The sequence below is a fragment of the Neptunomonas concharum genome (assembly GCF_008630635.1).
Taxonomy (GTDB): domain Bacteria; phylum Pseudomonadota; class Gammaproteobacteria; order Pseudomonadales; family Balneatricaceae; genus Neptunomonas; species Neptunomonas concharum.
Genome location: NZ_CP043869.1, coordinates 1,902,146 through 1,959,816, shown reverse-complemented (window position 1 = coordinate 1,959,816; position 57,671 = coordinate 1,902,146). Strand labels below are relative to the sequence as shown.

General features: G+C 45.6%; 48 protein-coding genes and 1 riboswitch (2 of these 49 running past the window's edge). Of the genes, 31 read left to right on the top strand and 17 right to left on the bottom strand.

Going from position 1 to position 57,671, the window contains the following annotated elements; translation table 11 throughout:
- From F0U83_RS09115 to F0U83_RS09105, 3 genes are all read left to right on the top strand, one after another.
- Window positions 1-237, top strand: the 3' end of a protein-coding gene (locus tag F0U83_RS09115; RefSeq protein WP_138988242.1) for an efflux RND transporter periplasmic adaptor subunit. 789 nt of this gene lie to the left of the window's left edge; the window shows 237 of its 1,026 coding nt (coding positions 790-1,026); its start codon lies beyond the left edge, outside the window; the stop codon is at window positions 235-237.
- 4 nt (window positions 238-241) lie between these two features.
- Complete coding sequence (locus F0U83_RS09110) at window positions 242-3,406, top strand: efflux RND transporter permease subunit (protein ID WP_138988241.1); 3,165 nt, start codon at window positions 242-244, stop codon at window positions 3,404-3,406.
- A 95-nt stretch (window positions 3,407-3,501) separates the two neighbouring features.
- Window positions 3,502-4,701 carry a M48 family metallopeptidase gene (locus tag F0U83_RS09105; RefSeq protein ID WP_170221870.1) on the top strand — a complete coding sequence of 400 codons (1,200 nt, stop codon included), beginning with the start codon at window positions 3,502-3,504 and terminating at the stop codon, window positions 4,699-4,701.
- A gap of 56 nt (window positions 4,702-4,757) precedes the next feature.
- On the opposite strand, the gene leuA is transcribed toward F0U83_RS09105, so the two are convergent.
- Window positions 4,758-6,419, bottom strand: coding sequence for a 2-isopropylmalate synthase (leuA, locus tag F0U83_RS09100; RefSeq protein ID WP_138988239.1), 1,662 nt, complete (start codon window positions 6,417-6,419; stop codon window positions 4,758-4,760).
- A 354-nt stretch (window positions 6,420-6,773) separates the two neighbouring features.
- Between leuA and F0U83_RS09095 the strand changes: the two genes are divergently transcribed.
- Window positions 6,774-7,265 (top strand): Lrp/AsnC family transcriptional regulator, encoded by a 492-nt coding sequence (locus F0U83_RS09095; protein WP_138988238.1) that lies wholly within the window; start codon window positions 6,774-6,776, stop codon window positions 7,263-7,265.
- A 6-nt stretch (window positions 7,266-7,271) separates the two neighbouring features.
- On the opposite strand, the gene F0U83_RS09090 is transcribed toward F0U83_RS09095, so the two are convergent.
- The 3 genes from F0U83_RS09090 to F0U83_RS09080 form a co-directional block, all read right to left on the bottom strand.
- The gene (locus F0U83_RS09090) at window positions 7,272-8,135 is read right to left on the bottom strand and encodes a tetratricopeptide repeat protein (protein ID WP_138988237.1); all 864 of its coding nucleotides are present in this window, start codon (window positions 8,133-8,135) and stop codon (window positions 7,272-7,274) included.
- Window positions 8,136-8,222: 87 nt separating this feature from the next.
- Window positions 8,223-8,750, bottom strand: coding sequence for a disulfide bond formation protein B (locus F0U83_RS09085; RefSeq protein ID WP_138988236.1), 528 nt, complete (start codon window positions 8,748-8,750; stop codon window positions 8,223-8,225).
- A gap of 107 nt (window positions 8,751-8,857) precedes the next feature.
- Window positions 8,858-9,925: a 3-deoxy-7-phosphoheptulonate synthase gene (locus F0U83_RS09080; RefSeq protein WP_138988235.1), complete on the bottom strand. Its 1,068-nt coding sequence runs from the start codon at window positions 9,923-9,925 to the stop codon at window positions 8,858-8,860.
- A gap of 264 nt (window positions 9,926-10,189) precedes the next feature.
- Between F0U83_RS09080 and dsbD the strand changes: the two genes are divergently transcribed.
- Window positions 10,190-12,067 carry a protein-disulfide reductase DsbD gene (dsbD, locus tag F0U83_RS09075; protein ID WP_246077823.1) on the top strand — a complete coding sequence of 626 codons (1,878 nt, stop codon included), beginning with the start codon at window positions 10,190-10,192 and terminating at the stop codon, window positions 12,065-12,067.
- A gap of 40 nt (window positions 12,068-12,107) precedes the next feature.
- Entirely contained in the window at window positions 12,108-12,434 is a 327-nt protein-coding gene (locus F0U83_RS09070; protein ID WP_138988234.1) for a hypothetical protein, read from the top strand.
- Between the two features lie 64 nt (window positions 12,435-12,498).
- On the opposite strand, the gene F0U83_RS09065 is transcribed toward F0U83_RS09070, so the two are convergent.
- The 5 genes from F0U83_RS09065 to F0U83_RS09045 form a co-directional block, all read right to left on the bottom strand.
- Window positions 12,499-14,595, bottom strand: a complete 2,097-nt coding sequence (locus tag F0U83_RS09065) for a TonB-dependent receptor (protein WP_138988233.1) — start codon at window positions 14,593-14,595, stop codon at window positions 12,499-12,501.
- A 53-nt stretch (window positions 14,596-14,648) separates the two neighbouring features.
- Window positions 14,649-14,765, bottom strand: a riboswitch (TPP riboswitch).
- A 114-nt stretch (window positions 14,766-14,879) separates the two neighbouring features.
- Complete coding sequence (locus F0U83_RS09060) at window positions 14,880-15,905, bottom strand: M48 family metallopeptidase (protein ID WP_138988232.1); 1,026 nt, start codon at window positions 15,903-15,905, stop codon at window positions 14,880-14,882.
- Window positions 15,902-17,071: a YjgN family protein gene (locus F0U83_RS09055; RefSeq protein ID WP_138988231.1), complete on the bottom strand. Its 1,170-nt coding sequence runs from the start codon at window positions 17,069-17,071 to the stop codon at window positions 15,902-15,904. The genes F0U83_RS09060 and F0U83_RS09055 overlap by 4 nt, the downstream gene beginning before the upstream one ends.
- 195 nt (window positions 17,072-17,266) lie before the next feature.
- Window positions 17,267-17,923, bottom strand: coding sequence for a CoA transferase subunit B (locus F0U83_RS09050; RefSeq protein WP_138988230.1), 657 nt, complete (start codon window positions 17,921-17,923; stop codon window positions 17,267-17,269).
- 16 nt (window positions 17,924-17,939) lie between these two features.
- Window positions 17,940-18,641, bottom strand: coding sequence for a CoA transferase subunit A (locus tag F0U83_RS09045; protein ID WP_138988229.1), 702 nt, complete (start codon window positions 18,639-18,641; stop codon window positions 17,940-17,942).
- Between the two features lie 145 nt (window positions 18,642-18,786).
- On the opposite strand from F0U83_RS09045, the gene F0U83_RS09040 reads away from it, so the two are divergent.
- Window positions 18,787-19,671 (top strand): LysR family transcriptional regulator, encoded by an 885-nt coding sequence (locus F0U83_RS09040; RefSeq protein WP_338036373.1) that lies wholly within the window; start codon window positions 18,787-18,789, stop codon window positions 19,669-19,671.
- Here F0U83_RS09040 and F0U83_RS09035 read toward each other — a convergent pair.
- A complete protein-coding gene (locus tag F0U83_RS09035; RefSeq protein WP_138988228.1) occupies window positions 19,668-20,153 on the bottom strand; it encodes a CreA family protein in 486 nt (161 codons plus the stop codon). The genes F0U83_RS09040 and F0U83_RS09035 overlap by 4 nt on opposite strands.
- Before the next feature lie 94 nt (window positions 20,154-20,247).
- On the opposite strand from F0U83_RS09035, the gene F0U83_RS09030 reads away from it, so the two are divergent.
- From F0U83_RS09030 to F0U83_RS09020, 3 genes are all read left to right on the top strand, one after another.
- Window positions 20,248-20,808, top strand: a complete 561-nt coding sequence (locus F0U83_RS09030; RefSeq protein ID WP_138988227.1) for an LOG family protein — start codon at window positions 20,248-20,250, stop codon at window positions 20,806-20,808.
- 3 nt (window positions 20,809-20,811) lie between these two features.
- The gene (locus F0U83_RS09025) at window positions 20,812-21,744 is read left to right on the top strand and encodes an AEC family transporter (protein WP_211343690.1); all 933 of its coding nucleotides are present in this window, start codon (window positions 20,812-20,814) and stop codon (window positions 21,742-21,744) included.
- Between the two features lie 74 nt (window positions 21,745-21,818).
- Window positions 21,819-23,756: a methyl-accepting chemotaxis protein gene (locus tag F0U83_RS09020; RefSeq protein ID WP_138988226.1), complete on the top strand. Its 1,938-nt coding sequence runs from the start codon at window positions 21,819-21,821 to the stop codon at window positions 23,754-23,756.
- Window positions 23,757-23,823: 67 nt separating this feature from the next.
- On the opposite strand, the gene F0U83_RS09015 is transcribed toward F0U83_RS09020, so the two are convergent.
- A complete protein-coding gene (locus F0U83_RS09015) occupies window positions 23,824-27,321 on the bottom strand; it encodes an indolepyruvate ferredoxin oxidoreductase family protein (RefSeq protein WP_138988225.1) in 3,498 nt (1,165 codons plus the stop codon).
- Between the two features lie 181 nt (window positions 27,322-27,502).
- On the opposite strand from F0U83_RS09015, the gene F0U83_RS09010 reads away from it, so the two are divergent.
- Window positions 27,503-28,525 carry an AraC family transcriptional regulator gene (locus F0U83_RS09010; RefSeq protein WP_170221868.1) on the top strand — a complete coding sequence of 341 codons (1,023 nt, stop codon included), beginning with the start codon at window positions 27,503-27,505 and terminating at the stop codon, window positions 28,523-28,525.
- 72 nt (window positions 28,526-28,597) lie between these two features.
- On the opposite strand, the gene F0U83_RS09005 is transcribed toward F0U83_RS09010, so the two are convergent.
- Window positions 28,598-30,103, bottom strand: coding sequence for an alanine/glycine:cation symporter family protein (locus tag F0U83_RS09005; protein WP_138988223.1), 1,506 nt, complete (start codon window positions 30,101-30,103; stop codon window positions 28,598-28,600).
- Window positions 30,104-30,304: 201 nt separating this feature from the next.
- On the opposite strand from F0U83_RS09005, the gene F0U83_RS09000 reads away from it, so the two are divergent.
- The 3 genes from F0U83_RS09000 (at window position 30,305) to F0U83_RS08990 (ending at window position 33,215) form a co-directional block, all read left to right on the top strand.
- On the top strand, window positions 30,305-30,766 hold the full coding sequence (locus F0U83_RS09000; RefSeq protein WP_138988222.1) for an isochorismatase family protein: 462 nt from the start codon (window positions 30,305-30,307) through the stop codon (window positions 30,764-30,766).
- A gap of 34 nt (window positions 30,767-30,800) precedes the next feature.
- Window positions 30,801-31,876, top strand: a protein-coding gene (locus tag F0U83_RS08995) for an IS3 family transposase (RefSeq protein ID WP_138989101.1) whose coding sequence is annotated in 2 segments (ribosomal slippage) — window positions 30,801-31,050 and window positions 31,050-31,876 — 1,077 coding nt in all. Because the reading frame shifts where the segments join, the coding sequence is not laid out codon by codon here.
- 289 nt (window positions 31,877-32,165) lie between these two features.
- Entirely contained in the window at window positions 32,166-33,215 is a 1,050-nt protein-coding gene (locus F0U83_RS08990; protein ID WP_138987455.1) for an NAD(P)H-dependent flavin oxidoreductase, read from the top strand.
- 17 nt (window positions 33,216-33,232) lie between these two features.
- On the opposite strand, the gene F0U83_RS08985 is transcribed toward F0U83_RS08990, so the two are convergent.
- Window positions 33,233-35,746 carry a sensor domain-containing protein gene (locus F0U83_RS08985; protein WP_138987454.1) on the bottom strand — a complete coding sequence of 838 codons (2,514 nt, stop codon included), beginning with the start codon at window positions 35,744-35,746 and terminating at the stop codon, window positions 33,233-33,235.
- Window positions 35,747-35,943: 197 nt separating this feature from the next.
- On the opposite strand from F0U83_RS08985, the gene F0U83_RS08980 reads away from it, so the two are divergent.
- Genes F0U83_RS08980 through F0U83_RS08970 form a run of 3 tightly spaced genes read left to right on the top strand, consistent with a single transcriptional unit; the run spans window position 35,944 to window position 38,519 of the window.
- Entirely contained in the window at window positions 35,944-36,426 is a 483-nt protein-coding gene (locus F0U83_RS08980) for an FKBP-type peptidyl-prolyl cis-trans isomerase (protein ID WP_138987453.1), read from the top strand.
- Between the two features lie 5 nt (window positions 36,427-36,431).
- Entirely contained in the window at window positions 36,432-37,340 is a 909-nt protein-coding gene (locus F0U83_RS08975; RefSeq protein WP_138987452.1) for an alpha/beta fold hydrolase, read from the top strand.
- Between the two features lie 12 nt (window positions 37,341-37,352).
- The gene (locus tag F0U83_RS08970; protein ID WP_138987451.1) at window positions 37,353-38,519 is read left to right on the top strand and encodes an AAA family ATPase; all 1,167 of its coding nucleotides are present in this window, start codon (window positions 37,353-37,355) and stop codon (window positions 38,517-38,519) included.
- Window positions 38,520-38,529: 10 nt separating this feature from the next.
- Here the strand turns inward: F0U83_RS08970 and F0U83_RS08965 are convergent, their stop codons facing one another.
- Window positions 38,530-39,432 carry an AraC family transcriptional regulator gene (locus F0U83_RS08965; protein ID WP_138987450.1) on the bottom strand — a complete coding sequence of 301 codons (903 nt, stop codon included), beginning with the start codon at window positions 39,430-39,432 and terminating at the stop codon, window positions 38,530-38,532.
- Window positions 39,433-39,621: 189 nt separating this feature from the next.
- On the opposite strand from F0U83_RS08965, the gene F0U83_RS08960 reads away from it, so the two are divergent.
- The 6 genes from F0U83_RS08960 (at window position 39,622) to F0U83_RS08935 (ending at window position 47,207) form a co-directional block, all read left to right on the top strand.
- On the top strand, window positions 39,622-41,115 hold the full coding sequence (locus F0U83_RS08960; protein ID WP_138987449.1) for a CoA-acylating methylmalonate-semialdehyde dehydrogenase: 1,494 nt from the start codon (window positions 39,622-39,624) through the stop codon (window positions 41,113-41,115).
- A 128-nt stretch (window positions 41,116-41,243) separates the two neighbouring features.
- Window positions 41,244-42,401, top strand: coding sequence for an acyl-CoA dehydrogenase family protein (locus tag F0U83_RS08955; protein ID WP_138987448.1), 1,158 nt, complete (start codon window positions 41,244-41,246; stop codon window positions 42,399-42,401).
- 16 nt (window positions 42,402-42,417) lie between these two features.
- Window positions 42,418-43,194 (top strand): enoyl-CoA hydratase, encoded by a 777-nt coding sequence (locus tag F0U83_RS08950; protein WP_138987447.1) that lies wholly within the window; start codon window positions 42,418-42,420, stop codon window positions 43,192-43,194.
- Window positions 43,195-43,210: 16 nt separating this feature from the next.
- A complete protein-coding gene (locus tag F0U83_RS08945; protein ID WP_138987446.1) occupies window positions 43,211-44,311 on the top strand; it encodes an enoyl-CoA hydratase/isomerase family protein in 1,101 nt (366 codons plus the stop codon).
- Between the two features lie 29 nt (window positions 44,312-44,340).
- Window positions 44,341-45,231, top strand: coding sequence for a 3-hydroxyisobutyrate dehydrogenase (gene mmsB, locus F0U83_RS08940; RefSeq protein WP_138987445.1), 891 nt, complete (start codon window positions 44,341-44,343; stop codon window positions 45,229-45,231).
- A gap of 86 nt (window positions 45,232-45,317) precedes the next feature.
- On the top strand, window positions 45,318-47,207 hold the full coding sequence (locus F0U83_RS08935) for an AMP-binding protein (protein WP_138987444.1): 1,890 nt from the start codon (window positions 45,318-45,320) through the stop codon (window positions 47,205-47,207).
- A 93-nt stretch (window positions 47,208-47,300) separates the two neighbouring features.
- Here the strand turns inward: F0U83_RS08935 and F0U83_RS08930 are convergent, their stop codons facing one another.
- On the bottom strand, window positions 47,301-47,876 hold the full coding sequence (locus F0U83_RS08930) for a PhnA domain-containing protein (protein WP_138987443.1): 576 nt from the start codon (window positions 47,874-47,876) through the stop codon (window positions 47,301-47,303).
- A 145-nt stretch (window positions 47,877-48,021) separates the two neighbouring features.
- Here F0U83_RS08930 and F0U83_RS08925 point away from each other — a divergent pair, with 145 nt between their 5' ends.
- From F0U83_RS08925 to F0U83_RS08910, 4 genes are all read left to right on the top strand, one after another.
- Window positions 48,022-49,827 carry a sensor domain-containing diguanylate cyclase gene (locus F0U83_RS08925; RefSeq protein ID WP_138987442.1) on the top strand — a complete coding sequence of 602 codons (1,806 nt, stop codon included), beginning with the start codon at window positions 48,022-48,024 and terminating at the stop codon, window positions 49,825-49,827.
- Window positions 49,824-50,219 (top strand): MmcQ/YjbR family DNA-binding protein, encoded by a 396-nt coding sequence (locus F0U83_RS08920; RefSeq protein ID WP_138987441.1) that lies wholly within the window; start codon window positions 49,824-49,826, stop codon window positions 50,217-50,219. Before F0U83_RS08925 ends, F0U83_RS08920 begins: the two co-directional genes overlap by 4 nt.
- A gap of 108 nt (window positions 50,220-50,327) precedes the next feature.
- Window positions 50,328-50,864 (top strand): DUF4124 domain-containing protein, encoded by a 537-nt coding sequence (locus F0U83_RS08915; RefSeq protein ID WP_170221794.1) that lies wholly within the window; start codon window positions 50,328-50,330, stop codon window positions 50,862-50,864.
- A gap of 120 nt (window positions 50,865-50,984) precedes the next feature.
- Window positions 50,985-51,170, top strand: coding sequence for a hypothetical protein (locus tag F0U83_RS08910; protein ID WP_420813326.1), 186 nt, complete (start codon window positions 50,985-50,987; stop codon window positions 51,168-51,170).
- 52 nt (window positions 51,171-51,222) lie between these two features.
- Here the strand turns inward: F0U83_RS08910 and F0U83_RS08905 are convergent, their stop codons facing one another.
- Window positions 51,223-51,765, bottom strand: a complete 543-nt coding sequence (locus F0U83_RS08905; RefSeq protein WP_138987439.1) for an adenine nucleotide alpha hydrolase family protein — start codon at window positions 51,763-51,765, stop codon at window positions 51,223-51,225.
- Between the two features lie 189 nt (window positions 51,766-51,954).
- Between F0U83_RS08905 and F0U83_RS08900 the strand changes: the two genes are divergently transcribed.
- From F0U83_RS08900 to F0U83_RS08890, 3 genes are all read left to right on the top strand, one after another.
- Window positions 51,955-54,831, top strand: coding sequence for a cache domain-containing protein (locus F0U83_RS08900; protein ID WP_138987438.1), 2,877 nt, complete (start codon window positions 51,955-51,957; stop codon window positions 54,829-54,831).
- Entirely contained in the window at window positions 54,818-55,531 is a 714-nt protein-coding gene (locus tag F0U83_RS08895) for a response regulator transcription factor (RefSeq protein ID WP_138987437.1), read from the top strand. The genes F0U83_RS08900 and F0U83_RS08895 overlap by 14 nt, the downstream gene beginning before the upstream one ends.
- Window positions 55,532-55,603: 72 nt before the next feature.
- On the top strand, window positions 55,604-56,443 hold the full coding sequence (locus F0U83_RS08890; RefSeq protein ID WP_138987436.1) for a CvfB family protein: 840 nt from the start codon (window positions 55,604-55,606) through the stop codon (window positions 56,441-56,443).
- A gap of 3 nt (window positions 56,444-56,446) precedes the next feature.
- Here the strand turns inward: F0U83_RS08890 and F0U83_RS08885 are convergent, their stop codons facing one another.
- Complete coding sequence (locus tag F0U83_RS08885; protein WP_138987435.1) at window positions 56,447-57,388, bottom strand: LysR family transcriptional regulator; 942 nt, start codon at window positions 57,386-57,388, stop codon at window positions 56,447-56,449.
- A gap of 93 nt (window positions 57,389-57,481) precedes the next feature.
- On the opposite strand from F0U83_RS08885, the gene ydiJ reads away from it, so the two are divergent.
- A protein-coding gene (gene ydiJ, locus F0U83_RS08880) for a D-2-hydroxyglutarate dehydrogenase YdiJ (protein WP_138987434.1) crosses the window boundary here: on the top strand, window positions 57,482-57,671 show its 5' end (the start). 2,870 nt of this gene lie beyond the right edge of the window; 190 of the gene's 3,060 nt are visible here — the first part of the coding sequence; its start codon is at window positions 57,482-57,484; its stop codon lies beyond the right edge, outside the window.

Genomic DNA, 57,671 nt, shown 5'->3' with positions numbered 1-57,671 from the left:
ACAGGAGAAAAAGAGCGCTTGCTGATTCCAGCTGAAGCAGTGGTTCACCGTTCGGAGGTTGCAGCAGTTTATATTTTAAACGATGCTCAGCCGCAACTGCGTCAGGTGCGCTTAGGTAAACTCTTAGGGGATAGAGTTGAAGTCTTAGCGGGACTATCTGCAGGCGAGAAAGTAGCCTACGATCCTATCGCTGCTGGTATTCATCTGGCCAATCCGCGAATTCCGGCAGGAGAGTAATATCATGTCAGCGCTCGGCTTTTCTGGCAGAATCGCCAACTACTTCATGCGTTCCCAGCTTACGCCCTTGCTTGCCATTGTGGGGTTGTTGTTGGGTTTATTTGCTGCACTAATCACACCTCGTGAAGAGGAACCTCAAATCAATGTCACTATGGCAAATGTTATGGTGCCCTTCGCAGGAGCATCCGCCAAGGATGTCGAAATGCTGGTATCCACCCCTCTGGAGCAGCTCTTAGGAGAGATAAAAGATGTAGAGCATATCTATTCTGTCTCATCTCCTGGTCAGGCTATTTTGACGATTCAATTTAAAGTGGGTGTGGAACGCACGGAGGCACTGGTGCGTTTATACAATGCGATCTATTCCAATATGGATTGGAGGCCCGCAAACTTAGGTATAGGCCCTGTACTTGTTAAGCCTAAGGGAATTGATGATGTTCCGATTGTCGCGCTAACCTTGCATAGCAAAACACCAACGGTGGGAGCGTATGAACTACGACAAATATCCCATGCGCTGGAAACCGAACTGAAGCGTGTACCCGGCACGCGAGATATTGAGACAATAGGTGGGCCGGAACAAGTCGTTCGGATTTTGCTAGACCCGCAGAAGATGGCGGCAAGAAATCTCTCTGTTTTTGAGCTGCAGCAAGCATTAATGCTGAGTAATATCGCCACACAAGCAGGCGCTGTTGTGGCAGATAATCATTACACCCCTGTGACGGCAGGTGCTTACCTTTCTACGCAAGATGAGATAGCAGAGCTTGTGGTCGGTATGGCAGGTGGGCGTCCTATCTACCTTGAAGATGTCGCTGATATAACGGCGGCATCGGCTGAGAATAAAAACTATGTCTGGCATACCCAAGCTAGTGAGACTGATCGTCGTCCGGCAGTAACTTTATCGATTAGTAAAAAGCCGGGGGAAAACGCTGTCGATATTGCTGATCAGGTCTTATCACGTGTGACTCAGTTAAAAGGACATTTCATTCCGGATGATGTCGAAGTCACCGTGACGCGCAACTACGGTGAGACGGCTAACGACAAGGCGAATAAGCTAATTCAGAAACTTATTTTCGCTACGATCTCTGTGATCGCTTTAGTGCTCTTCACGCTTGGTCGTAAAGAAGCGTTCGTGGTTGGTTCCGCTGTTGTGTTGACCTTGATGGTGACACTGTTCGCATCGTGGGCATGGGGCTTTACGTTGAACCGCGTTTCGCTGTTTGCCTTGATCTTTTCCATCGGTATTTTGGTGGATGATGCCATTGTTGTGGTGGAGAACATTCATCGACATATGGCGTTAGGGAAAAAGAACTTACTAGAAGCGATACCGGTTGCCGTTGATGAGGTGGGTGGACCTACGATATTAGCAACCTTAACCGTTATTGCTGCGTTGTTACCCATGGCTTTTGTATCCGGTTTGATGGGGCCCTATATGAGCCCGATCCCTATCAATGCATCAATGGGTATGATGTTATCACTGATTATCGCTTTTACCTTTACACCATGGCTATCCGCGAAACTGTTTAAAAGTGATGGGTCTCATCATACATCTGAAAGCGAAACGCCTATTGAAACAAAAAGTCATCAATTTTTTAGACGTTTGATGACCCCTTTTCTGGGTGCACAAAAGCGACTAAGTCGTTACTTACTTGGCTTTTCTCTGATTGGGCTGATTGCTGGAGCCATTGGCTTGGCCGTTGTTCAGTTGGTTGTATTGAAGATGCTACCTTTTGATAACAAGAGTGAGTTTCAAGTGATGGTCGATATGCCAGAAGGGACACCGGTAGAAGAAACTAACCGCGTCTTGACGGATTTGGCGGATTACTTGTTAACGGTGCAGGAGGTTAGAAACATTCAGGCCTATGCTGGTACGGCAGCGCCCATCGGTTTCAATGGATTAGTGAGGCAATATTATCTTCGCCAGCAACCTCATCAGGGGGAGTTGCAGGTTAATTTGGCTAGCAAAGCTGATCGAGAGCGCTCTAGCCACGAGATTGCCCTAGCGGTGCGTCCAGCGCTAGTTGAAATAGCTAAACAGCACGTCGCATCAGTCAAGGTGGTTGAGGTTCCTCCTGGCCCACCGGTGATGGCACCGTTAGTGGCAGAAGTATACGGGCCTGATTATCAGGGACAAATCGAAACGGCGCATCGGATTTCGCAGTTGTTTACTGAAACCGAAGGTCTATCTGATATTGATACCAGTATCGAAGCGCCCAGTGAGCGTATCGTGGTCCATGTAGATCGCAGCCGAGCCGCTATGCTGGGTGTAAGCCAATCAGATGTAACTCAGTCAATCGCGATGGCCTTGGCAGGTGTAGATGTGACCTTTCTACATACAGGTCATGCAAAATATCCTATTCCGGTTCGTCTTGAGCTACCGGTTGCTGCGAAAGGGGATCTTAATAGCTTATTGGATATGAAACTGCGTAGCCGCTCGGGGGCGCTAGTGCCCGTATCGGAAGTGGTGAATGTTGTAGAACAACCGTGGGAAACGAGTATTTATCATAAAGACTTATTACCGGTGGTTTATGTCACAGGAGATATGGCGGGTGGACTCGATAGCCCACTTTATGGAATGTTCTCTATGGTAGGAGAGCTAGATAACCTCACGCAGACGTTTATCAGTCAGCCTGAAAACACCTTCGACTACTCACTTAAGTGGGACGGTGAATGGCAGATTACCTATGAAACTTTCAGGGATATGGGAGCTGCCTACTCTGTTGGTCTGATTCTCATTTATCTATTAGTGGTTGGGCAGTTCGGTTCGTATCGTGTTCCTTTGGTGATTATGGCGCCTATTCCATTAACAATGATTGGCATCATGCCAGGGCACGCTCTGTTAGGTGCACAATTTACCGCGACCTCGATGATAGGCATGATTGCACTGGCGGGAATTATTGTTCGCAACTCTATTTTGTTGGTGGACTTTATTAACCATCAGTTAGCAACCGGTATGGTGTTAGAAGAGGCGGTTATTAGTGCTGCCAGTGTTCGAGCCAAACCTATTATACTGACCGCGCTGGCAGCGATGATGGGCGCTTTCTTTATACTAGATGATCCTATCTTTAATGGATTGGCGGTGAGTTTGATTTTTGGATTGTTGGTTTCAACTATGTTAACGCTAGTGGTTATTCCGCTACTGTATTACAGTTTGTTGCGTCGAAAAACGGTCTAATCTATCAGACTAGGTTCATCTCTACTTCTTTAGTATTGGGGTAAATGTGCGGTAAGCTTATCGCACTTACTCTCAATAAGAAGAAAGAAATTGATATGAACGCAGAGCAGATACGATCACAACATGACCTTGCACTAGCCGAACAGCTGATGCAGACCCCAGAAGTTATAAGCCTGAATCAAAAGCTAGCGCAGATGGAAGCGCAGGGCGTGCAGGGAGTGCGTCGCCGTTTGTTATCTACCTCAGTTCGACTCAGCCCAGCTATGGCCCCAGGTTTAACGCGTATAGCGCAAGATTGTATTGCAAAGCTTGGTGTTGATTTACCGGTAGAACTTTACGCCTACTCTAGCCCTCACTTTAATGCTGCGTGTGTGAAACCTGAGGAGGGGCGGTTGTTTATCATGTTCTCCTCAAGTTTATTAGATAGCTTCGATGAAGAGGAGCTACGTTTTGTGATGGGGCATGAACTCGGCCACTTTATTTATCAGCATCATGATATTCCAGTAGGGTACCTCTTAAAGGGCGAGTCACCGGTATCACCTGATCTTGCGTTAAAACTCACCAGTTGGTCGCGCTTTGCAGAGATTTCGGCGGATCGAGCTGGGGCGTTCTGCACACAAAATTTACATGCGGTTGCAAGAGCTTTATTTAAATTATCCTCGGGTGTTACCAGCTCGGTTGTTCGCTTTAATCTTCAGGATTTCTTAAAACAAGTGGATGATATGCAGCTGGTGGACGGTGCTCCAGGCGCAGGTGCGCCTATGGAAGATTGGTTTATGACGCATCCATTTAGTCCTTTGCGGGTTAAAGCGCTACAGTTATTCCATCATTCACAGCACATGCTCCCTGCTGGTGTCGATGTGGCAACTCTAGAGTTGGGTGTCGAGGGTATTATGGCGCTGATGGAGCCCAGCTATCTCGATGCGAAAACGGATGCAGCTTTATCCATGAGACACCTCCTGTTTGCAGGCGCGCTGCTGGTTGCGAATGCCAATGGAGAGATCTCCGAGCACGAGATAAATGTGTTTGAGCGCTTCTTCGGCCGTTATGAATATAAGGACAATTTTAATTTAGAGAAGCTCAAAGAAGAATTGCCTAAACGTGCGGAATTGGTGAAAAAGCATAACACGCTGCCAAAACGTATGCAGGTGGTGCGTGACCTATGTACTATGGCAAAAGCAGAGGGTAAGGCTAGCCATGCTGAGATAGTCGTGTTAAAAGAGATTGCTCATCGTCTCGAAATACCTGCTTTTTTCGTGGATCAGTTACTCAACGAGAACCCTGAACTAGATTAAACCTACAATTAAAAAGCCCCTCATAATAAGGGGCTTTTTTGATAAAGATGACTGTTTCAAGCCGCTTGCTGCTTGTCTGCTGCAGGTGAGCGGCTAAATGCAGAGAGCAGGGCTTGTAACGATGCCGCTGTTGTATCGGTAGCTTCAGCGACACCATATACGTCAATACCGTCTACATTCAGGGCAACGCAGGCGCGCGCCGTTGCATCACTCCCAGAGCCTAGGGCGTTTTCATCAAAGTGAGTCACCTTCATTGAGCAACTTGCAGATTCTGACAGTGCTTGAGTTAAAGCCTCGATGGCGCCATTTCCTTGTCCTTTTAAATGGAGAGTACCGATCTCTGCGTTCAGCATAACCCCTCCGTGCTCGGTATGAAGTTCATAACCCTGGAGTTTTTGCGCATGAGGTGTTGCCACAAAATATTGATCAAACAACTCGCGAATACGCTGTGAACTTATCTCTTGTCCTGTTGACTCGGTTGCTTTTTGAACCACCTGACTGATAGGGGCGTGAAGCCACTTAGGTAGGGTTATACCGAAGTCCCGTTCTAAGACCAAAGCAACGCCCCCCTTACCGCTTTGGCTATTAATACGCACAACGGCTTCATATTCACGGCCAATATCTAAAGGATCAATTGGTAAATAAGCCACTTCCCAGTGAGGTAGGTTGTGATCTTTATGGTAGGCAATGGACTTACGAATAGCGTCCTGATGGCTGCCCGAAAATGCAGTGTAAACCAGCTCGCCTGCCCAAGGGTGCCGTGCAGGAACCGGCAGTTCGGTACAGTGCTCTACCGTGCGGTTGATCTCTTTGATATTGGAAAGATCCAGCTTAGGGTCAATACCTTGGGAATAAAGGTTCATCGCCATCGTGATCACATCCATGTTGCCGGTACGTTCACCATTGCCCATTAATGTGCCTTCCACTCGATCTGCTCCAGCAAGAATGCCCAATTCAGCAGCGGCGACAGCACAGCCACGATCATTATGAGTGTGCAGGCATATGCGTACCTGATCACGTTTTTTCAAATGACGACAGAACCACTCGATCTGATCAGCAAACACATTAGGAGTCGACATCTCAACGGTAGATGGTAGATTAATAATGACCTGTTGACCCTTTTCCGGCTCCCATACATCAATGACGGCATCGCAGACATCGACAGCATAATCCAACTCAGTACCAGTGAAACTCTCAGGGGAGTATTGGAACTCCCAGCGAGTATTCGGATATTGGGCTGCATAGGTTTTGAGTAGCGTAGCCCCTTTAACGGCAATCGCTTTGATGCCTTCACGGTCAAGCCCGAAAACTTGCTCCCGCTGTACTGTTGAAGTGGAGTTGTAAACGTGTACTATAGCTTGCTTGACACCTTTCAGTGCCTCAAATGTACGGCTGATCAACTCTTCTCTGGCCTGAACTAGCACCTGAACTGTGACATCATCAGGAATATGCTTCTCCTCGATCAGCTTTCTTACAAAATCGAAATCAGGCTGTGAAGCGGAGGGGAAACCCACTTCAATCTCTTTAAATCCGATGTTGACCAGAAGTTGGAAGAGTTCAGTTTTCTTTTCAACCGACATAGGATTGATTAGCGCTTGGTTGCCATCGCGAAGGTCAACACTGCACCAATGGGGTGCTGTTGTAAGCTGTTTATTCGGCCACTGGCGATCAGTTAACGTAATCGGCGTAAAGGGGCGGTACTTGCGATGATCAAACATGACGGCATCCTGCAAAAAGTTGAGTTAGCATAAAACTGATATTTATTAGGGATATCCTAGTGCCCCGTTTGGTTGAATCATCCGGGGCATTGGATTGGTAAGCACTTCTGGCACTTTGGGTAAGCTCGATAAGCTTCAACAGAATTCTGCGTTACCAGCGGGTAGCTGTTAGGCACCTGCAGAGGTGTAATCTGCAGCCGATCTGTCTTAACGGTTTTATCAACCGACGAGCATAGTGTAGAGAATTGTTAGCGCAATTAATTAACTAAATTGGCTTTTATATGATAATTTGCGCAATACTATAAAAGGATAGTGCTTTAACTATTATAAAAAATTGCTAATAAGGTGGTTATTGTGAAAAAGAGTGTCTCTCTTGATCGGTTTGATCTCAAAATTTTGCAGGCCCTACAGGAAAATGGCAGTTTATCTAATCAGGACCTTGCTGAGTATGTAGGGCTTACGGCTGCGCCATGTTCGCGTCGAGTGAAACGTCTTGAAGATGTAGGGGTTATTCGGCGGCGCCAGGTATGTCTTGATGAACGCTTGTTGAATCTTAACCTGATTGTCATTTTGCATATTAGTATGGATCAGCATACCCCAGAGCGTTTCACAGCCTTTGAAGAGGCAATAAACCAGATTCCAGAGGTGCAGGAATGTTTTTTAATCACAGGGAATGATGCGGATTATCAATTAAAGATTGTCGTACCGGATATGGATAGTTATCACGATATTTTATTGGGAAAAATCACGCGTATTCAAGGTGTTACTGGTGTTAATTCATCCTTTGTTATGAGGAAAATCAGTGATAAGAACATTCTGCCTTTGAAGTATGTTGAATATGAGTAAGCTTGCTTACTCAGAGGAAGGTCTTTGCCTGATGACTTTGGTTGGGCAATGTTGTGTCAGTTTACTGAGCTCTATCTCGCTCAATTTTTGAAGGGCAGGTGGGTATTCTTGGCAAGCTGAACGGTAAAGCCACTCTTTGGCTATACTAGTGTTTTGTGGCTGCCCTTTACCTGTTTCGCTCATAACGGCGATAGCATATTGTGCTTCTGGGCGCCCCGCTTGAGCAGCTAATAGAAAGAGTCGCGCTGATTCATAAAGATCTCGCTCTACACCAATACCTGCTTCATACAGCCAAGCTAAACGGGAGACTGCGCGATAGTCTATATTCGGCGCAGTAGAGAACTGATGAAGTAGTGCGATAGCTTCTGCGGCTTTATCTTCCATTAACAGCTGGTTGACTTTGGTTATAGGGTCACTTGCCTGATCAGTATGATTATTAAGTTCTTCTAAGAGCATAGCCGCATCATGATCACCATCGATAGCAGCGGTTGTGAGCCAGAAGTGTGCTTTAGCCTTGTTTTGGTGCTCTGGATGGCTTTTATAAAGTAGTCCTAGTTGGTATGCGGCAGCTCTGCTTCCTCGTTTCCCTGCTCGTTCATAAAGTTGCAGGGATTTGGCAATATCCTTTTTAAGGCCTAGCCCTTGTTCGTACAGTATTCCGAGGTTGAAAGCAGCCTCTGCTGACTGCTCAGCGTCCAAGTGCTCCCACATCAGTCGCGCGGTTGTATGGTGGGCCATCTTAAATTCTGCATAAGCCATATAGAGTTTGACGCGAAGGGGAGCGCTGAGGAACTCATAAGGGAGTGCTTCAGTGGCGTGTGAAGCATGACTAATCAGTAAAAAACAGCTTAGTAACAGAGATCGTAACAAGGGGATCCCCTCACTCGAAGATGAATCGTTATAGCCTATTGTTCATCTCTTGCGAGTAAGGGGTAGAGTACTAAAGAGCTAATTACTTCATCCGTTAGCCGTAGCGCTATCTTTTTTGAAGAGATTAGCTACAACCATGGCGGCAAATACAATGAGCAAACCAGCTGAAGCTAAGATCAGACCTTCAGCCATGGTTATACCAAACAACACTTCTGGGGTATAACCACAAGCCTCCCAAGGTTCGAAGAATGTCGGTAGCCACTTTTCCAATGGCAACCACGCTGGGAACCCTGCATTCAACGTACAGCTGCCATCAACAAAGCCACGTTCTATGCCTAATGTAAGGTAAGAACGCTCCAGCATGCCGACAGATGCTGCCAGTAAAAGCACGTTGAGAGCCGTTCTGGCTTTAGCGCATTTACGTGTAACTAAGGCGGCAATAGCAAGTATCAATATTGCTAAAATCCACGCTCTAATATGCACGCAAAGCACACACGGACCATAATCTAAAACGTACTGAAAATAGAGTGCAATCGATTCCATGATGACACAAGCCAATATGAGTACGATCCAAAAGAGGGGAGAGCGGTTAGCGCAGTTAAGAAAAGCCAGCATTGACAGTCATTTCCCGAGGATAAAAGTGGGTGGAGACATTAAGACGTTATTCAAGCAAAAAAGTTTAAAAATTTGGTTATATAAGGGCCCCGAAGGGCCCTGATGTTTTATCGGTTGGGCAAAACATCTTTTAGTTTATGATGCATATCCAACAAGCATTTCTCAGTTGCATCCCAATCGATACAGGCATCTGTTACAGAGACACCGTATTTCAGCTCATCCAAGTTTTCTGGGATAGATTGGTTGCCCCATGCCAGATTAGACTCAATCATTAAACCAACAATCGAGCGGTTACCTTCTAGTATCTGGTTAGCGACGTTTTCTGCAACGAGTGGTTGCAAGGCAGGATCTTTGTTGGAGTTAGCATGACTACAGTCGATCATGATGTTCTTCTCAAGACCTGCTTTTTCTAACGCTTGTTCACAGATTGCGACGTTTACAGAGTCATAGTTAGGTTTTCCGTCGCCTCCACGCAATACCACATGGCCATACTGATTGCCTTTTGTGCGGATGATGGACACTTGTCCGTCCGGACTGATACCGAGGAAGTTGTGTGGATGCTTAACCGACTTCAGCGCATTAGTTGCTACGGCCAAACCGCCATCCGTACCATTTTTGAATCCAACGGCGCAAGACAGGCCTGAAGACATTTCACGGTGAGTCTGAGATTCGGTCGTGCGTGCGCCAATAGCAGACCATGAGATCAGGTCTTGCATATACTGCGGCGAGATAGGATCCAGCGCTTCCGTGGCTAACGGTAATCCCATTTCAGATAGATCGAGTAGCAGCTTACGCGCAATATGAAGGCCTTCTTCGATATCAAAGGAGTCATTCAGGTGAGGGTCGTTGATCAGGCCTTTCCAGCCAACGGTGGTTCGTGGCTTTTCAAAATAAACGCGCATGACAACGTAGATAGAATCTTTGACCTGCTCTGCTAATGCTTTCAGGCGTTGACCATATTCAATAGCGGCGTCGATATCATGAATAGAGCATGGCCCAATAACAACAAAGAGGCGCTTATCACTGCCGTCTAAAATATTACGGATAACCTGACGACCTTCCATGACAGCGCTGGCTGCAGCTTCGCTGATAGGGAGTTTATCTTTCAGAGCTTCTGGCGTAATAAGAACCGAATGTGATTCGATGTTGAGGTTTTCTACGCGATTATCAGTCATTGTCTTTTTCCTGAACAGATTCCTACGCAAGTGCGTAATCATAATGCAGGCCTTTTTACCATAAACCCGTGAATTATATAAGGGTACAGAGGGTCGAATCCGACAGTATGAAACAAAAGAGTAATGCTACAATGGCGTACAAGAGTTGAGTTGTTTATTCTTTTAGGGAATGATGTTATTCCATAATTAATGAAGTGTGTCAGAACTCAAGGAATAGCGCGTAGTCCATAGAACACCTTTATTAGATTCAGGAGCATCGGATCTGTGCCGAATTTGTTAAGTCTATTTATGAGGCTGTGTTTTACAGTCATTATTTCAACTGCTGGCTTTGGGATTGCCTATGCAGGCTTTTTTGATGGTAAAAGTAACTCACTAGGTCAGCAAAATGATGGCCCTTTACCCGTTGAAGAAGCGTTTATCTTTATTCCTGAGATCGGAAATAACGGTAAGGTTGTATTGCGTTGGGATATCCCTGACCGATATTACTTATATCGGGACCGTATCACGGTAACGCCTTCTGATCAGATTGAGGTGCTCAGTCGTATTAATGGTGTGACAGAGACCAAAGATGATCCACTGTTTGGCAGTGTTGAGGTCTATCACCAGCAGGCTGCTGTTACCTTGCAGTTAAAGAGTGTGTTGAATCAACCTTCCGATGGCTCCTTATCGATCTCATACCAAGGCTGCTGGGAAGGGGGGATATGTTACCCACCGGTTACAACAACATTGGCTGTCTCTCAAATTCCTCATGACGTAGAAGCAACAGTTCCCCCAGCTGAAATCACACCAAGTGCTGTTGGCGCAACTGCGAATACCATCCAACAGCCAGTGGTTAGCGAGCAGGATCATTTTGCAGAAATCTTGGCGGGTGGAAGTTTATTGCTAACGTTAGGTGCCTTTTTCCTAGGTGGCCTAGCCTTATCGCTAACCCCTTGTGTCTTTCCGATGATTCCGATTATTTCGAGTATCATTGCAGGGCATGGTCATAGGATCACGACTGGACGAGCGCTATTTTTATCGGCGGTCTATGTCTTGGCTGTTTCGGTGACCTATACCATTGCTGGCGTTTTGGCTGGGCTGTTTGGCGAGAACTTGCAAGCTGCTTTTCAAAACCCTTGGATTATTGGCTTTTTTAGCCTGATTTTTGTGGCTTTAGCATTCTCCATGTTTGGCTTCTATGACTTGCAGCTTCCCAATAGTTGGCAAACTCGCTTAAACAAAGCGAGTAACCATCAAAAAGGGGGTACTGTGACCGGCGTTGCCATTATGGGGCTACTATCAGCGCTTATTGTCGGCCCTTGTATGGCAGCACCCTTGGCGGGAGCTTTGATCTATATTGGGCAATCAGGAGATCCATTACTCGGTGGTTTAGCATTATTTAGCTTAAGTTTGGGTATGGGCGTTCCTATTCTGCTGGTGGGAGCATCAGCGGGTAAACTGCTACCTAAAGCGGGCGTCTGGATGGATGCTATCAAGGCAGGCTTTGGTGTACTCCTGATTTTGATGGCCATTTGGATGCTGGATCGTGTGGTTGCGGTGCAGGTAACGATGCTTTTAACTTCTGTAGTTTTGATTATATCCGCCATCTACATGCGGGCGATTGATCCTATCCCAACCCAAGCAAAGGGTTGGCATAAACTATGGAAAGGTGTTGGTATCATTGCCCTGCTCTATGGTGCTGCGCTTTTAGTCGGTTTGTTGTCAGGGGGTAAAAGTATTTTATACCCTTTGAAAGGCCTGACGGGGAACAGTGCGAATGCGTCGCAATCTTCAGAAATGAGCTTTATCAATGTGACGTCCTTAGAAGCGCTTGAGCCGGTGTTGGAGCAGGCTAAGCGTGTGGGTCAGCCTGTCATGCTGGATTTCTATGCGGACTGGTGCATCTCTTGTATTGAGCTTGAGCATGTCACCTTTGCCGATGAGGGAGTAAAACAGGCATTGTCCGGCTTTGCCCGAGTGAAGGTGGATGTTACGGCAAACGATGAGGCATCGAAAGCGCTCAATAAAGCTTATAAAGTGATTGGTCCGCCGGCGCTTATTTTTTACGACAAACAAGGGCAGCTACGCCCTGATCTGACATTGGTGGGGGTGATAGACCCCGATGATTTCCTTAACCATCTGACGCGGTTGGATGGATCATAATAAATAGAAAAACTGGCCTTTAGTCGCCACGGAGGATGATATGAAAAAGGTATTGCTGGCTTCATTACTAATTGTTGGGTTGCCTGTAAGTGCGTTACAAGCGGCTGATGCAGATAATGGCGAAGCACTGTACAAGGAGGTTGAGCTGGAAAGAACTATTCGTGGCGAGCACTATACGGATGCCAACTGCGATACATGCCATCAACCGGCTTTTTATCAACGTGAAGAGCGAAAAGTAACAAGCTATGCGAAGTTAGAAAGCTTTGTGGAAGGTTGCAATACGAATTTGGATGTTGGCTGGTTCCCTGAAGATGTTTCTGATGTGGCGGCCTATCTAAATCGTGAATATTATAAGTTTGCACAGTAATAGTTTTATTTTGCCGTCACGACTAAAAATGCCGACCTAAATAGGTCGGCATTTTTACAGGGCTTTAAAAATTCACTGCTGCAGTAATACCGATCTGGCGGGGTGAGCCAAGCTGAGTATATTGAGTCTCTGCCCAATCGATTCTAGGGTCGTTTCCGAAGTAGAAACCACGCACGGCATAATGCTCATTGGTTAAGTTGCGGCCCCAAAGACGAATGCTCCAGTCTGGCGTTTGGTAACCGATATGTGCATTAACCAATGTATAGCTATCGGAGCGCTGGTTGTGGCTATCAGAGAAATAGAACTCATCCTTGCCTTCTACTTCAATGCCCGAGAACCAATGCTGGCTATGCTTAAAGGCAGCACCTAGCATAAACTGATAGCTCGGTGATTGTGCAGAATCGCGGCCGTCGAAAGCAGCGCCAGAATCGTTTAGTTGGGTTTCCAGTAAACCTAAGCCGCCGAACAGGTTAATGGCTGGCGTAACCTGCCACTGTGCTTCAGCTTCAAGACCATAGCTGTAGGCTTGATCCGTATTATCGATATAGTCGATAAAACTGGTGCCACCGCTCGGCATAGATATCGTGCGGTAGCCTTTGATCTGAGCATCATTTCTGCGTTGATAAAATAGTGCAACTTGTGTCTGCAAACGATTATCGAGCAGGTTGCTCTTAGCGCCTACTTCATAGTTCCACAACGACTCTGTTTCAAAAGCGCGCTGCTCCTCGGGTAAATTTGTGTCTGCATTAACGCCGCCTACTTTGTAGCCAGCAGAGACAAGCGCGTAATAGGTACGGTTTTGATTCGCTAAATACTCAAGTGCTAAGCGTCCGCCAGCGAGTAGGTCGTCTTCATCGGATGTCACGCTGTCGCTGTCGCTATAATCAAACTCGCTTTGCTCAAAGCGTAATCCTGAGGTTAGACGTAAAACATCTGATAAGCGTGATTCTAACTGACCATATACTGCAAAACGTGAAGTTGTGTAATCGCTATTAAAATCTGCATTGTCGGTGCGCTGGCGAAGCAGATCAGTCTCTCGATGATAATAATAAACGCCGGTTACCCAATCGGTTGTTCCATTAAACAGCTCAGCACCGGGAGCAGAAATGAAACGCATCTCCGCTGTTGTTGTAGAGATATCCCTTTTGTAGTTATCAAACCAGTTGTAACCCCAATCCTCGGTTGGGTCATCCGGGTTGGTAAAAAAGAAAGGATAGGCCCAGTCCTCATCGTAGCCATACTCCTGATCAGCTGAGGAGTGACTAAGGCTGGTTTCCAGCGTAAATGCGTTGTGTCCTGTCCAGGTTGATTTCAGCGCAAGGGCTGATGATTCTAGGCGGTCATGCCCAGGCTGGTCAGATAATGTGTGACGATTGTTATCTAGCGAAAAGGCATCGTAACCGTTATCAACATCGGCATAAAAGCCAGTTAAATCGAGCATGTGGTGATCGTTAGCTTGAATGCGTAGCTTGCCGCGCAAAAATGTCTCATCGATATTGTTAGTGTGACTTTTATCGAGATAGTCGTTCTCCATAAAACCGTCACTACGGTTGCTTTGTATCGCTACTCGATACCCCACGTTCTCATTTACTGGGCCGCCTACAGCCGCTGTTAGGCTGCGGGTATTATAGGTCGCTAGCGTCGTTTCTACTCGACCTTGAGTCTTCGTCGTTGGATCGTTAGAGCGAATATGAATGAGTCCTGCTAGAGCGTTAGCACCATACAAGGTGCCTTGCGGTCCACGAAGTATTTCCACTTGCTGAGCATCCATCAGTGTTGCTGCCGCTCCGATATTACTCATATCTATGCCATCCATCGTCACGCCGACGGATGGGTTAACCGGCCCGATAAACTGGCTACGCTCGCCAATGCCACGGATCTGGAAAAAGCGTGCTCGGGATGCGCCATGACTGCTGTTGACGTTTGGCGCAAGTGAGGGCATTGCTTCGGTATGTGATGTGGGTTGTTTTTGTAAGGTTTCTTGATTCACGGCAGTCAGGCTAGCAGGGACTTGATTCAATGCCGCACCTCGGACGCCTGAGGTGATGTAAATGACAGGTAAGTCGTTATTCATTGATCTATTAGTAGCCACGGACTCATTAGCAGTAAGCACAGCCATTGCCAAGACAGATGGATAGAGCGGGTTTAACGTAAAGTGCATACAAGTCTCCGATAATAATGCTTGGAGACCCGGTTGAGTAGCGGGAAAAGTAGGCTTGTAATCGTTCCTATTCCTACGCCGGTATCATCCGGATCAGGTTCAGAGGGTTCGCACATCATGTGCATCTCAGGCCAGGCTAATAGATAGCACTGCCACCCCTTAGGACATACTCATAGTGAGTAAACGGTAGCGATTATACGGGTTACTGTGTGGATGGATAGTAAATTTTACACGTTGCGAAAATTTAGATAGCTCTTCATTCACTCGGGGTGATGACTGTCACGCTAATACTTCCTAGCGGCTTCTATTCGCTTTCGGGTATCAGGGTGCGTTGATAAATATACGTTGCCACTGTTTTTTGTTTTCGCTGCGTCTGGAATAATTTTTTCTAGCGCTGTTGCAAAGGCTTCTGTGTCTAATCCTAGTTTTAACATATGCTCTAGAGCGTACTCGTCCGCTTCCTCTTCTGCTTTTCGTGAATAACCTTGCTGCGTTAAAAATGTAGGGAAAGCAACGATGAGGTCTTGGCCGAACGATAAATTATCACCCACGATAAATACGGTCAGTAAGGCGATGGTTGAGGAGCGTATGACATGTTGTAGACCATGGCGGTGCTTGATATGACCAATTTCATGCAAAATGACACTGTTAAGCTCATTAGGTTGGTCTAACTGCTCCACCAGTTTATCCGTAACAAAAATATCGCCTGAGGGTAGTGCGAATGCATTAGCGATAGGACCGTTGCTATTTTCCATCGTACGAAAATGGAACTTGATAGGGATATCTATATCAACCCGATTAAGAAGTGTGCTTGTTATCTCGCTTCGTATTGAGGCTTGTTGTTCTTCAGATAATGATGAAGGGGTGAAGAGTGTGGAGTCGAGCACCGCTATACTATGTTCCCCAATCGCTATGCTCAGCTCGGCGGGGAGTGCGTGAGCAACTTGATAACTTATGGCGGGTATGCCCCATTTAATGAAGCTAAGAGTCAGTGTCACCACAAATACAATAGAAAAGATGATTAAAGACAGATTCGTCTCTAATGTGTGAAGCCAAAGGTTTCGAGGTTGGCCGGCGGACTTAATCCATGTATCAATCGCTTCGTTATCATGAGTCTCTAACAGAGTACCGTCAGGAAAGGTAATACGACGAGTAATATTCCCAACTCGGTTGCTAATATCGAGGTCACTAATATCCCCATGTAAGGGTTTACCATCAGCGCGGATCAATGTGTATCGGCTACCTTCGATGTGAATGTCAGCCCGCGAGCGGGCTGACTGATTGGCGGGATAGTAATAACCAGAAATCAAAGGCTGATACCTAAGTCACCTTGGAGATCAAAAGCTTCACCTAGTTCATCACCTAAAGCAGACTGTTTCTGTTGTTGTAAGCTTGCATAGTGCGCTAGATCTTGAGTTATCGTGCCCGATGTTGAGTCTGCGCGATAGTTGGCTAAGCGTACTTTAGCAAAAGGTATGGCTAAACCGAGCGTGAAAATAATCAGGAATAAATTTGTTATATGAATCCAAAACAGCGGTTTAACTTGAAGATTGGAGTGCAAGTTAAGTACGTTATCGAGTTTCAACTCGTTAAAAACATGGTTATTAATACGTGTCTCCATGTAGGCTTTAGCCCAAAAACTAAACATAAGTGTAAACAGGTAACCAACCAGAAAAAAGATATTGAACAGCCCTGGTTCTGTACCTGCTTCTTTCTGAGCGGATATCATCGCCCCGGCTCCTGCTGCATAACCTATAGCGGCAATAATTGCAGCAAATAATAAAAAGATCCCTAGGATGAAGAGGTAGGTTTTAAAAAACACGCTGATACTTATATTGGCACTAAAGTCGCCCTGTCCGTAATGGGCGTTGTTCCAACGGTATCGGTACATGAGCGCCTGTACATAGGGCCCCATTGCATAGATGCTGATCATTGCGAGGGCGGCTAAAATGAAGACTGCCATAATGCTATTCATGCCAAACAGCAGCCAAGTTGTACCAGCGATTAACCCGATAGCGACTGCAGGTAAAAAAGGTAATAACAACATGTATTTATAGGCGTTGCTTAACGAGCCATCAAATGAAAAGCGGACTTGTCGATAGCTGGTTATACGAGCATTAAAGCGGTAGCTGTTCCAAATGATCCACGGAGTGGCAAGCAATATAATTAACATCAAGCCGAAGCCGACCTGAGGGAATAGCTCACTTACTGCAACATAAATGAGCAGAGCAATGGCAGCGATAATGCGCCCTTTAAAGATCTGCCAGCCAGTGGCGTGGTATTCAAAGTTTGCATCATTGAAGAATGTGTTACCGTAAAAATAACGATTCGTGCGAACTTTTGCCCAAGCAGAATAGATACCTAGCGTAACAATGGAGAGTAGTATATTAACAATCCAGATTTTGAAATACTCACGGCCATTACCAGTGAATTTAAATGGCTGGGTAGTCGATTCTTGAACGATAGGCTCATCCATAAGAAAAATCCTTGTCTGTATATATTCGGATGCGGGATTCTAACAGACTAAAAATAAATGTCAGTGGAGTACCATAAAAATAGGAATTATTCCTATGAAAAACATAACAGGGCGGCGGTACTGAGTGTTAAACGTAGGTGGGGGATTAATAAAAAAGCCCGGACTGGCCGGGCAATGCGCTACAAGTGTTAAGCGTTAAAAACTCATTTCAGGAACATGGTCTGGAACAATCAATTTACCTGCGGTTTTAGAAACGATCTCTTCTACAGAGACGCCGGGTGCCCGCTCTTTAAGGATGAAAGCACCATCTTCAATTTCCAAATAGGCAAGATCTGTTAGAACTTTTTTGATACAGCCTGCACCTGTTAATGGTAGAGAGCATTGATCCAGTAGTTTAGATTCGCCGTGTTTAGAGGCGTGCGTCATCAATACGATGATGTTATCCGCACCGGCTACGAGGTCCATCGCGCCTCCCATGCCTTTAATCAGCTTGCCTGGGATCATGTAAGAGGCGATGTTACCTGAAACATCGACTTCAAATGCGCCCAATACAGTTAAGTCGACATGACCACCACGGATCATGGCAAACGACTCAGCTGATGAGAAAATAGAAGCGCCAGTGATGGCTGTGACGGTTTGCTTACCGGCATTGATCATGTCTGCATCGACTTCATCATCGGTAGGGAAGGGGCCCATACCCAGTAAGCCGTTCTCTGATTGCAGCATCACTTCCATTCCGTCAGGGATGTAGTTGGCAACCAATGTTGGGATACCAATACCCAAATTGACGTAGTAACCATCTTGTAGCTCACGTGCAACGCGCATAGCCATCTGTTCGCGGGAAAGTGCCATAATGTTTTCTCCTCCCTTAAGCTGTGCGCACGGTGCGCTGTTCAATACGTTTTTCGAATGTGCCTTGAATCACACGGTCAACATAGATGCCTGGGGTGTGAATCTGCGTTGGGTCTAACTCGCCTGGCTCTACGATTTCTTCCACTTCAACTACCGTGATTTTGCCTGCGGTTGCAGCCATTGGATTGAAGTTTTGAGCGGTATGGCGGTAAACAACGTTGCCATAACGGTCGGCTTTCCAGCCTTTAACAATCGCAAACTCACCCGTAATTGATTCTTCGAGAATATAGTTGCGGCCGTTGAATTCTTTTACATCTTTACCTTTACCGACTTCAGTACCGTACCCAGTCGCTGTATAGAAGGCGGGGATACCAGCACCACCGGCACGCATTTTTTCAGCCAGCGTACCTTGAGGCGTTAGCTCAACTTCTAATTCGCCTGCTAATAGTTGCTTTTCAAACAAGGCGTTTTCGCCAACATAGGAAGAGATCATCTTTTTGACTTGTTTGTCTTCCAGCAGGATGCCAAGGCCGAATCCATCAACACCGCAGTTGTTAGAAACAATAGTCAGATCCTTTGTGCCCATTTTTTTGATCTGGGCGATCAGGTTTTCTGGGATACCGCAAAGGCCGAAGCCACCAGCGATAATGGTCATGCCATCTTCCAAGCCTGCCATCGCTTCTTCGTAGCTGTTAACTACTTTATTAAAACCCGACATTGAACTCCTCCATGCCTTGTTATCTGTTTTTATTATGCCCTACTGTAAATGCGCTCAGAGCGGGCTGAATTTGAGTTTGTTAAGTGTCTACTACTCCTTTATATTTATCCAATGAATTTATTCAAACAAATAATAAATTTCTTTTATGAATATAACCGTTAAACAGCTCCGTGCCTTTGTGGCGGTGGCGAAAACTCGAAGCTTTACTGAGGCTTGTGCACAAGTGCATCTGTCGCAACCTGCATTAAGTGTGGCTATTAAGAATCTAGAGGAGGCTTTAGGCGGTCAGTTGTTGGCAAGAACGACCCGCACTTTGGCTTTGACACCTGAAGGCGAAGCCTTTTACCCAACAGCGCAACGATTATTAGCAGACCTAGATGAAGCATTTGATGAGATGCATAATCGTTTCTCACTCTTCCGAGGGAAGGTAGCTATTGCCAGCATGCCTTCATTTGCTTCTAATCAGCTGCCTCTGGCAATCAAAACATTTCGTGAACGCTACCCTAAGATCAACATGATGATTCATGATGTTATCGCAGAAGATGTCGTTGATATGGTGCGGGGTGGCCGGGTTGAGTTAGGTGTCTCCTTTGACCCAGGAGATACGGAGGATTTGGTTTTCCAGCCACTGTTTGATGATCGGTTTATCGCCGTATTGCCCCAAGCACACCCTCTGGCTGGTGTCGAAGTCGTGGGTTGGCAGGCGCTGCTGGAAGATGACTTTATTATCCTTCAGCGGCCTTCCAGTGTACGTTTGTTGGTTGAGCGGATATTGGAAGGGGAAGGGTTGTCACTATCCCCCCAATTTGAAACTCATCAGCTCGCTACCATTGGTCGAATGGTGGCTATGGGGCTTGGCGTGAGCGTGGTGCCCTCGTTATGCCGAGGGCAGATGAACGAACTAGGTGCCGTATGTTGTGAATTAGAGGCACCCAAAATAACCCGCCAAGTGGGAGTCATCACCCGGCGGCGCTATCCCTTATCAACAGCTGCAAAAGAGTTGGTCGATGTTTTACTGACATCTTACTAACCCTGTTTATCCAACTGGTCGACTTGAGACCAAACAGGGTTGCCCCAAAGTGGAACGGTGGATAACGAATGCTTGTGGCTGCCCTGAACCTCTTTTGTTGAATAACTGACATAGATAAGTGTCTTGTTTTCGGAATCGTAAATTCTTCTTACTTTCAACGACTTAAAGAAGATACTTTTAGAGGTTTTGAATACAATTTCACCATCTTTACTTTTATCGATGGCGCTGATCATGGCGAGGGTAATCGGCCCTGTTTGGCGGCAAGCGATAGACATATCAGAGGGGTCTGCAAAATCAAGGTCTGCTTTGACGTGGGCAATATGACAGCTCACACCGGTAACAATAGGGTCTTGAAGCATATCCAGCTTGATATCTTTGGTCGTAAACACGCCAAGGCTAACTTCACCCACTTCGTTATCAGAACAGCCGGCTAAGAGGATACTCAGTCCCAGTGTTACTAAAAATATTTGTAAGCGTTTCATGGTGTCCTCATCAAAACTTGATCGGTTTGAGCCTAGCAAGTCAGAATATTTTTGGTAAGCTGCCACCATTGTCGCATAAAGAAGTGAATAAGATATGAAAATTGCAGTGTTTTGCGGTTCAGGTTCTGGGAGTGATGCCATTTTTGCAGAGGCTGCAGTGGGTATGGCGGATGCCATGGTCAGTCGAGGGCATGAGTTGGTTTATGGAGGAGGCAAAACCGGCTTGATGGGCACAATCGCTGATGCTGTGCTTGAACGTGGTGGTAACGTTTACGGTGTTATGCCCAAAGCTTTGCGAGACAAAGAAATTCAACACGCGGGTGTGACACAATTATATATTGTGGACGACATGCATGAGCGTAAAGCTAAAATGGCAGACTTAGCGGATGCGTTTATCGCGATGCCGGGCGGCATAGGGACGCTAGAGGAGATATTTGAAGCCTGGACGTGGGGGCAGTTGGGTTATCACACCAAGCCCTGTGGCTTTCTAAATGTGGATGGCTATTACGACCAGCTTTTGGACTTCATCCAACACATTGCGGATAAACAATTTATGGCACAAGAATATGCCACGATGGTACAGGTTGATGCAGCGCCTGATCGCTTGTTGGATCTGCTCGAAACCTATATACCTCCCAGACAAAAGTGGAGTTAATCGGTGTTACTTAGTTTTCAATCCATTCTTCCCCTATTTTTAATGATCTCCCTCGGTTATATCGCGAAGCGAACGGTATTTGATACGAAAATGTTACCGGGGCTGAATCAGTTTGTTTATTTCTTTGCTGTACCTGCGTTGCTGTTTAATGCATCAAGTAAAGAATCTATCTCTAATTTACTGAATATCCCAGCGTTACTGGCCTTCATGTCAGGCGTGGTTTTGACTGGTTTGCTGGCTTTTGTAGTTAGCCGTTTTGTGTTTAGAGAAACTCAAGCTGAACAATTAGTGATGCGCGGCTTAAACGGTGTCTTTTCCAATTATGCGTACATGGGTATTCCTCTGACATTTGCGGTGCTTGGCGAAACAGCTTATGGGGCTACGGTAAGTATTATCTTGGCAGGTAATATTTTTTTAATTGGTGGCGCGCAAATGCTACTGGAAACGATCCGCCAGAAAGAGGTGGGAATAAAACCACTACTGCAAATCTTGGATCGTTCTTTGCTACGCAATCCTATTTTTATTTCGACGGTGTTAGGTTTAACCGTATCGGCCAATAATATAGCAATTCCTAGCGCAGTCGCCAGTGTGCTGGATATGCTGGCGCCTGCAGCTGTCCCTGTCGCGCTGTTTTGTTTGGGTGCCAGTTTGCAACTAACGCGCACAGCTATTCGTTACAGTGAGCTGGGTTGGATGATTCTACTGAAACTTTGTGTTCACCCGTTAATGACCTGGTTGGCTTTTTTGATGCTGGGTGTTGATGATTCTGTCTGGCTAGTAACAGCAGTGCTTTTGTCTGCGCTACCGACAGGGGCATTGGCTCATGTGGTCGCACTTAAATATGATACGTTTGAAAAAGAAACGTCTCAAATTGTTGTTTTTTCGACAGTGGTTTCGTTGCTAAGCGTCACGCTTTGGATGAGCTGGTTGGGATAGGAGAAACTTGACTTTTCAGTGACATGATCTACAACTAAAGACCTATAAAAAAATATAAATCTAAGGTTGTAGAAATGCTTAGCAGTTTTCTTAGGCACCTAAAAAGCCGTCTGTTACTTCCTATTTTAGTTACCGTCTTAGTGTTGATTGTACTTCAAGTCGTCATCGCCTTGTGGGTCACGCAGTATCGTGTCGATGGCTTGGTAGACGATGTGCAGAGCACATTATTAAATGGCGACCAGCAAGTGACAGATAGCCTTGGCAAGTCCAAACAAACTATTAGTCTGGCGATTGATAACTTATCAAGCGGTACCGAAAATGCGCTCAATAGCACCTTATCAGCTCAATTAGGAGAGGAGCAGAAGCGTGTAGAACAACTGCTGGTTGAGTCACTTCAGGATACGGCTAACGCAATGGCTAATCTGATGGCTCTGGCGGCACCCAATGCAATATGGGATGGTGACTCCCCCCGTTTAACACGCTTAGTCAATGATCTGCATCGCAACGATATGGTCCTTTTTGCTCGCTACTACGATAAAGAGGGCAACCCTCTGACCCGTTTTTTGGATAAACGTAAACCTAAAGTGTTGGCACTTATTAAATCGGGAGAAGGGAGAGGTTCTTTTAATAAACTACTTAATGCCGCCGTTAAAGATCCTTCTGTTTATGTGGTCGACGTGGAGATAAACCCACGGGGTGCAGTCATTGGGCGTTTTGTGTTGGGCGTTTCAAATGATAAGGCTTTGCAAGCTTCTGAAGCCTTAAGTGGCCGATTTACACAATTGATTGGCCAGAGTAAAAAGGAGGTTAATCAAGCGGTAGCAGTAGAGGCTCAGGTCACATCAAATGCTGTTGATCAAGCGATCAGCCAAACTAATCAAATCTCTACTAAAACCAGTGAGACGCTCAAAGCGGCTATTGCTCAAGAAGCCGGCAGCTTACTTAAAGACCTATCCAGTATTTTAATGCTGTTGGGCGTCATTATTATCGTCTTGCTAACGGTTGTTTTTTCTAGCAGGGTTGTTAGTAAAATCAATCGCTTAACTGATTCACTTAATGAATTGGCTGAAGGGGAAGGTGATCTTACCCAGCAAATTGACATAAAAAGTAATGATGAAATTGGCGATATGGCCGCGGCGGTTAATCAGTTTGTTATAAAAACTCGAGAACTGGTACTGCAAGCCAATGGTGCAGCAGAGAAGGTGTCGGGGCACCTGAGAGAGTTGAATCTTGCCGCAGAAGATGCCGATGGGGCCTCGAATCGTCAAGAAGAAAAAATGAGCCAGGTATCAGCAGCAATGTCGGAGATGGTTAGTACGATTCATCAGGTTTCCGAACGGATACAAGATAACTTGGTGAATGTTGATAACATTCGCAGTGCCGCGAATGATGCGAGCAAGATATCGACATCGGTGTCTCACTCGATCTCTGATATGGTCGCTCAGGTGCAAGGAGCAGCAGAAACGGTATCTAATGTATCTGAGTTGAGTGCACAAATAGAGTGTGTTTTAGATATTATCAGTGGCATAGCCGAACAAACAAATTTGTTGGCCCTCAATGCGGCCATAGAAGCTGCCCGTGCTGGTGACTCGGGTCGAGGCTTTGCCGTTGTAGCGGATGAGGTACGCACATTAGCAAGTAAAACCCAACAATCTACAGAGAGCATTCAACAACAGATCTCGGAACTGCAAACGGGAGTTGCTCATGCTGTTACAGTCATTAATCAGGCCAGTGATCGCGCAGGAAAAGAGATTAATGAGATACAGCGTTCGGATGATCAGATTCAGGGGATGTCGGCGTCAATCCAAAACTTATACGATTTGACCAATGATATCGCAGCCATGGCTGAGGAGCAGTCTCAGGTATCTGATGAGATTAGCCACAACCTGTCTGATATTAGCCATGAGTCAGGTATTACTTCTATGTCGGTAAGTCGCAACCGTGAGCTTGTCCAAGCATTGGATGAGACGGCTACGGGGCTGAAATCAACATTAAGCCGGTTTAAAGTATAGTAGTAGAACCTGATCTGACAACATTGCTGCAATGGTAGATTGTCAGATCAGGCTTAGTGGCTTGATTTTAACTTACGTGTCGCAGTTCAATAAATTCACAAGCGCTAGTTTGTTTATATTGCTTTAATAGGTTTGCTTCTTCCTCTTTAACCCGCTTTAAATTTTCTTCTTTTACATGGCCAAAGCCTCGTATTTCGTCCGGTAGGTTTGCCACTTTAACAGCGATCCGGTAGTTGTTTTCAGATAGAGTTGTTACCAGAGAAAGAATACGCTGTTCATACTCATCGATAAGCTGGCGCTCTGTTTTACGTTCATGGGTATAACCAAACAGATCAAATGGTGAGCCTCGCAACCTCTTCATTTTAGCTAGCATCTTAAATACTGGCATAACCCAACCACCAAACTCTCGTTTAGTTGGTTTCCCTGTTACTGGGTGTTTCGGGGATAAAAGAGGGGGGGCTAAGTGAAACTTAATTTTAAAGTCACCTTCGAATTGAGCATTTAGTTTCTCTAAAAAGAGAGGGTCGGAATATAGACGGGCAACCTCATATTCGTCTTTATATGCCATGAGTTTGGCGAAATTGTGTGCAACCGCTTTGCTGAGTTTGTTTTGATGGTCAAATGAAACAATATTGTGTTCTGCATGAATCACGGTGTGTATTAGTGCTTGGTAACGCTCTGCGTATGCTTGGTCTTGATAGTCGGTCAAGAGTTGAGTGCGGTGATTGATAATCGCTTCTAAAGTTTGTGTGCTCGTGTTTGGTTCACTTTCTTGGCTGACATTCAAAAATTCTTTTAAAGCTTCTGGCTTCCAAGCCCATAGACGACCTAGTTTTAGTGCTTTTAAATTAAAGGATATAGCCACACCATTCAGCTCAATAGCTTTCTCGATAGCATCAGTTCCAACAGGTAACAGCCCTAGTTGTGCTGCATAACCAACCATAAACATGTTTGCGGCAATTGTATCTCCTAAGATTTGAAGGCCTATTTGAGTTGCATCGACAAAATAAGTGTTTTCAGGGCCAACGATATGCTCTGCTTGTTGGATAAACTCTTGTGAGTTGGTAACAAGATTTGGATTTTTCTGGAACGAAGCTGTCGGGGTAATACTGCTGTTGCCGATGAACTGAGTGCGCCCAAAGCTTAATGCCTGTGCAGCATCTTTTTCGAGAGCTGCCACCATATCAAAGCCAAGGGATAGGTCTGCCTGCCCAGCACCAATTCTCGAAGCCCGAATAGAGGAAGTCTTATCCGCAATTCTCAGATGACTATAAACAGCTCCGTTTTTTTGAGATAAGCCGGTCATATCGTAAATAGAGCAGGCTTTTCCCTCTAAATGAGCAGCCATACCTAAAACGGATGATACCGTGATAACTCCCGAACCACCGATGCCAGATACCATAATACTGTAATTGTTTTTATTAAGAGGTATTAAGGAGGTTTTGGGAATGGCATCAAAGATGTATTCATCTATCTGCGCTTCAGCGGGTTTTTTCAGTTGCCCCCCATGAACCGTTACAAATGAAGGGCAAAACCCTTTGATGCAACTAAAATCTTTATTGCAGCTTGACTGATCAATTTGGCGCTTACGACCAAGAGGTGTCTGTTTTGGTTGAATGCTAACGCAATTGGCTTGAACTGAGCAGTCACCACAACCTTCACATACAGCATCATTGATGTACGCTCTTTTGGGGGGATCAATAAGCAGTCCACGTTTTCTGCGACGGCGTTTTTCTGTTGCGCATGTTTGTTCATAGATCAAAACAGTACAGCCAGATATTTCACGTAACTCCTTCTGTACCTTATCAAGCTGATCTCTATGGTAAACCCTTACACCTTTTGCGAGTCGACTGCTTTTTTTGTAGCTTTGGGGGTTATCTGTAACAACAACGCACTTTTTCACGCCTTCATGTAGCACCTGATAGGTAATGTCTGCCACAGAAAGTGGTCCATCTACAGGTTGGCCGCCAGTCATTGCAACCACATCATTAAATAAGATTTTGTAAGTGATGTTTACGCCGGTTGCTACTGCTCCTCGAATGGCAAGTAAACCAGAGTGATAGTAGGTTCCATCACCTAGATTCTGGAATATGTGAGGTGTTTTCGTAAATTGGGAAAGGCCATACCAAGTAGCGCCTTCTCCGCCCATTTGTGAAAAGATTAATATATCAGGTTGCGAATAGACCGCCATGGCGTGGCAGCCAATACCGGCACTCGCTACGCTGCCGTCTGGTATTTTTGTCGAGGTGTTATGGGGGCAGCCTGAGCAGAAATAAGGGGTTCGAGAAATAAGCGGTTTAGTCGCTCCGTCGGAGGTTGTTTGAAGGCATGGCAACTCGGCCAGTTTCCGCTGAACTGAATGGTTCGCTATGTTCAAGGCTTCTAGGCGATTCGCGATAATTCGAGCAATGAGAGCGGGCTCTAGCTGGATATCAGAGGGTAATAATGTCTCTCCTTCTGTGCCTTGTTTGCCAATGATTCGCGGCCTCTCTATTTGTGCATAAAGAATTTTAGCGGCTTGGTCTTCAAGAAGAGATTTTTTTTCTTCTACGAACAAAAGTTCTTCGTGGCCCTGCGCAAATGTTTTTAGGCCTGTAGGTTCAAGAGGCCAGATACAGCCGGCTTTATATACCGAAATACCCATAGCTTCTGCCGCTTGATTATCTAAGCCTAGCTCTGCCAACGCTTCAAGAACATCTAGGTAGGCTTTTCCCGCAGTGACAATACCAAGCTTCTTTGTTGCCGCTTGAATAGGGCATTTGTCGATGTTGTTCTTGCGAATAAACTGGTGTACCAAAGGAAGTTTATATCGTGTTACTAGAGACTCGTCTAATAGGGGCGTGAACTGTCGAGGGCGGTGATGAACGCCTTCGGCAGGATACATAGGGTCTTCTGGATAATTAGCCTCGATGTTGTCTAAATCAATATCACATGTTGCTGTTTGTTCTACGGTCTCATTAACAGTTTTTAAGCCAACCCATAAGCCGGTAAAGCGAGACATTGCCCATCCGAGTAACCCAAATTCAATGATCTCTTCTACATTGGCTGGGTAGAGGGAGGGGACCGAGTTAGCTATAAGTGCTTGTTCACTTTGGTGTGCAATTGAAGAGGATTTTCCTGGATGATCATCCCCATAAATGAGTAGAACACCGCCATTCTTGTGCGTTCCGCTCATATTGCCATGTTTGATAGGATCACCGCTACGATCCACTCCAGGTCCTTTTCCGTACCAGATTGCAAACACACCATCAACCGTGGGATTGGGTAGGCTGTCTATTTGTTGTGTCCCCCAGACGGCTGTAGCAGCTAAGTCTTCATTGACGCCTGGTTGGAAAATTATCTCATGCGCTGCAAGTTGGTCTTTAGCCTTCCATAAGGCTGCATCATAATTGCCCAGAGGGGAGCCGCGATAACCACTAATAAACCCTGCTGTATTAAGCCCTTTCTGTGCATCTAGTTGCTTCTGAATGATAGGAAGCCGAACCAATGCTTGGTTACCGGAGATGAAAATTCGTCCCTTTGTTATCGTGAATTTGTCATCAAGACTTATGTTGTTCTGTGTCATTAAGGAAGTCTCCATACTACGTATTGCAAACGTAGAATATTTGGGAAATCGAGTTATATTTATTAGCTTTCCGATATGTAACAACTTAAGTGAAGTGAGCCTGATAAATCGAGAGCGAAACAGGACAGCGGATATCATTTCGTGCCAACATGAAAAACGAGGCTTATGTAAGGGGAAAAAGGTGCTCAATTCCGTCAATATGAAAACATCACTTTCCGGTTGGGTGTTAGCGATCGTCAGAACGTTGGAAGAGGAGTCGTATAACTGTGAGAAACTGTTAAGGGATTTACAGATTGACAGGCAGCAACTAGAAAAACTGGATTGTCGTATCGATCAGGAGCAAGTGACGCAGTTATGGATTAAAGCCAACGAGTTCGCTGGGGATAATTATCTAGGCTTAAAAGCGGCCAAGCATATGAAGCCTGCTAACTTGCATGTTGTTGGCCACGCAATGAGTTGTAGCGGCTCGTTAAAATTAGCGTTAAAGCGCTTTATTCGTTTTCGACACCTTTTTGCTGAAGCGGCGGTAATGAGTTTTACCGAAGAAGACCAAACCATAGCCTACACTCTTGATGTTGAGACTAAAGGCCAACCACCAGCCTATCAAGCCTATGATCTTTGCTTAGCCTCTATTGTGACTTTGTTTCGATGGATTAGCGGAGATGAGCACTTTGCACCTTTAAGTGTGTCATTTAAGCATGCTGCACCTAATAACGAGGGGAGTGTATATCAGCATTTTTTTCAGTGTCCTGTGCGGTTTGATCAAGAAACAACAAGCATGGTTTTTGATCGTAAAATTATGGAGTTACCTGTGCCGGTTGCCAATGAGGACTTAGCTGCAGTTTTGGATGAATTGGCAATGAAGTATCTCCATAGCCGTAAAGAGGGCTCTCTCAAAAGCGATGTGAGATCTGCCCTGATTACGCTGTTACCAAAAGGGGAGCCTACCCGAGCAGCGGTAGCAAATGCGTTAAATATGAGCGATAGAACGCTACATCGTCGTTTGCAAAAAGAGAATACGACATATCAGGAAGTACTGGATCTTTTAAGAGAAGAACTATCCTACGGTTATTTGAAAAGAGAAGATTTATCCCTTGAAGAAACTGCGTATTTATTAGGTTTCTCGGATGTTAGTGCTTTTTCTCGTGCATTTAAACGGTGGACGGGTAATAGCCCAGGATTGTGGCGTGAAGGGACAAATTAGTTTTTGCTATAGCCTCTCAATAAGGGCCACTACCGGTATGTAAGTGGCCCTTAAAAGGAACTACCTCTTTAACTAGTCTACTTTTGTTTTGTTAGTTTCTTCTTCACAACGCTTTACCCAGAAGTCGGCATTTTCAATACCTAGTTTACGTGGGTCGAAGGTGTATCTTTTTACTCCCGCTTTACGTTGGGCTTCATAGTCTTTCAGTGCTTTTAATGCGGGTTTAGACATGAAAAAGATAAGTAAAATACCAACGATATTTAACCACGCCATAATACCTACGCCGACATCGCCTAAACCCCAGGCAAGGTTTGCAGTTTTAATGGTGCCGTAAAATGTTGCAGACAATAGAGCGACTTTAAGGAAGAAATCTAAACCTGGAATATTAATGGTTCGCTTTAAGTAAGCAAGATTGGTTTCGGCTATGTAGTAGTAAGCCAGTAATGTGGTAAAAGCAAAGAAGAAAAGGGCGAGCGCAATAAATGGCTGGCCTACACCAGGAATAACTTTCTCAACTGCGATCTGTGTAAAGGCTGGGCTACTTGCTGCAACATCGCTAGCTAAGTTTTGAACTAAAAATGCATCGCCTGCGCCGTGCACATTAAATGACCCTGTGATAATAATCATAAATGCAGTAGCAGAGCATACAAATAAGGTATCAATATAAACCGAAAACGCCTGAACTAAGCCTTGCTGTGCAGGGTGATCCACCTCGGCGGCTGCAGCAGCATGTGGTCCTGTACCTAAACCCGCCTCGTTAGAGAAAACGCCTCGCTTCACTCCCCAACCAATGGCCGCCCCCATACCAGCCATAGGTGTAAAAGCGTCACCAATAATCAAACTAATCACCATAGGTACTTGCTCTAAATTCAGGGCTACAACAGAACATGCAATGACGATGTATGCCAGAGCCATAAAAGGCACGACAATCTGAGTAAAGTGAGCAATACGTTTAACGCCACCAAATATTATAAAGCTCAGTACGAGTACAATTCCGATTGCTGTCAGGATTTTCGTAAAGCTGATGTCGCCCATTGATGTGCTGATCATCTGCCCGGAACCAAAAGCAATTTCTACTGCGTTGCCAATGCTATTTGATTGAACACCGGGTAATAAAAAACCACATGCAATAAGTGTTGCGATTGCAAATATCCAAGCAAACCACTTTTGTCCCATCGCTTTCTCGAAATAGTAAGCTGGCCCGCCGCGGTATTGACCCTCGTGTTCTTCTTTGTATATCTGGCCCAGTGTGGACTCTGAGTAAGCAGTAGCTGCACCTAAAAAAGCCACGACCCACATCCAAAAAACAGCACCCGGACCACCAAAACCGATAGCTGCCGCCACCCCGGCAATATTACCTGTACCCACACGTCCAGATAAGGAAACCGCTAACGCTTGAAATGAAGAAATACCTTTTTCAGAGCTTTCGCCAGAAAAAAGTAAGCGCCACATCTCTGTGAACATACGAACTTGAACAAAGCGAGTTCGAATAGAATAAAATAAGCCCGCACCAAGGCATAAATAGACTAAGAAAGGGCTCCAGATAACTCCATTAATAGAGTCGACAATTGATTGCATAAATCACATCTCCGTGAAGGGGCGTGTACACGCTTGTTAGAATTATTGTGGGAAATATTCTATCGAGAGGGGAGAAGAGAACCTTTTCAATTTATCGGTTCTTTTTGGGAAGAAATCGCAATTTATTTAAACGTTCTATTGCTTTTAGAGGAAAAATAGCCGAAAAATTAGAGTATAAAATGACTTTTTACGATAAGGAGTATGACACTGGATAATTTTCATACCGAAGAGATGATGTTTAATAGTTGCAAACCTGCCTTACTCATTGTTGATGTACAGCAGGCAATTGATTGTTTCTCACCATACAAGAGAAATAACCCATCCGCGGAAGAAAAGATTGCGAGTTTATTGGCACGCTGGCGTCATGCGTCTCTCCCTGTTGTTCATATCCGCCATTCATCTAAATTTTTAGACTCCCCTTACCATCAGTGTTCGGCTGGTTTTCCTTTCAAACAATCGGTCGCGCCAATTGGGGATGAGCTAGTCGTAACGAAATCAGAGAACTGTGCGTTTATAAACACAGACCTAGAGCAGATACTATCTGAGCAAGAGATATCGGAAATTATTGTCTGTGGAGTACTCTGTAATAACTCTATCGATGCGACAGTGAGGGTGGCGAGTGGCCTGGTAATCCCCCCGAAAACTAACGGTCCTCAAAAGTAGAATATTCTCGTAACCTAAGCGCAGGAGATTCTGCATGAAAAAGTCACGTTATACCGACAGCCAGATCATGGCGATTTTGAAGCAAGCCGAAGCAGGCACACCAGTGCCTGAGCTGTGCCGTGAACACGGTATGAGCTCAGCTACATTCTATAAGTGGCGCGCCAAGTATGGAGGCATGGATGCTTCCTTGATGGCTCGCATGAAGGAGCTTGAGGAAGAAAACCGCCGTTTGAAGAAGATGTATGCGGAGGAGCGCCTTAAGGCAGAGATTGTCCAAGAGGCTTTGCAAAAAAAGTGGTAAAGCCGTCTCGCCGTAAGGAGATGGCGCAACAGGCAGTAGTAACGCGAGGTATCAGCATCCGGTTGGCATGCGATGCCTTTGGTATCAGTGAAAACTGTTATCGTTACCACCCGAGGCTCGACTCTGAAAATGCGGAGATCGCAGACTGGTTGATCAAGCTGATAGAACAGGAGTCCGACTGGGGATTTGGTCTGTGCTTTGACTATCTTCGCAACGAGAAGGGATTTGTCTGGAATCATAAGCGGGTTTACCGCATTTACTGTGAACTGGCGTTAAATCTCAGAGTGAGGCCTCGTAGGCGGTTAAATCGGCATAAGCCTGAACCCCTAAAGCAGCCTCTGCGTCAGAATCAGGTGTGGTCGATGGACTTTATGCATGATCAGCTCTCGGATGGGCGTACATACCGTCTCTTCAACGTACTGGATGACTTCCGACGTGAGGGTTTAGCGATTGAAGCAGGCTTTTCATTGCCTGCGATAAGAGTTATCAGGACTCTGAGCCAGCTGATAGAGTGGCGAGGAAAACCGAGTGTTATCCGCTGCGATAACGGCCCTGAGTTCATCAGTCATGAATTTACGGAGTGGGCTCGTAAGCACTCAATCCGGATTGAGTATATTCAACCAGGGAAGCCGCAACAGAACGCTTATATCGAACGTTTTAACCGCACAGCGAGATATAGCTGGGTAAGTAAGCATCTGTTCGAAACCTTGGAAGAGGTTCAGGATTATGCAACGCAGTGGCTATGGTTTTACAATCATGAACGGCCACACAAAGCCAATGGCGGCAGGCCGCCGATGAAAGCGGCTTAACTTCTACTTTTAACGGCAGTTAAAAATGGGAGGATTACCGCCTCGGTTTTCATGTTTACCTCCCCCATGATACAACGGCTGCTTTCCCTATGCAGACACTCAATGGAAAACAGTTCTCCGGTGAGGATATTCATTGGATCTTTATTAGTAATTTAGATAAAGAGTACTGTAGAGTTTGCTCCTCTGGACAGATACTCGATGCATGCAGAAAACTACCTAAGCTTAATAGTAGCGATCTATTTTCCTCTCTAAAATAGCATACACGATCGGCACATTAGGGATTGAAATAATGGCGAATGTAGCATTTAAAACACTTTTAAAGACCGACCTGCCTATTATTCAGGCGCCTATGGCAGGTGTTCAGGATAGTAAGCTGGTTGTCGCCGTCTGTGAAGCGGGGGGCTTGGGATCTCTGCCGTGCGGTATGTTGAGTATCGATGGAATCGTTAGTGAGATTCGGGCTATCAGGAAGGGTACCAGCCGTCCCTTTAATCTGAACTTCTTCTGTCATGAAATGCCTGCGTACAGTGAGCAGCAACATAGTCAGTGGCAGGCGAAACTTCAGCCTTATTTCGAAGAGCTGGGGATTTCATCTGTAAGCTCGCCAGGTGGTGCCAGCCGTGTACCTTTCAATCATGAAATAGCGGATGCGATTGAAATCTTCACCCCAGAGATTATTAGCTTTCATTTTGGCCTTCCGGATGATGAGTTGCTCTCTCGTGTAAAAAGCTGGGGCACAAAGGTTCTCTCATCAGCAACAACATTGGCCGAAGCGCAATGGCTGGCTTCGAAGGGCGTTGATGGCATTATCGCGCAAGGTGTAGAAGCGGGTGGCCACAGAGGTATGTTTTTGACTGATGATATTTCAACTCAGATGGGAACGCTTGCGCTCGTTCGACAGATTGTAAAAGTGGTTGATCTGCCCGTGATTGCAGCAGGTGGTATTGCTGATAGTGAGGGCGTTCGTGCTGCGATGGCGTTAGGTGCTTGCGCTGCGCAGATTGGAACCGCTTACCTGCTATGTGATGAAGCAACGACCAGTGCGCTGCACCGTACTGCGTTAAATAGCTGTCAGGCTCAGCATACGGCACTGACTAATGTTTTTTCGGGTAGGCCTGCAAGAGGGATTGTTAACCGCGTTATGCAGGAGTTGGGATATATGTGTGATGCGGCTCCGACCTTTCCTTATGCTGCGATCGAGATCACGCAACTGCGTTCGGCCGCCGAAAAGCAAGGTTCTTCTGATTTCTCTCCACTATGGAGTGGGCAGAATACGTCGGGGTGTAAAGTGGTTTCGGCAGGCATGTTGACCAAGGAGTTGGCTAAAGGTGTTTGTTGAAACGTCTAGGTAGAGCTTTAATTATCTGCGCTCTGATGTTGCTTGATGAGCTCTGTTATAAGACGAGGATGCAGGGGTTTGCTGAAAAGGAACCCCTGTATGTTCTCGCAGCCCATCCCTTTTAGTATCTCTAATTGCTCTTTTGTTTCTACGCCTTCGGCGAGGCAGGTGATATTGAGTGCTTCTGCAAGGCGAATCACTGCATCAACGATGGCCTTATCATCATTATCGTGTCGGATATCGTCTATAAAAGATTTGTCGATCTTGATCATATGAATGGGAAAACGTTTTAGATAGCTAAGATTTGAGTAGCCCGTACCAAAATCATCAATACTGATGCGACAGCCAAGGTTTGCCAACCCATTTATATTGGCGAGTGTTGTTTCGGTTTCCTGCATAAACGCGCTTTCGGTGATTTCGAACTCTAAGGCGTTTGGTTTTATCTCATAATGTTCAATGAGCTGCTGTACATGCTTTACCAATGAAGGCTCTAGAAACTGTTTGGGTGATAAGTTTATGGCGATCGTTGGTAGGTTGGTTATATGCTTCTGCCATTCTGCAATTTGTTTACATACGATATCTAATAAAAAGTAGCCCAGTGATGTGATAAGGCCGGTTTCTTCTGCTATCGGGATAAAAACAGAAGGTTTTAATATCCCTTCCTCGGGATGTTTCCAGCGCATAAGTGCTTCAATGCCAATGACGGTTCGGGTTTGATAATTGAATTGCGGCTGGTATTGAATATAAATCTGCCCACCAGTGACCGCTTCGTGTAATCCGTTTTCTATTTTTAGGTAGAAAAGGTTATTTTTGCTAATTTCGTTATCGAAGAACTGGGCGCGGTTTCTGCCGTTTTCTTTTGCATGATACATAGCGCTATCAGCTTGTTTGAGCAGCTCTTCGACCGTCAGGCCATCGTTGGGGGATCGGCTAATGCCTAAACTAGCTGTAATCATGATCCGCTTGCCGTGGATGTGGTAAGGGATACGTAATGACTGAAGAATTCGATTAGTTGTTTCAAAGGTTTGCTGATCATTTACATGATCGATGATTGCAATAAACTCATCTCCACCCATTCGACATACAAAGTCGCTTGTTCGAATGACTGTTTTAATACGCTTGGCAGCCATGATTAACAGCTCATCGCCAATAAGATGACCTAGTGAGTCATTAATCGTTTTAAAACGATCTATATCAATCAAGATGATAACTATTTGGTTTTTTTTATCGATGTGTACCAGCTTTTCTGTGAGAGTTTGCAGCATATTCAAACGGTTAGGCAAACCGGTGAGGGAGTCAAAGTAGGCGAGTTCTTGTATTTTTCGTTCAGACTCTTTTTGTTGTGTAATATCGCTTGAGAGGACTATGTAAAAAGCCGTATCCCCATAGGTGTCGTTTGTCAGAGTGATCGACACATGGTCTATGCGCTGGCGGTGATTGCGTATACGAACGCATTCACCACTCCAATGGCCATTTTCTTTGACGCTATTACAGATCTTACAGCGCTCGCCACCTTGCATCTCATATTGAAAAAGCATGGCCTCGCTAAGAATAACAGACTCATGTAATCCTGTGGATTCTATAAAGGCGGGATTCGCGCGTACAATTTTCATCTGAGCATCGCAAATCAGAATGGATTCCCGCAAGTTTTCAAAAACTTTGGCAGAAAGACTAAGTTCTTTCTCTTTTTCTATCTGATCAGTAATGTCAGTGAAGGTGACAACAACACCGTGAATCTCTTTTTCTGTTGATGGCGCTAACATTGGCTCAGAGTTGGCGAGTATCCAGTTAAGCTTTCCATCAGGCGTGTAAACGCCCTGGATATCGTTATGAATCGGTTTTCCGGTCTTTAACGTTATCCAAGATGGATGCTCACTGCCAGGATAAGGGGAGCCATCGGCGTGAATGACCCGCCAATGAGGATCTAAAGGTGTTTTCCCTTCTACTTGCTCTACGCTTAAACCGACAACTTTAGAGAAGCTGGGGTTTGAATAAAGAAACTGCCCTTCTTTGTCGAGTACGAGGATGCCTTCGCTCATGCAATTGAGAATAGTTCTAAGGTGTTGCTCGTTCTTTTCAATCGCGAGTTGTTGTTGAATCTGCTCGCTAATATCGGTCATACAGCCAGCCATTCTCACCGGGTTGGCGTCGTTATCGAATATGGCCTTACCTCGGTCTTGTATGGTGATGTAAGAACCATCTTGCCTTCTAATACGATAGATAGCGCTATACTGTTCGGTCTTGCCATCTAAGTGGTTATGCAGTGCTTCTTTAACGGCGGGTAAGTCCTCAGGGTGCACTCGGCTTTCCCAAATGGATAAGTGAGGATCTAGGATTTCAGACTCAAGCCCTAGGGTCCTCTTCCAGCGTTCAGATATAAATAGGTGGTTTGTGTTTGGGTCCCAATCCCATAAGCCATCATTAGAAGCAGCTAAACTAAGTTCGTATCTCTCGCGGTAGAATTGAAACTGTTGTTTTAGCTCAGCATTCTCTTTCTGAAGATGAGTCAATACTTCATCCATTTGGCTCATTGATGTATACCTTGATTATTCTTTTTAGGAGGTTATTCCATTCTGGCATTTTTCAAGGTCGCTATCCAATATAGTACTAAAAAACGATACTAAATCAGTATATTATGGGATGAGTTTAAACAAAGTATGCACGTTTGTGTGCTTAGCTATCAGGGTTTTCTATCCTGAGTATTGATTATTTTGCAGGGTTATAAGTGATGCCTATTTCAGAAAATACCGTGGTGCAGTTTTTCTATACATTAAAAGATAGCGATGGCGCTGTTATTGAGTCTACAGAAAAGGATGCGCCGATGGCGTATTTGCATGGGCACAATAATATGTTTGCGAAAGTAGAAGAGGCGATGGCAGGAAAAGAAACGGGGGATGCTTTTGCCGTAACACTCGAACCTGCTGATGCTTATGGTGAGCGCAAAGAAGAGGCTATTCAGCGCGTGCCGGTTAAACATCTCCAGGGTTCGAAAAAGTGGAGGCCAGGTATGGTTGCCACCGTGCAAACAGACCAGGGTGCACGACAGGTGAGCATCATCAAAGTAGGCAAGTTTATGGCGGATGTTGATACCAATCACCCGCTTGCAGGTAAAACGGTAACCTTTGAGATTGAGGTGGGTGAGTTGCGAGAAGCAACAAGCGAAGAGATTGCCCACGGTCATGCGCATGGTGTTGGTGGACACCACCACTAATTCTGATGATTAGTCGAGCGAAAGAACAGCTAGTTCCTTGGGAGCACCATAATGGTAGCTCTACTCTGAGGGGGTGGATGACACCGGGCTGCGGCTTTAATGATAAGCCTGTCATTCACTTCCTTCATGGGACGGGTTTATCTAATCTGACCTATTGGCCCTTTTTGCAACACTTTCTGCCGGAATACGATCTGTTTCTGAACAGTGTCGAAGGCCATGGTGATAGTGATTATTCAGCGCGTGAACAATTTAATGATTGGAATATGCTGACGGATCGCTCTTTAGCGGCACTTGAAGCGCTCAGTGTGGATTGGCCTTCGCCGCCAACTATTGCGTTAGCTCATAGCTTTGGTGCGGTTTCAACGACGTTAATGTTACATGCTCAAGTGCGGCCATTTGATCAATATATCCTTTTAGACCCTGTGATCTACCCAAAATCAATGATTGGCCTGATGAGGCTTTTAAGCCTGCTTGGCTTAAATCGTCGCTTGCCACACGTTAAGCAAGCAAAAGGACGGCGTAGTCAATGGCCTAACCGTGAAGTATTACGACAAAACTTGCAGGGTAGAGGTGTCTTTAAGCGCTGGACAAATGAAGCACTCGATAGTTATATCGATCATGCGGCGGCTCCTGATGACTCAGGTGAGTGGCAGCTACGTTGCCCCACTTGGTTAGAGGCTCGGATATTTGCCGGTTGCCCCAAAGGGCTGTGGTCTGCGATTGCCAAGCTGCCCGTGAACACCCATATTTTGCACAGTACGCACACCTATGCTTTTGTACCCCCGGCGGTACGTCGGGCTGAAAAAGCGAATCCCCATATTCGATTAACGCAGGTAGAAGGAGGGCATTGCTTTATGCAAGAGAGTCCTGAGGCAACTTATCAGTTAGTTCGTCGTCTTATGATGACCTTCTAAAAGGAGCATTGTATGTTGACGGCGCTTGCGATTAATAACTATCGTTCAATTTTGAATCTAGTGGTTCCATTAGGGCCTCTTAATGTGATCACGGGCCCAAACGGCACCGGCAAATCAAACCTTTATAAAGCGCTAAGGCTACTGGCTGAGACGGCTGGTGGTGGCGTAGTCAATGCGCTAGCAAAAGAGGGTGGATTGCATTCTACGTATTGGGCGGGCCCTGAAAAAGTATCCAAACGAATGCGTACGGGTGAAGTGCCTGTACAGGGTGGGCCCTTGCAGGAGGTGAAGCGGCTGCGCTTAGGTTTTGCAACGGATACCTACGGATATAGTATATCGTTAGGGCTGCCAACGCCTTCCCGCTCTCAGTTTAAGCTTGACCCTGAAGTGAAGCGTGAAGTGATCTGGGCGGGTGATTTTTTTCGACCGGCAGCGATGCTGGTGGATCGCAATGGCCCTATGGCAAGACTAAGACAGGGTCGGGAGTGGGAAGTGATTTCACAGCATCTTCCTAGTTTTGACAGTATGTTTGATCAGTTATCAGACCCTATTGCTGCCCCTGAGATCATGCATATGCGTGAGCTTATTCGAGGGTGGCGTTTTTACGATCACTTCCGTACTGATCCCGATGCACCGGCTCGCCTTCCTCAATTAGGAACGCGCACGCCGGTGTTGCATCATGATGGCCGCGATCTTGCTGCTGCACTACAAACGATCCGTGAGATCGGTGAAAGTGAAGCACTAGATAATGCCATCAGTGACGCATTTCCTGGCGCATCCATTAATGTGTGTGCTCAAGAGGATGGGCGCTTTTCAGTAGAGTTTTACCAACATGGGTTGTTACGTCCGCTCACGGGTGGAGAGTTGTCCGATGGTACCTTGCGCTACCTCTTGCTGGTTGCTGCGCTTTTGACGCCTCGTCCGCCATCCTTAATGGTATTGAATGAGCCTGAGACAAGTTTGCACCCTGATCTATTGCCTGCTTTGGCTCGGTTGATTATTCAGGTTTCTGAAAAAACGCAAGTTTGGGTGGTTTCTCATGCATCGCGCTTAATTGCTGCTTTGAGTGAGAGCCCCGACTGTCATCGTATTGAGCTTGATAAAGTATTAGGGCAAACCGAGGTGACAGGGCAAAGTATGTTTGATGAGCCCGCGTGGCATTGGCCCGATAAGGGCTAGCCAGTGCATCTTATGCTTGATAAGGGTAGGCACCTACACGCATTCGGCGGTATTGGCTGGGTGATATCCCCATGACCTTCTTAAAAATCCGTGAAAAGTAGTAGGCATCTTCATATCCTACCGCAAAGCTGATCTCATTCACCGACTTAGTCGTGACATCTAATAAATGGCAGGCGCGTTCAATTTTTAAGTGGATAAAATGATTGATGGGCGTCGTACCTGTTAGCTCCTTGTATTTTTTAACGAAGTGGAATTTTGAAAGGCTCGCAGCTTCCGCTAATGTATCCAAATCAAGCTGTTCATGTACACGGGCTTGCATGAGACTGTGGATGTGCTCAAGATTAAAATGGTGTGCTGCCCGTTGTTGTTTGGCTAACGGTTGTAGCAGTGCGACATGGGTCAGAATCTGGCGTAACAAGTTAGCAGCATGGATAAAAGCAGCAAGGTTATAGCTGGATTGCCGACTTTCCAGAAGGGATTCAAACTCTGTTACTAGGCGAGATTGAATGCCTACATTCACAATATAATTAGTTTGTTTAACAGCAAGATAGTCAATGAATGACTCACTCTGATTTCCTGAAAAGTGCACCCAGTAGATCGTCCAAGGGGTATTGTCGGAGGCTTTGTAAGCATGGGCAACTCCTCTAGGCAAAAGGATCATATCTCCCGCCTGCACGGTGAAATTGCTCCGATCGAGTGTTAATTCTCCGTAACCTTCAAGGCAATAGATTAATAAGTAGTCATCATGTGTGCGCCGCAGCATAGCGTGATTGCTTGCCTGTTGATAGTAACCAAAGCCCATGGGGTATAGGCCACAGCTTAATGGATGGGTGCTCAGCTCGGCAACAATTTTGCGGGGCAGCACAAAGCGTGAGCTTTCGGGTGGGAGTGGCCACTTGGATGGCTGGCTCATAACGTTAGACCTTTGGACTAGGGAAAACCACTATTAATTAACAATATAGTCCATTAATCTCACAAGATTATCAATCCCTGAGGCACATAGGCTGTGCTTAAATTAACCCTAACGTAAACGTAGAGCAGAGTTGGCCGATGGTCGCTGCCCCACACAACAATAAATAAATAAAGAGGCAAGGTGTTTATTATGACTCAGCAAGTCCCTCTCCTGATTAATGGTGAATTGGTTAAAAGTCAGTCTCAGAACTGGATTCCTGTAACGAACCCTGCAACGCAGGAAGTGATCGCTCAAGTACCTTGCGCTACGGCTGAAGAAGTCGATCAGGCAGTAGAAGCGGCAAAGGCTGCATTTGAAACTTGGAAAGAAACGCCTGTTGGTGATCGTGCCCGCCTAATGCTGCGCTACCAAGCACTGCTTAAAGAAAACCATGATGAAATTGCTACGCTTCTGGCGCAGGAAACGGGTAAAACGTTTGACGACGCAAAAGGTGACGTTTGGCGTGGTATAGAAGTCGTTGAGCATGCGTGTAACATTGCCTCTTTAAGCATGGGTGAAACGGTTGAAAACGTAGCACGTAAGATTGACTGCTATAGCATTACCCAGCCACTGGGTGTTTGTGTAGGTATTACGCCTTTTAACTTCCCAGCTATGATTCCATTGTGGATGTTCCCAATGGCGATCGCTTGCGGTAACACATTTGTACTAAAGCCATCTGAGCAGGATCCACTTACACCGATGCTACTGGCTAAGTTGTTCCAGGACGCCGGTGCTCCTGCTGGACTGTTGCAGGTTGTTCATGGCACAAAAGATGCGGTTAATCAGCTGTTGACTCATAAAGATACTCCAGCTATCTCTTTTGTCGGTTCTGTGGCTGTAGGTGAACATATCTACCGTACAGGTACGGACAAAATGAAGCGTGTGCAAGCATTTGCTGGCGCTAAGAACCATATGGTCATTATGCCAGATGCGGCTAAAAATCAGGTGGTTAACAGCATCGCTGGTGCATCAGTGGGTGCTGCGGGTCAGCGTTGCATGGCTATCTCTGTTGCGGTTTTTGTAGGTGAAGCGCGTAAGTGGATTCCTGAGGTGCGTGACGCACTCGCAAAAGTACGCCCAGGTGTATGGAATGACCCTGAAGCTGGCTATGGCCCTCTGATTAACCCTCAAGCTAAAGCACGCGTATTGGATTTCATCCAGCAAGGTAAAGATGCCGGCGCTAACTGTATTCTTGATGGTTCGGACTGTGTCGTTGAAGGTTATCCTGATGGTAACTGGGTTGGCCCGACTATGTTCAGTGGTGTGACTACGGATATGTCGATTTACCAAGAAGAGATCTTTGGTCCTGTACTGATTGCTCTGGAAGTTGATACGTTAGATGAAGCTATCGAACTGATTAACAACAACCCATACGGTAATGGTACGTCGATGTTTACATCATCTGGTGCTGCTGCTCGTAAGTACCAGCATGAAATCAAAGTAGGTCAGGTTGGTATCAACGTACCTGTACCTGTGCCACTACCGATGTTCTCATTCACGGGTTGGAGAAAGTCATTCTACGGTGATCAGCACGCCTACGGTAAACAGGCTGTTCGCTTCTATACAGAAACGAAAACAGTTACTGCTCGCTGGTTTGAAGATGATATCGACACGGGTGTTAACACCACGATTCAGTTGAAGTAAGCGAGTCGTAATCGGTAAAAAGTCTTGAGGGTTATTGTTATAAAAAACTCTCAAGGCTTTGTTTTATATAAAAATAATAATCTATTAAGTGAGAGTGCTTAATAAAGATAACAAGAAGGGAGAAACTGATGGATTTCGAACTGAACGAAGATCAGATCGCGTTTTCCGATATGGCTCGGGCATTCGCTCAGAACGAGATGGAACCCCACGCCGCTGAATGGGATCAGGAACAGATCTTCCCCGTAGACGTATTACAAAAAGCCGGAGAACTCGGCTTTTGTGGTTTATATTCTCCCGATGATGTGGGAGGGCTTGGCCTCAGCCGTTTGGACTCCAGCATTATTTTTGAACAGTTGGCGATGGGGTGCACCTCTACGACAGCATTCATCACCATCCATAATATGGCCACTTGGATGATCGCGGATTTTGGTAATGAAGAGACGCGTAACTTCTGGTGCCCTGACTTAACTGCTGGTCAGAAATTGGCATCCTACTGCCTTACTGAACCTAACGCTGGTTCAGATGCGGCCTCATTAAAAACGACCGCTCGCAAAGAAGGCGATCACTATATTCTCAACGGCAGCAAAATATTTATATCAGGCGCAGGCTCGACCGATGTTTTAGTTGTGATGGCGCGCACCGGCGAGGATGGCCCAAAAGGTATTTCGGCCTTTGCTGTTGATGCAAAAGCGGCAGGTATCACTTATGGTCGCAAAGAAGAAAAAATGGGCTGGAACAGCCAGCCAACCCGCCTTATTACATTTGAAGATGTGAAGATTCCAGCCTCCTGTCTGATGGGTAATGAAGGCGATGGATTTAAAATCGCTATGATGGGCTTGGATGGTGGACGCATTAACATTGCAACGTGCTCTATTGGTACCGCTCAGGCTGCGTTGAATAAAGCCATTCAGTACATGGGTGAGCGTAAGCAATTTGGCCGTACGTTGGAGAATTTCCAAGCATTGCAGTTCAAAATTGCCAATATGACCACTGAGTTGGTCGCTGCTCGTCAGATGGTTAGGTTAGCGGCTAGTAAGTTAGATGCAAAACATCCTGATCGTACAACCTACTGTGCAATGGCTAAACGTTTTGCAACAGATGTAGGCTTTAATGTGTGTGATGAGGCGCTACAGATCTTTGGTGGATACGGTTATATCAAAGAGTATCCGATGGAGCGTTACCTGCGAGATAATCGTGTTCACCGGATTCTTGAAGGTACAAACGAAATTATGAATGTCATTATTGCCCGTCGTATGTTGCTAAAAGACGCGGCTGAAATTCTGTAACAGGTTGGAGAGAGCGATGACTGATAAATTGATCGTAGAGAAGCAGGGCAATATTGCGGTTATTACCATGAATAACCCGCCAGCAAACACTTGGACAGAAGAAAGCTTAAAAGGTCTGGCACAGGTTGTAAAAGAGCTGAATGAAGATCGTAGTATTTTTAGTTTGGTATTGAAGAGCGATAGCGAAAAGTTCTTCTCTGCAGGCGCTGACCTGAATCTGTTTGCTGATGGCGACCGCAGTGTTGCTCGGGATATTTCTCGCTACTTTGGCGAAGCTTTCGAAACTTTATCTCAATTCCGTGGTGTCTCTATTGCAGCTATTAATGGTTGGGCAATGGGCGGTGGTCTTGAAGTGGCTCTGGCGTGTGATATTCGTATTGCAGAAGAGCAGGTACAGATGGCGCTACCAGAAGCCGCAGTGGGTTTGCTGCCTTGTGCTGGTGGTACACAGAACCTCACGATGCTTGTTGGTGAAGGTTGGGCTAAAAAGATGATTCTGTGTGGTGAGCGTGTTAAAGCACCCAAAGCACTGGAAATTGGTTTGGTTGAGGAAGTGGTTGAAAAAGGCGAGTCGGCAAATCGTGCTATAGAACTTGCCACTCAGGTAGCCAACCAAAGCCCTGTGGCTGTTGCCGCATGTAAGCAGTTGATCCAGTCGAATCGAACGCGCGCTTGGGATCAAGGCTATATCTTAGAGCGCGAGCTCTTTGTGGATCTGTTCCATACGGAAGACCAAAAAGAGGGCGTGAATGCGTTCTTGGAAAAGCGTAAGCCCGAGTGGAAAAACCGTTAAGCAAAGGAGAGACAGAATGAGTGCTGTGTTATTTACAGATCATCCAACGCGAGACGGAAAACGCATTGTTGAGATTTGCTTAAACGCTGAAAAATCGCTAAATGCCTTGACGTTGGAGATGATTGACCTTATTCAGCCAAAATTGGATGCCTGTAAAGAGGATGACTCTGTTGTAGCTATTCTGATCGATGGCGCTGGCGAGAAAGCGTTATGTGCAGGTGGAGATGTTGTCAGTCTTTACAAGTCTATGGCTGGCGGCGGTGACCCTGATTTCCCTGAGCAGTTCTTTACCCGTGAGTATCAGCTGGACTACACATTACATACTTACCCCAAACCCATTATTTGCTGGGGTAGCGGTATTGTCATGGGTGGTGGTATGGGCTTGATGAGTGGTTGTAGCCATCGTGTGGTTACAGAAACCACGATGATGGCGATGCCTGAAGTGACAATTGGCTTATATCCTGATGTCGGTGGTACTTGGTTCTTGAACCGTACGCCGGGTCGAACTGGATTGTTCTTAGGGCTAACAGGCGCACGTATGAATGCGGCTGATGCGCTTTTCTTAGGTATGGCTGATCGCTTCCTTAAAGCGGAACAGCGGGGTGCTTTGCTTGAACGCTTGAGCCATGAGACTTGGGAAGGTGATCTTAATGCGGTCGTTAGTCGCGTGATGCGTGATCTGGAAGACGATGTATGGGACGAGCGTCAGCAGATGGAGTCGCCTGTACGTACACACTTCGATCTGATTCAAGATATTACGGATCAGGATACCGTTGAAGAGATTATTGAAACGCTATTAGCCGTAGAAACGGATGATAAATGGGTCATTAAAGCACAAAAAGCTATTAGTCACGGTAGCCCACTTGCCGTGCAGATGATCTATCGCCAGTTACAGAACACGAAGCATATGTCCCTCAAAGAGGTATTTGAATCAGAGCTGGTGTTATCTGTGCAGTGTTGCCGTCACCGTGAATTCCCTGAAGGGGTTCGTGCTTTATTAGTTGATAAGGATGGCAAGCCTGATTGGACATTTAAAACCATTCATGACGTTGAAGCCGCATTTTTAGATGAGTTGTTTGTCTCTCCTTGGGAAACAAACCCGCTGGCTTCGATGTAAACAATAACGATAAGAATAGGGTAGAGAAAATGGCAACTATAGGATTTATCGGACTGGGTAATATGGGCGGTCCAATGGCGATTAACCTTGTCAAAGCAGGCCACTCGGTTCAGGCATTTGATCTGTCAGCTGAAGCTGTATCACGTGTTGTTTCAGAAGGTGGTGTTGCTGCTGCGTCTGCAAAAGCTGCAGTAACGGGTGCAGACTTTGTAGTATCTATGTTACCAGCGGGTAAGCATGTACAGGGCCTGTTTGTGACAGGTGATGATCCTTTGTTTGATCATGTAAAAGATGATGTGCTGATCATTGATTCGTCTACGATCGATGCAGCAACCGCTCAGCAAGTCGCATCAGCGGCGCAAGCACGTGGCATTGGTTTTATCGATGCCCCTGTCTCTGGTGGTGTAGGCGGTGCTAAAGCAGGTACATTGGCATTTATGGTCGGTGCAACGGATGAGCAGTTTGCCAAAGCAAAGCCCATTTTGGATAGCATGGGAAAAAATATCTTCCATGCTGGCGCACATGGCGCAGGCCAAGTCGCGAAAGCTTGTAATAACATGTTGTTAGCGATTTTAATGACAGGCACGGCAGAGGCGCTCAATATGGGCGTTAAAAATGGCCTGGATCCAGCAGTATTGTCAGAAATCATGAAGCAGAGTTCAGGTAATAACTGGGCGCTTCAGGTGTACAACCCATTCCCAGGTGTTATGGAAGGAGTCCCATCGTCTAACGACTATCAGGGCGGTTTCCAGGTGGATTTGATGTTTAAAGATTTGGGCCTTGCGATGGAGATGAGCCAGCAGAGCGCATCACCAATTCCAATGGGCTCGCAGGCACGTGCACTGTTTAATCTGCATAAGGTTAATGGCAATGGTGGTTTGGATTTCTCCAGCGTGCTGAAACTATATCAGGATCAATAAGATCTGATATATACAGTGCCTTGCCGGATACAAGGCACTGACTTCATCGCCTTTTATAAAAACAAAAAATGCATGAGGTTCCCCCCATGGGTTACAACGAAGAATACCGTACGGCTTTAGAAGATCCCGCTGGATATTGGGCTGAGCAAGCTAAAGCGATCACTTGGTTCAAGCAACCAGACACTATCCTACAAAAAACAGAGCACGATACTTATTGCTGGTATCCTGATGGCGAATTGAATAGCTGTTATTTAGCGGTTGATCGTCAGATAGAAGAGGGGCGTGGTGATCAGGTTGCGCTTTATTACGATTCCCCATCAAGCGGCGTTAAAGAAGCGATTACCTACTCTGACCTGTTACAGCGTGTTAGTACCTTTGCAGGTGCGCTAAAGGGCTTGGGTATTGAGAAAGGTGATCGTGTTGTTATATACATGCCGATGATTCCTGAAGCGGCTGTTGCGATGTTAGCTTGTGCCCGTTTAGGTGCAGTGCACTCAGTGGTATTCGGTGGATTTGCTGCTAATGAGTTGGCTATCCGTATTGATGATGCGACGCCTAAGCTGATTTTGACGGCATCCTGTGGTATCGAGTTTGATAAGAAAATTGCCTATAAGCCGCTGGTGGATAAAGCGGTAGAGTTGGCAACGCATAAACCTAGCCATACCGTAGTGTGCCAGCGTCCCATGTTGACCGCAGAGATGAATCCAGAGCGTGATCTGGACTGGTATGAGTTCCAAAAAGGAGCCGAGCCTGCGCCTTGTACACCGGTTAAAGGTTCAGATCCTTTGTATGTGTTATACACGTCGGGCACGACAGGTCAGCCAAAAGGTATTGTTCGTGATAACGGCGGCCATGCTGTTGCACTGCGCTATGCTTTTAATAACGTCTACGGTATGAAAGCTGGCGATGTTTGGTGGGGAGCGTCTGATATAGGCTGGGTAGTGGGCCACTCCTTTATTGTGTATGGACCTTTGATGGGTGGCGGTAGTGCCATCTTCTACGAAGGAAAACCGATCCGTTCACCTGATGCGGGTGCTTTCTGGCGGGTGATTGACGAATACAAAGTTAATTCTATGTTCTGTGCGCCGACGGCGTATCGTGCTATTCGTAAAGAAGACCCAACGGGTGAGCTGTCTAAGAAGTATGATCTTAGTAGCTTGCGTTGGGTATTTGTCGCAGGTGAGAAATTGGACTCCTCAACGTATCAATGGTTGAGTGATCTGTTAGACGTACCTGTACTGGACCATTGGTGGCAGACTGAAACCGGTTGGCCAATGACCTCTCCAATGATGGGGTGGGATAACCCATCTGAAGCACGCTTAGGGTCAACGAATAAACCCATTCCGGGTTATGATATTCGTGTGCTGGATGGAGATGGTACCGAAGTCGAAGCTAACGAAACGGGCAATATTTGCGTTAAATTGCCTTTGCCTCCAGGTGTTGCTTGGAGTATTTGGAACCAGCCGCAACGTTACATTGATTCCTACTTAACGGCTTTCCCTGGTTATTATCATACCGGTGATGGTGGTTTTAAGGATGATGATGGCTATATCTACATTACAGGTCGCACCGATGATGTGATCAACGTGTCGGGCCACCGTTTATCAACAGGTGAAATGGAAGAAGTTGTCTCTGCTCATCCCGCCGTAGCGGAGTGTGCGGTGATTGGTGTAGCGGACTCCCTTAAAGGGCAAGTTCCGGTAGGGCTGATTGTATTGAAAGCAGGCGAAGAGATTGAAGAATCGCAGCTTGAAAGTGAGTTGGTTCAGCGTGTGAGGAATGAAGTCGGTGCTTTGGCATGTTTTCGCAAGGCTGTTGTCGTTGAGCGTTTGCCGAAAACGCGCTCTGGCAAAATACTGCGTGCAATTTTAAGAAAAATTGCGGCCAATGAGGCCTATAAAATGCCCTCAACGATTGATGATGAAACCATTCTGCCAGAGATTGAAGAGATTCTTCAACAACGAGGTTTGGTTTAAGAAATCTGCTCTAAAAACGTTCTCGCAAAACGTCCAATGGCACCCTCGGGTGCCATTTTTTGTGCAACGTTTTCAAAAAGACTGCTGGGTAAGCTAAGCTTTTTTAAGGAACTTACTGACCAAAACAATCTGGGTGCCATTAACACGGCCTTCAATATGCTCTGGGTTATTCGTCAAAGAGATATTTTTGACGGTTGTGCCGCGCTTGGCAGTAAAGTTTGCACCTTTAACATCTAAGTCTTTGATTAACGTTACGGTGTCGCCGGCCTGTAAAACAGTACCGTTGCTATCCAGAGTCGGTGTTGTATCGTCACCCTCATCAGCGAGGCCAGCTTCTGCCCATTTTTGGGTGTCATCATCCAGATATAACATGTCTAACAGGTCTTGAGCCCAGATTTCACCAAGACCTGAAAGGTGTTTAAGTTGGCGCCATGCGACGATCTGTACCGCAGGTATTTGGCTCCACATACTGTCATTTAAGCACCGCCAGTGATTAATGTTCAACGTATCAGGCTGAGCCAGTTGACCTAGACAGTTGGCGCAGACAAGGATGCACTGGTCGGTTGTACCGTCTGAGGGAGAAACCTCATAAGAAGATAGATTATCAGCAGATGTGCAGAGTTCGCATTGTGACGCTGCTCGTTCCAGTAAAGTGTTGTCGATTGTCATACGTATATCTCTCATATTTTGTGTGGGGATTATGCCACAAAAGAGTGCGTTTCCGTTGCCTAATTGGGGAGAGGGTCTACACTCTATAGAGAAGTTATTTTTTCAGAATATGAATCTTGCAGAAGCGAGTAAGGTGCGCAAAAGTATGATGCCTCAGACTTTTGACCCTGCTGCAGTGGGGAGTAGCCACGAGCAGGTCAATATAACGGTCGATGAATTGGATCAGATCTTACGATTGCAGCTTACGCTAATGGAGGCATTAGCGGCTGAACGTGTCGATAGCTGCGTGCTGGATCAACTATGTTCCATGGCAGAAAGGCTATTAGCAAACTCTGTAGCGTCGGTTATGTTATTAGACCAACATACTGGGAGTATGAACGTAGTTGCGGGGCCAAATATACCGCAAGAGGCAAAAAAACAGCTAGATGGCTTGGTACCAGGAGCAACGTCTGGATCATGCGGCACTGCAGTGTTTAATAATGTTCCCACATTTGTCAGAGATACCTTTACGGATGAGCGCTGGTATTCGCTTCGTAGTGTTGTTGAGAATTTTAATATTTGCTCCTGTTGGTCTATGCCCATAAGAGACCAAGCAGGTCGAGCGATTGGTTCGTTTGCTTTATCCTCTTTTGAACATCGCATGCCATCTTCATTTCATAAAAGATTATTAGAAGTAGGGGCGGTCATCATCAGCATTTATTTAGGCAAGGAACAGCAGCGCCTAGCGGTAGAGAAAAGCCATTATCAGCTTATAGAAGCCTTGGAACGTGATAGTGTGACAGGGTTGCCCAATGCCGCGAAACTTGCCCATTGTTTGAGTACGTTACCTCCACCCAATAGCCTGCTTATTCTTAACATTAATAACTTTAGTTATATCAACTCAGCTTATGGTTGGGAATTTGGTAATGTGCTTTTGCAAAAAGTGGCTGAAGCTCTGGGTCATATTGCTCAAGCAGAAACATACCGTCTACAGGGGGATGAATTTGCATTGCTGTATTCCGGTGATGGGATTGATTTTACCCAAGAGATTAAAACGCTTCGGAATTATTTTTTTGAACATAGTCTTTCGGTTAATGGCATAAGCTTTCATATCACATGCAACTACGGTGCAGCCTCCGGCACCGGGGTCTTCGATAAGTCTCGCATTGCGCTCATCAAAGCAAAGCGGGCTGGCAAAAATCATCACTATATATATTCTGAGCAGGCTGATGAGCCGGAAAGAGAAGAGCGCATGGCTTATATGCATTGGAGCCTTGTACTGCATGAAGCACTAGGAAAAGATGCAATAACCCCCGTTTTTCAAGGAATAAGAAATAATCGGACAGGCGAAATTGATCGTTACGAAGCGCTTGCTCGAATCCGTTTCAAGGGAGAGCTGTTAGCACCAAAGCTCTTTTTGGATGTAGCACGTTTGTCAGGGTTGTTACCCTCTATTACGCGACGAATGATTGATAAGAGTTGCCAAATCATGGCGAATTACTCGGAGCCATTTTCTATTAATATTACAGAGGATGATCTCTCTCAGGGGTATCTTTTGCGGTATCTTGAGAGAAAGACCTCTGAATACGGAATAGACCCTGAGCGCTTGATGTTAGAAATATTGGAAGGGGTTAGCTCTACAGGTAAAAAAGATCACATTGAGCAGTTAGCCGAACTCAAACAATCGGGCTACAAATTAGCGATAGATGACTTTGGAACCGAATATTCCAACTTTGAGCGGATTATTGCACTTAAGGTGGACTGCGTAAAAATAGACGCGAAATATATACGTGATATTGCGACCAACCCCACAAGCTATGAAGTAGCCAGGGCTATTGCTTATTTTGCAAGTAATGTTGGTATTGAAACCGTAGCAGAATATGTACACGATGATGAGGTACAAAGCATCGTTGAGCAGCTAGGGATAGACTACTCTCAGGGGTATTTTTACAGTGAGCCTGAAGAAAAATGAACTACGATAAGTTGGTGAGCTATTTAAACGAGTTGCCCGAGTCTGAGTTGGATTATCCATTTGGGCCTGAGGTAGCCGTATTTAAAGTTAAACATAAAATGTTTGCGCTGGTTTCCAACTATCAAAATCGGTTGAGTGTTAATTTGAAATGCGATCCGCAAGAGGCGTTAGAGTTACGGGATATATTTGATGATGTGATTGCTGGTTACCATATGAACAAACGCCATTGGAATACCGTTTTTGTCGATGGTGATCTACCGGAAGGCGAAGTTTTCCGCCAGATTGATGCATCTTTTGCTCTTGTTGTTAAAAAACTTCCCTCCGTGCAGCGCAAAGCAATGGAGTTAGCGTACAGCCCCCAGCTTTTGTACAAAGGTCTGCGATACCCTTAAGTGTCGCTTACTGGTATCGTTAAAAGGAATATGACATTTTTATAAGATATGCTTAAATCAGTCTAAGAGTAATGAAGCGTCACATCGTGACTAAGCGTGGAGTGTGGAGTGAAAGGATTAAAACGTAAAATCGCAATATTTACGCTGGTGGCGTTCCCTGCTTTAGCACCGGCTGAAATATATAAATGGGTAGATGAGAACGGAAAAACTCACTATAGCGATAAAGCTCCCCACGGCGTTAAAGCTGAAAAAAAAGAGTATAAGAGCGTAGCGACACCTTGGCGAGCTGTGCCAAAGGAGACCTACGCTAGGCCCTCTGCTGATTCAGAGGAGACTGCAGCCCAAGACGGTGATCCTGATAATGTGTCTGAGCAGTCACCTAACGAAAGCGAAAAAAGCGATCAACAGGAACCTTCTGATACGAAAAGCACTCGAAAGGAAGACAGGAACAAGAGCATAAAAGCTAAGAAAAAAGCAGGTGACACTGAAAATACAGCGTCAAAGAAGCCCGCTAAGTTGAAGGATCAAGACAAAGCATCTGAGAATTCACCCAATAAACGGATTAGTAATATAAAAGAAAAAAACAAACAGGCAAAAGAAGACTATCGTAAAAGTAAAGGGAGCACAGCGAATAGCAATAACTAGCTTGTGTTGTCATCGGATTGCCATATAGCGGTTAGATGATATCAAGGTTGCCTTAGGCAAACATTACTCTTTTATGGCACAATGCGCGGTTTATAGACCGTTTAATCGGAGGGCGTTGGTATGTTGAATCAAGAGTCTTTACATCCAAAATTTGTTGAAGCAATGCGCAAGTTAACCGCTATGTCTGAGGAAGACCGTCTATCTGATGAAAACAAGGAGTTGTTCGAACAAGCGATGAATTATGCTCCTTTAGATATCCAGCCTCAGTTGATTGCAATTCGAAAGAAGTATGACGATTTGCATTGATCATGTTGTCTCAGCGCTCATCTAAGCCAGCTCTATGCTGGCTTTTTACATTTTAAGCACTCAAACTATTGGAGAGTAATATAGGGGTGGTTGTGCGAGTGAGATCCCGCCATCTTGCAGGCAGTGATTGAGTAGCTTGCTGAATCGGGAGTAGCACAGTGTAAGCTCCACTGTTCATTTCGCGTATCACCAGTAAGCGGTATTGATTGCGGTTTAGGTGACTAGCGTTCATTACCATTGTGGACTCATCGAGCAGCGCTGATAATATCTTACCGGTGCGGCAGTGCTCTCCTGTTAATTCCGGACTAATTATGATGAGTTCAGGTTCTTCTTGTGCAATAACCCGTTGAAGTTGCTCCGCAACAGAGTAAGCATTAATGCTATCGTGGGTAATAACATGAATACCTTTATGGGCGCCAAGATCCATAGCGTCTTTTAACTGAGAGGTATCTGTTGAAGCGCCAATCGAAACAACGACCAACGTATTTAACGTATCATTATCCTGCTTTAGAAAAGCTTCAGCCATGGCTTGTTGTAATGCAAAGTACGTTTGCTGATCGTTGGCGTCTCGTTTAACGGCTATCACAATTTTCATTGTTCATCTCTCCCTACTCATCGATACCAGAGGCGCGAAGGGCAGAAGGCTGATTCAGTTTAGATAGGTTGCAGTTAAACAGAAGAAGTTATCGAGATGTTGTCTGGAATCCTACAAATTGTAACAAGTGGGTGACGGCCAAGCGTTTTGCGCTAAACTCCACTGTAATCATAAAAAGACGATCTTGACATGCTTTTACCTTCTCGCCTTGTACAGCGTTTCTTCCCCATTGTATTAATTTTGATGCTGGCTATTTTCTCGGCAGTGTATTTTTACTCAGTGCCCTTCATTAAAGAGAAAGTCTATGAAATAGAACGTAATTCCAGTCGAATTGCTCTTGATAATATTTTTACCCTTGCTGATCGTATGTATGCGGATACGGAAAGTTTCAGACAGCAGGCCATGGAGTCACATAAACAACGACTAAAAGTGGTTGTGTCTATGGCTGAGTCATATCTTGATCAAGTATCGCGACAGGTCAGAGATGGAGAGCTGACCAATCAACAAGCACGCCGTGTGGTTTTTGAAATGATCAGGCGCTTTAAAAGCCAAGACGGTGATTATATTTGGGTTGCCAGTTACGACTCGCGCTTTTTGGCTCACCCGGATGAACGTTTTGACGGTATGGATGCTTCTGATCTGGAAAACATTGAAGGGGTTGTTGTGCTGCCTCAAATTGTTCAACTTGCCGTAAGTAAAGGCGAAGGCTTCTACCAATATAAATGGAATCGACTTGAGGGCGATCAGCAGCTGGACAAGCTCTCCTATGTGAAAAATTACCCTCAGTGGGGGTTTGTATTAGGCTCAGGTATCTATTTGGATGATGTTGATCAAGAGCTTGAAGATAAGCGTAACCGCGCTGTAGAAGAACTGCGAGAGAGCTTTAAAGCGTTGCGGGTTGCCAAAACGGGTTATCTTTTTATTTTTGATGCAAAAACCAATATGTTGATCCATCCCAACCCCAACATAGATGGCACTAATATTGAAGATCTATTGAACCCTGTAACGGGTAAGTCAATTGCCGATGATCTCATCGCCGTTGCCGATACAGGGAAAGAACTCTACTACAAATGGGACAAGCCGGATGATCAAGGTAACTATATTCATGAAAAGCTCTCGTTGGTGCGATATTTAAAGGGATTTGATTGGTATATCTGCTCATCCGTTTATGTAGATGAGCTCAAAGCAAGTTCAGAGTTGTTAAGTGAACGTATATTAACCATCGCTTTGATTTCGATGTTAGTTGCTATTGCTATGGCTTTCTTCTTTATTTATTGGGTCACTAATCCCATCAAGCAGATGGCTGATACTGCCTTGCGGGTTTCTAGGGGGGAGTTAACCGCATCGGTTGGTTTTCGTCGTGACGATGAACTTGGGATTCTCGCGCAAACCTTTGATGATATGGTTGATCGACTGAGAGACAATATTCAAAACCTCGATGAAAAGGTCAACAATCGAACTGTTGAGTTGGAGCTTACCAATCAAAAGCTGATTGAGACCATCAAGTCCAGAATTGAAGCGCAAGATGCATTAGCGTTAATAGAGGAGAGACAGCGTATTATCCTTGATCTCCTTCCTGCCCAAGTGGCTTATGTCGATCATGAGCTGATTTTTCGCTTTGTAAACAGTCATTATGCAAGCTACGTAGGCCGGGATAAGCAAGAGATTATCGGTCATGCTTTAGAACAGGTAAGCCGCCACCATTACCAAACGATGCTAGAACAGATTACCCAAGCGCTTTCTGGTCAAGAATCGACGGGAGAGTACAGCCAATGGAGTGATGGGCAAGAACTTATCACCAAACGTTTCTTGACGCCTTGCCGAGATAATGCAGGCAGAGTGGTGGGGGTATTGCTGGTAGCTTTAGATGTTACAACAGAAAAACACGCAGAGAAGAAGCTACTTGAAGCACAAAGAATGAGCGCGGTAGGGCATTTGGCGGGCGGATTAGCACATGACTTTAATAACCTGTTGTCGATCATTATCGGGAATCTCATGGCGGCCGCTGATAAGTATCAAGGAGATCAACTACTCCAAGGGTATTTGAACCCTTCCGTCAGAGCCGCCCGACGCAGTGCTGATATTACCAGTCGATTATTAGCGTTCTCCCGAAGACAACCTTTAGCTCCGCTACGTTGTGATATTCAAACGTTGATCCAAGAAACCATAGAGTTGCTACGTAGTTCTTTGCCAAGCCATCTTGAGCTGATTTATGAGCCCATAGAAATCAATCACCTACCTTTTGTTGACCCGGGTCGATTGGAGGATGCATTAGTCAATTTGGTGCTAAATGCAAAAGAAGCTATGCCCAAAGGCGGAAAGATCCGTTTCTATGTCGAAGAGCTGAGTGTAACAGATGAGTTGATCCTGATGGATGAAACTGTCGTGCCGGGTAATTACATTCGTATCTCGGTCGCTGATGAAGGAACCGGTTTTACTGCAGAAGCCAAACGTTTGGCGTTTGAGCCTTTCTTTACCACTCGTCCAGGTGGTGCAGGAACCGGTTTAGGTTTGAGTATGGTATATGGCTTTGTAAAACAGTCAGATGGTTATATCCATGTAGCGAGTGAACCCGGAGCTGGAGCAACGGTGTCATTATTACTGCCTTCTGTTTATGTCGCCTCTCTCTCTGATGAACGTGGGGTTTCAAGTGAAATCTCAACTGATTTGAAGGGGAAGCTAGCGCTTCTCGTAGAAGATGATGACGATGTACGCCAAGTTGTCAGGGAGATGTTGATCTCGACAGGCTTTAATGTCATTGAGGCGTCAGAAGCTAAAGAGGCTATAGAGCTGATTGAGTTATTAGAAGATATCTATTGCCTAGTTTCGGATGTCCGTTTGCGCGGAGCCTTAAATGGTTTTGATATAGCCGATTGCTTTCGCTCGTATCATCAGGAGTTGCCAGTAGTACTAATGACAGGGTATGCGTTTGATGAAACCCTGCAAAGGCGAGCAGGAAATGAATATTACGTTCTAAGAAAACCATTTGATATTAATGAGTTAAAAGAAGTATTTTCAGTAAAGTATAACAATAATTCAGGAGCATCTACTGATGAGCCAACGTAAACTTATTTATATCACGGATGATGAAAAAGATATTTGTGACATCGTAGGGCGTGAGTTAAACGCGTATGGCTTTGCTGTAAAAACGTTTACAACTGCAGAGCAGCTACAAAAGGCGCTATCAAATCAGATTCCTGATTTATGTATCGTTGATCTGGGGTTGCCCGATATGGATGGTATAGAGCTGGTCAAATCTATCAGTGACCAGCCCAATATGGGCATCATGATCTTGTCAGGAAGAGATGGTGTGACAGATAAAGTACTGGGGTTGGAACTGGGTGCTGATGATTACATCGTTAAACCGTTTATACCGCGGGAATTGGTTGCACGGGTTAATAGCTTACTGCGACGTTTCAAAAAATGTGAAGGACAAGAGCGCAGTATGGATAATCGACAATTTACCGCGCACTTTGCGGGGTGGTGCTATGATCCTGCGACATTAACCTTGTCCAGTGACTTAACCGAAAGTGTGGAGTTAAGTTCTGCGGAGCATGAGTTGTTAATGCTGTTATTGCGCTCCCCTCGGCAAATTCTATCCAGAGATCAGCTGTTAGGGGAGCGAGTCTCTCCTTTTGACCGAAGCATTGATGTAAGAATGTCGAGGGTACGTAAGAAGGTTGAGAACAACCCAAAGCAGCCTGCATTAATTAAAACCGTTTATGGAGTAGGATATATTCTTACAGTTGATGTTGAATGGCGTTAAACTCATTGGGTCATGTTCCGACATCTGGTATGGTTGCTTCCTATTTTTTAACCTGACACAGGACTTAGCATTGTGGTTCAAATTGGCCGAATGAATACTTTAACCGTCATGCGAGAAGCGGATTTTGGCCTTTATCTGGAAGGCGGTGAACTGGGTGGTATTCTGCTACCTAAAAAAGAGGTTCCTGAGGGAGTATCGGTCGGTGACAATCTCGATGTTTTTATCTATTTAGACACCGATGATTTTGTAGTGGCCACCACGCGTAAACCGGTTGTTCAGGTAGGAGAGGTTGCGTATCTAAAGGTCTCTGAAGTGAATAGAATTGGCGCTTTTCTCGATTGGGGAATGCCAAAGGAACTATTGCTTCCTTTCGCAGAGCAACGTGGCCCGCTAGAAGTAGGCCAAAAAGTGGTTGTCCGTGTTTATTTAGATAACAGTGATCGTTTGGCGGCATCTACTAAATTAGATAAGTTTTTAGACAAAGAGCCGCAAGGTTTACGCGTTGGTCAGGCTGTAAACCTGTTTGTTTGCCGTCGCAATGATTTGGGTTACAGCGTAGTTGTTGATAATGCGTTTTGGGCATTACTGCATGAGCAGGATCTCTTTCGTACGGTTAGAGTCGGCCAAACTTTACCCGGCTACATTAAACGTATCTTGCCTGAAGGTAAGGTCGACGTCATGTTAGATAAGCCAGGTTACGGTAAAGTCGATGAGCTGTCACAACGCATTCTGGACGACCTTGAAGAGCGCGGAGGCGTCAGCCCGCTTGGGGATAAAAGCCAGCCTGAAGATATTTATCAAGCGTTTGGAATCAGCAAAAAAGCCTACAAAATGGCGATTGGTACACTCAAAAAACAAGGGCATATTGAGATCTTACCAGAGGGTATTCGTAAGAAAACGTTATCAAACTAACCGCTACTTTTTGAGTGTGCTTACATAAGTCGGCAGATTAATATGCTCGAAAAAAGGCCTTGCTCGGCTGAGTAGTTCTTTACTAGCTGGGCTAAGGCTGCGTCCTCGCTTAGATACAATACACAACTCCCTATACATATCTGGCTCGCTGAGCGGTTTGAAAATCAATCCATGAAAAGGAAGGGTAGAAACGGCCAACGCAGGAAGGATAGCTATGCCCAGTTTTTGATGAATTAAGGGTGCTAGCGTTGCCGGTTTTGAGGCCTCAATTTGACCCTCATGGTTTTGAATTGAGATTTCACCTTGTTTGATAAGGCGATCTATCTCCAATCTTATACCGTTATCTTTTGAGAGGGATAGGATATTTTCTGCGCTGATAGCCTGCCAGATCAATTCATCTGTTGAACAGGAAAGAGGGTGATCTGGGCGCATAACAACACCATAACGGTCTTGTAGCAGCGGTTCATAGTGTAGTTCAGGGTTTGAGGAGTGATTCCCCCCAACCCCGAAATCCGCAACGTTATTAAGGACAGATTCTTCTATGGTACTAGCCCCTTCCTCATTGAGCTGAATGCTAACTTTGGGGTAATCCCTTCGGTAGTTCTCAATCAATGGCGGGAGTAGAGTAGAGAGTACAGAAGGAGAAGCAGAGATACTGATATGCCCCTGCTTTTGGTGAGCGCTGGCTTTTAAGTCATCAATAGCCGTATCAAAGTCTGATATGAGTCGTTCCGCAATAGGGAAGAAGCGCTCTCCTGCGCGTGTCAGGTTGACGCGGCGTGTAGTGCGATCCAGTAGCTGCAGTTCTGTGTGTGCCTCAAGCTGCTTAATGGTTGCGGTCAGTGTGGATTGTGTAAGGTGTAAGTACTCGGCTGCCTGAGTGAAGCTACCGTGGCGAGCTACTTCTAAGAAAGCCTTCAAATGCCGGTAGGAAAGATTATTCATATATATCAATTAATCTATTAAATTTTATTGTTTGAATGATTAATAGGGATTCTGCATCATAGCGCAATCAAAAACAAACCTGATGGCTATATCATGATCCCACGTATATCTACTATTGATACCACGAAAGCTCACTACCTTTCCTTTATCGAGACGCTAAAAGCAAGAGGGTTTGCAGGTGAGCTTAATCCGGATTATGCCAACCGTGTAGCTCTTTCGACGGATAACAGTATTTACCAAGTTCTCCCTCAGGGCGTGCTATATCCCAAGCATTTAGACGACT

Bases quoted from the DNA above. Each gene is read 5' to 3' on its own strand.
- F0U83_RS08905 (WP_138987439.1), bottom strand. From the start codon at position 51,765: ATGAAAATTGTGATAGCCGTTAAACGAGACGCCAACGATCAGCAAACG.
- F0U83_RS09040 (WP_338036373.1), top strand. From the start codon at position 18,787: ATGAATATAACCGTTAAACAGCTCCGTGCCTTTGTGGCGGTGGCGAAA.
- F0U83_RS09070 (WP_138988234.1), top strand. From the start codon at position 12,108: ATGAAAAAGGTATTGCTGGCTTCATTACTAATTGTTGGGTTGCCTGTA.
- F0U83_RS09005 (WP_138988223.1), bottom strand. From the start codon at position 30,103: ATGCAATCAATTGTCGACTCTATTAATGGAGTTATCTGGAGCCCTTTC.
- F0U83_RS09045 (WP_138988229.1), bottom strand. From the start codon at position 18,641: ATGTCGGGTTTTAATAAAGTAGTTAACAGCTACGAAGAAGCGATGGCA.
- F0U83_RS08910 (WP_420813326.1), top strand. From the start codon at position 50,985: ATGTTGAATCAAGAGTCTTTACATCCAAAATTTGTTGAAGCAATGCGC.
- F0U83_RS09015 (WP_138988225.1), bottom strand. From the start codon at position 27,321: ATGACACAGAACAACATAAGTCTTGATGACAAATTCACGATAACAAAG.
- F0U83_RS08985 (WP_138987454.1), bottom strand. From the start codon at position 35,746: ATGAGCCAAATGGATGAAGTATTGACTCATCTTCAGAAAGAGAATGCT.
- F0U83_RS08965 (WP_138987450.1), bottom strand. From the start codon at position 39,432: ATGAGCCAGCCATCCAAGTGGCCACTCCCACCCGAAAGCTCACGCTTT.
- F0U83_RS08960 (WP_138987449.1), top strand. From the start codon at position 39,622: ATGACTCAGCAAGTCCCTCTCCTGATTAATGGTGAATTGGTTAAAAGT.
- F0U83_RS09055 (WP_138988231.1), bottom strand. From the start codon at position 17,071: ATGGATGAGCCTATCGTTCAAGAATCGACTACCCAGCCATTTAAATTC.
- F0U83_RS08945 (WP_138987446.1), top strand. From the start codon at position 43,211: ATGAGTGCTGTGTTATTTACAGATCATCCAACGCGAGACGGAAAACGC.
- F0U83_RS09110 (WP_138988241.1), top strand. From the start codon at position 242: ATGTCAGCGCTCGGCTTTTCTGGCAGAATCGCCAACTACTTCATGCGT.
- F0U83_RS09080 (WP_138988235.1), bottom strand. From the start codon at position 9,925: ATGACTGATAATCGCGTAGAAAACCTCAACATCGAATCACATTCGGTT.
- F0U83_RS08930 (WP_138987443.1), bottom strand. From the start codon at position 47,876: ATGACAATCGACAACACTTTACTGGAACGAGCAGCGTCACAATGCGAA.
- F0U83_RS08980 (WP_138987453.1), top strand. From the start codon at position 35,944: ATGCCTATTTCAGAAAATACCGTGGTGCAGTTTTTCTATACATTAAAA.
- F0U83_RS08885 (WP_138987435.1), bottom strand. From the start codon at position 57,388: ATGAATAATCTTTCCTACCGGCATTTGAAGGCTTTCTTAGAAGTAGCT.
- F0U83_RS09020 (WP_138988226.1), top strand. From the start codon at position 21,819: ATGCTTAGCAGTTTTCTTAGGCACCTAAAAAGCCGTCTGTTACTTCCT.
- F0U83_RS08955 (WP_138987448.1), top strand. From the start codon at position 41,244: ATGGATTTCGAACTGAACGAAGATCAGATCGCGTTTTCCGATATGGCT.
- F0U83_RS09085 (WP_138988236.1), bottom strand. From the start codon at position 8,750: ATGCTGGCTTTTCTTAACTGCGCTAACCGCTCTCCCCTCTTTTGGATC.
- F0U83_RS09105 (WP_170221870.1), top strand. From the start codon at position 3,502: ATGAACGCAGAGCAGATACGATCACAACATGACCTTGCACTAGCCGAA.
- F0U83_RS09065 (WP_138988233.1), bottom strand. From the start codon at position 14,595: ATGCACTTTACGTTAAACCCGCTCTATCCATCTGTCTTGGCAATGGCT.
- leuA (WP_138988239.1), bottom strand. From the start codon at position 6,419: ATGTTTGATCATCGCAAGTACCGCCCCTTTACGCCGATTACGTTAACT.
- F0U83_RS09030 (WP_138988227.1), top strand. From the start codon at position 20,248: ATGAAAATTGCAGTGTTTTGCGGTTCAGGTTCTGGGAGTGATGCCATT.
- F0U83_RS08895 (WP_138987437.1), top strand. From the start codon at position 54,818: ATGAGCCAACGTAAACTTATTTATATCACGGATGATGAAAAAGATATT.
- F0U83_RS08935 (WP_138987444.1), top strand. From the start codon at position 45,318: ATGGGTTACAACGAAGAATACCGTACGGCTTTAGAAGATCCCGCTGGA.
- F0U83_RS09050 (WP_138988230.1), bottom strand. From the start codon at position 17,923: ATGGCACTTTCCCGCGAACAGATGGCTATGCGCGTTGCACGTGAGCTA.
- mmsB (WP_138987445.1), top strand. From the start codon at position 44,341: ATGGCAACTATAGGATTTATCGGACTGGGTAATATGGGCGGTCCAATG.
- F0U83_RS09035 (WP_138988228.1), bottom strand. From the start codon at position 20,153: ATGAAACGCTTACAAATATTTTTAGTAACACTGGGACTGAGTATCCTC.
- F0U83_RS08925 (WP_138987442.1), top strand. From the start codon at position 48,022: ATGATGCCTCAGACTTTTGACCCTGCTGCAGTGGGGAGTAGCCACGAG.
- F0U83_RS08975 (WP_138987452.1), top strand. From the start codon at position 36,432: ATGATTAGTCGAGCGAAAGAACAGCTAGTTCCTTGGGAGCACCATAAT.
- F0U83_RS09000 (WP_138988222.1), top strand. From the start codon at position 30,305: ATGACACTGGATAATTTTCATACCGAAGAGATGATGTTTAATAGTTGC.
- F0U83_RS08900 (WP_138987438.1), top strand. From the start codon at position 51,955: ATGCTTTTACCTTCTCGCCTTGTACAGCGTTTCTTCCCCATTGTATTA.
- F0U83_RS08990 (WP_138987455.1), top strand. From the start codon at position 32,166: ATGGCGAATGTAGCATTTAAAACACTTTTAAAGACCGACCTGCCTATT.
- F0U83_RS08920 (WP_138987441.1), top strand. From the start codon at position 49,824: ATGAACTACGATAAGTTGGTGAGCTATTTAAACGAGTTGCCCGAGTCT.
- F0U83_RS08970 (WP_138987451.1), top strand. From the start codon at position 37,353: ATGTTGACGGCGCTTGCGATTAATAACTATCGTTCAATTTTGAATCTA.
- F0U83_RS08950 (WP_138987447.1), top strand. From the start codon at position 42,418: ATGACTGATAAATTGATCGTAGAGAAGCAGGGCAATATTGCGGTTATT.